The organism is Streptomyces sp. NPDC024017, assembly GCF_040638895.1.
Classification (GTDB): Bacteria; Actinomycetota; Actinomycetes; order Streptomycetales; family Streptomycetaceae; genus Streptomyces.
On record NZ_JBEZYZ010000004.1, the window covers coordinates 1 to 56101 of the forward strand.

The window sequence follows — 56101 nt, forward strand, 5'->3', positions numbered from 1 at the left end:
GTCGAGCCGCGTGGCCAGCACGACCGGGTCGCTCTCGTCGACGCAGTAGGCGCGCAGGGCGTGGCCACTTCCTGAAGATCAGCCTGAAAGGTGCGGCAGCGGGCAGCGCCCTTGCCGCGGCGGTTTTCCTTGCCGCCGGTTTCTGGCAATCGAGCACGGTTGCTACGCCGCAAAGCGATCAGGCAAGTGCGCTTTTCGGCTCTTTTTCCGTTGGCCTCAGTGGTTATATCGGCATCGCCACGACGATGATCATCATCGCGCTGCTCACCACGATCACCGCGCGTGTGACCGTCATCCGCACGATCGACGATATCGACCGCGTCCGTTCCGATCCGTCTAAAAGCGACGGTGTCGCATCGTGACGCCGTCTCCCGGATCTCGTGAGGAAACTGCACCCTTCACACGCCGGATGTAACTTGCGGACGGTGGACAAAAATGCCTGTTCCTTGCCTTAATCGGCGAGTATTCAGGAGGAATGTTTGTGAGTCGGACGGACCATGATCAGGAGCAGACGACCACGCGACAGGCAAAAAAGGGCCTGTTGTCGCGGCGAAGTCGCCTGCGCCGTTTTATTCGCGGTCTCATCCTGCTTTGCGTCATTACTCTCGGGGCTTTTTCCGGCGGTTTTTTGTGGTTCGCAGATTCGGTCGCCTCCATGCGCCCGCCCGAAGGCGCCAAGGGCGACGCGATCATCGTTCTGACCGGTGGTTATCAGCGCATCGAACAGGCGGTCGGCCTGCTGCGGGACGGCGTTGGCAAGCGCCTTCTGATTTCCGGCGTCAATCCGGCCACCACCCGCACGCAAATCCGCAAGATGACGCAAGGCTCTTCGGACATGTTTTCCTGCTGCGTGGACATGGGCTACAAGGCCATAGACACCATCGGCAATGCCAACGAGGCGGCGAGCTGGATACGCGACCACGGTTATTCCTCCATCGTCGTCGTTACGAACAATTACCATATGCATCGCAGCCTGCATGAACTGCACAATGCCAGCCCGCAGACCCAATTCATCGCCTATCCCGTTATCAGCGCCGACCTTGCCCGCACCAACTGGTTCGCGGAGCCAGATGTAGTCCGAACCATGCTCTACGAATACATGAAATTCGTGATTGCAGCAGGACGCGACCTGACCGGGCTCGGCAAGGGCGACGGGTTGCGCAAGGCGGGCGCCGATCACCCCACGATCAAGGCGGCAACCTCTTCCCCGTGAATGGAAAGAACGGAGAGAACACGCTTGCTGCGGAGCCTTGTTTTCGTGTAGGCGTCTGGCATCGGCATCCGGCATCGAGGCGCGCCTGAGCTTCGGAACGGCTGCAACCCGGGAAGTCTGTCGATGCTCAAGCTGCGCTCTTTTCTTTTCAATACGCTGTTTTATCTCAATCTGATTGTCCGCATGATCGTGCTCACGCCGATCTATTTCATCCTGCCGCGCAGAATAGCCTATGAAATCCCCAAGAACTGGGCGCGATCCAACCATTGGCTGATGAAGACCATTGTCGGCACCACCTTCGAGATCGAGGGGCTGGAAAGCCCCCTGGTATTTCACCTGAGGGGTGCTCAGGAGCTAGTGCACGGTCACGAGTTGATCTGCGTCGTGACCAGGTTGGAGAAGGTGGTCAGCCGGGTGTAGACCCCCGGGTAACCGGCCTGGGCGCAGCCTTCGCCCCAGGAAGTGATGCCTGCCAGGACGCCCCCGATGAGCAGGGGGCCGCCGCTGTCGCCCTGGCAGGTGTCCACGCCGCCGGAGGTCTTCCCGGCGCACACCATGTCGCTCTGCACGAAGTCGGAGCCGTAGGAGCTCGCGCAACTGGAGTCGGACACGGTCGGTACGGTCGCGGTGCGCAGCTGGTTGGAGGAGCTGCCGCCCGAGGAGGTGGTGCCCCAGCCGAGGATGCGGGCGGTGGTGCCGGCCGCGTACACCGAGGTCTGGGAGGAGGAGACGTACTTCGCCGCGGTGTACGGCATCGACGTCGACAGCGTCAGCACGGCCAGGTCGTCGCCGTTGGTCGCGTCGGTATAGCTCGGGTGGATCCATATCTTGCTGACTCTGCTGACCGTGCCGTTGGTGCCGTTGAGGTAGGTGCGGCCACCGACGACGCGCACGCTGCTGGTGGTCTCGCCGACCATGCAGTGCGCGGCGGTGACGACCTTCGTCGGCGAGACCAGCGTGCCGCCGCAGAACTGGTTCTGAGAGGCGTCCGTGATCTGCATGACGAACGGGTACGCGGTCGTCGTGGTCGTGGTACCGCCGACGATCGGCTGGGGCGCGGCGACGGCCGTGGGGGCGGCGAGCAGCGCGGTCGTGGCGGCGGCAGCGGTCGCCGCGACGACGGCGGCGGCCTTCTTGGCAGCGTTGAGCCCGAACATGGGTCTCCTTGGGGAGTTGCCGGTGGGGGGTCGCGCGGGTGGTCGTGCACGGGGACCCTGACGCCGTTGTTCGGATCTCCGTGTGCCCGGCGAGCGGCACGCCCCAAAGCTAGAGCCCGGACGAGGGGGCTCCCAATGAGGGAACCCCCTAAGGGAGTTGGGCAGGGATAACCCTCGGTCCGGCGCCGTAAACCCAGGTGGGGTCAGGTCGTTCGGCGGCCCGCGGCCAGCCGGACGATGTCCACCCGGGAACGGATCCCGAGCTTGCGGTAGACCCGGGTGAGGGTCGCCTCGACGGTCTTGACGCTGATGAACAGGCGCGCCGCGATCTCCCGGTTGGTCGCGCCCTCCATCACCAGCGAGGCCACCTGACGCTCCATCGCGGCGAGGCCCTCCAGCGCGTCGAGGGCGACGGCGGGCGCGGCGGCGGCAGGTTCCACCGCCGCGGGACCCGCCGTGGCGGCCGCGTCGACCTGCCGCAGCCAGGGCAGCGCGCGGCAGCGCCGGAACAGCCGCGCGGCCTCGTCGTACGACGCCGGGCCCAGCAGGGACCTGGCGCCGGTGCGCGGGGAGGCGGCGGCCTGGGCACGCAGGCGGGCCAGCGCGAAGGCGGCCCGGGCCTCCTCCAGGCCGTACCCGAGCCGCCCGAGCCGGTCCTGCACGGACGTCAACCGGACGGCGGCGGCCTCGTGTTCGCCGCGTGCCGCCCGGACCAGCGCCTCGGCCCGGTCGAGGACGGCCAGCACGCTCTGCCGGCCCAGCCGCAGCGCGTGCGCCCGGGTCGTGTCGATGACGTCCTGGGCCTCGCCCGGTTCGCCGATGCGGACCAGGGCCTCGGCGAGGTCGCCGTGCCAGCGGCCGCGCCCGGGGTCGTTGATGCCGAGGCCCTGCTCCAGCTCCCGCACCCGGCGCAGCGAACGGACGGTGGCGGCCGGGTCGCCGGCCACCAACTGGGCGTAGCCCAGCGCCGCCAGGGCCCGGGACAGGTACATCTGGTCGCCGTCGACCTCGGCGTGGTCCGCCGCCTCCCGGGCGAGGGCCAGGGCCCGGTCGACGTCCCCGGCCGAGGCCTCCGCGAGGGAGGCGAGCATGGCCGAGGCGCCCTCGCCGATCCCGGAGTCCCGGGCGAGCCGCAGGCTCTCGCGGGCCAGGTCCAGGGCCCGGCCGCAGTGCCCGGAGCGCAGTTCCGTGTCGGCGAGGAAGCGCAGGAAGTGCACCTCGCTCTCGACCATGCCGCGCCGGCGCACCTCGCGCAGCAGCGCGGTGATGGTCGCCCGCGCCTCGGGCAGCTGGTCGCTCATGATCAGCCAGCGGAACCGGGCCGACCCGGCGCCGTTGTGGTGGCAGGCCACGTAGGGGTCCTGGGGTTCCTGCAGCGCCCGTTTGACGGTCACGGGGGCGTCCGGGTGGCCCATCAGGGTCTCGGTGGAGGCCTGGAAGGACAGCGCCATCAGCTCGGTGCGCCGGTCCTCGCCCCGGGCGGCCAGCTCCGCCGCGTGCGCGGCCTCCTGGCGGGCCTCGGCGAAGTCGCCCTCGACGACCAGGCCGCGCCAGGCCAGCTGGTAGTGGACCTGGGCGAGCAGGCGCGGGTCGTCGCCCGCGTCGGCCAGGACCTGCGGGAAGACGGCGTCGACCTCGCCGAGGGCCTGCCCGGCCGCCTCGATGACCACCATCCAGGCCCGGACCCGCTCGGCGGGCACGGTGGCACGCGTCAGTACGTCGCGTGCGATGTCCCTGGCGAGATCGGCCTCGCCGGCGGTGATCGCGTCCTCCGCGGCCTGCAGGCGCCGCTCGTCGGATCCGGGGGTGCCGTCCGCCGGGGTGTGCCGGGCGGCGAGCAGCCCGAGCGAGGCGGCCACGGAGGGTGCCCCGCGGTCCCGGGCCATGGCCCCGGCCTCGGCGAGCCGGGCCGCCACGTCCGGGTCGGTTCCGGTGGTCGCCAGGGCCAGGTGCCGGGCCCGCTCGATCGGGTCGGAGGCCGCCGTGGACAGCGCCGCGTGCACGGCCCGCCGCTCCTGCGCCGGGGCCTCCGCATAGAGCGCGGCCGAGATCAGCGGGTGCGCGAACCGCAGGGCGGGCGCCTCCGGGTCCGTGGCCAGCAGGCCCAGCGCCGCCGCCTGGGCCGTCTCGGCCTCGGCGTGCTCCCGGCCGGCCGCGTGCAGCAGCGCCAGAGTGGGACGGGCACCGGCGCTGGCGACGAGGAGGGTGCGGCGCGCCTCGTCCGACAGCATCTCCAGCCGGCTCAGCACCAGGGCCCGCAGCGAGGTCGGCACGGGCAGCGGCTCGCCCGGCCGGGGCCGGGTCGGGCTCTCGGCCAGGGCCCGGCCCAGCTCCAGCGCGAAGAGCGGGTTGCCGCCGCTGGTGCGGTGGATGTCGCGGATCGTGGAGCGGGACAGCGGCGTGTAGCCGCGGTGGTCGAGCAGCGCCGAGACCTGCGTACGGGTCAGCGGGCCCAGCCGGACGGCGAGCGTGTCGGGCGGAGACGCGGGCAGGTGGCGGTCGTACTCCTGGCCCTCGGTACGCACGGCGCACAGCATCTGCACGGGCGTGTCGCCCAGCCGGCGGGCCGCGAAGCCGAGCAGTTCCGCACTGGCGGCATCCAGCCACTGGAGATCGTCGGCGACCACGAGTACCGGGCCCTTCGCGGCGAGGGCGCGCAGTGCCGACAGCACCGCCAGGCGCAGCGCGAGCCCGTCCCGCTGGAGCGTGGACTCGCCGCGGCCGGTGAGCGCCGACTCCAGGGCGGTGCGCTGGGCGCCGGGCAGCGCCCCGGACACGTCGTCGAGGACCAGCCCGAACAGGTCGGCCAGCGCCAGGAAGGGCAGATGGGATTCGGACTCGGTCGCCGAGCAGCGCAACACCGTCCGGTCCGGACCGCCGTAATCCGCGGCCAGCGCCCGCAGGATCGTCGACTTTCCAATTCCTGCCGGGCCGTGGAGCAGCACACTGCCGCCTCGGCCGAGCTGCTCACGCGCCGACGTGAACAGGTCCTCCCGGCCGATGACCAGGTCGGGGCGGCTCCTGGGAGGCTCCTGGTAGTCCCGTCGCACGGTCACCGCTCCCCTCCGTGTGTCGTGTCCTGGCCAATATTAGGCAACGGAAGTTTGAATTTCGGAGGGACGGCGTCGTGAGGGAAATAACAACGGGTGCCGGCGGGCGAATTCATCGGTCTCCCGAATGCGGCGGAACACAGGGCCGGCACCCCGTCGGGAACTCGGCAGATCGAACGGGCAGGCACAACAGAAAGCACCACAAAACTACGGCAACCACCCCGTCCGGCGCGCGGCGACCACGGCCTCGCCACGGGTACGGGCCCGCAGCTTCCGCATCGCCGACCTGAGGTACCCCTTGACGGTCTCCGGCGTCACGCCCAGCCGCTCCGCCGCGACCGCGTTCGTCGCCCCCGCCGCCACACACGCCAGCACGTCCACCTCGCGCGGCGCGAGCCGGACCCGGGGCGACCCGGCGGACCCGGCCGTCAGCAGCGCACACGCGCCGAGCAGCTCCGCGCGCAGCTCCGGGTCCGCGATCCGCGGGGCCAGCGCCCGCAGGGCCGCGTGCGCCTCCCGCACCTGCTCCCACCCCTGGCCCGCCCCGGCACCGGCCTCGGCGGCGAGCGTGCGGGCCTCGTCCCGGACGACCAGCGCCCGCTCCACGTCCCGCGCCGCCTCCACGGCCACGTCCAGCATCCGCCCGCCCAGCGGCAGGGCCGTGCGCAGCGCCCCGTACAGCACCCCGCTCACCCGGTGCCGCACCACCACCGGCACGGCCAGCACCGAGCGCAGCCCCTCCACGGCCACCGGGGCGTCGTACTCGTGGCTGATCTGCCGTGACGCCGAGTAGTCCGTCACCACGCACGGCCGGGACAGCGCCACCGTCTTGCCGCCAAGACCGGTGCCGGACGTCACCACCAGCGACCGCAGGGCGTGCGTCGCCGTGCCGCTCAGCTCGCTGATACGCATCTGCTGCCCGGCCTCCATCAGGCCGCCGAACGCGACCGGAAGGCCCGTGCCCCGCCGCATGCGCAGCAGCGCGTTCCGTATCTCGACCGCGTCGGACGCGTCCGTCGTCACCTGATCGCCCCTTCGCTGCGGCTCCCGTGCGGGCGCACCCCCCGTTCGGGGGTAGTGAGACCTGCATCACGGATTACACGATGGCTCAGAGCCGCCCGGCAATGGTCCGGCACCCAGGAGGACAGATGACATCGGCGACGGAGATGTTCCGCGGGGCGCGGGACTTCCTGCTGGAACACCGCGAGGACTACGCCACGGCCTACGACGGCTTCCGCTGGCCCCGTCCCGAGTACTTCAACTGGGCGCTCGACTGGTTCGACGAGATTGCCGACGGCAACGCCCGCACCGCCCTGCGCCTCGTCGAGGAGGACGGCCGCGAGACCCGGCTGTCCTTCGGGGAGATGTCGGTGCGGTCGGCCCAGTTCGCCACCTGGCTGCGCGCCCGGGGCGTGCGCGCCGAGGACCGGATCCTCGTCATGCTCGGCAACCAGGCCGAACTGTGGATCACCGCACTCGCCGCGATGAAACTGCGCGCCGTGGTCATCCCGGCCACCCCGCTGCTCGGCCCCGCCGACCTGCGCGACCGCGTCGAGCGCGGCCGGGTCCGGCACGTCATCGCGCGCGTGGCGGACACCGGCAAGTTCGCCGAGGTCCCCGGCGACTACACGCGCATCGCCGCGGACACCGCCGGTGCCGTACCGGACGGCTGGCTGCCCCTGGACGACGCCTACGGAGCCTCCGCCGACTTCACCCCCGACAGCCCGACCCGGGCCGACGACCCGCTGATGCTCTACTTCACCTCGGGCACCACCGCCCGGCCCAAGCTCGTCGAGCACACCCACACGTCGTACCCGATCGGCCATCTGTCGACCATGTACTGGATCGGCCTGAAACCCGGCGACGTGCATCTGAACATCTCCTCACCCGGCTGGGCCAAGCATGCCTGGTCCAATCTCTTCGCCCCGTGGAACGCCGAGGCGACCGTCTTCCTGCACAACTACACGCGTTTCGACGCCGCCCGGCTCATGACCGAGATGGACCGGGCGGGCGTCACCACCTTCTGCGCCCCGCCGACCGTGTGGCGCATGCTCATCCAGGCCGACCTGACGCAGCTGCGCACGCCGCCCCGCGAGGTCGTCGCGGCCGGCGAGCCGCTCAACCCGGAGGTCATCGAGCAGGTCCGCCGGGCCTGGAACGTCACCATCCGGGACGGTTTCGGCCAGACCGAGACGGCCGTCCAGGTCGCCAACAGCCCCGGCCAGCCGCTGAAGACCGGCTCGATGGGCCGGCCGAGCCCCGGCTATCGCGTCGAACTCCTCGACCCCGTCTCCGGCGCGCCGGGCGCCGCGGAGGGCGAGATCGCGCTCGACCTGTCGGACCGCCCCGTCGGTCTGATGACCGGCTACCACGGCGACGCGGACCGCACGGCGGAGGCGATGGCCGGCGGCTACTACCGCACGGGAGACGTCGCCTCCAGGGACGACGAGGGGTACCTGACGTACATCGGGCGGAGCGACGACGTCTTCAAGGCCTCCGACTACAAGATCAGCCCGTTCGAGCTGGAGAGCGCGCTGCTGGAGCACGAGGCGGTCGCCGAGGCGGCGGTCGTCCCCGCCCCGGACGAGCTGCGGCTCGCCGTCCCCAAGGCGTACGTCGTCCTGGCCGGGGGCTGGGAGCCCGGCCCCGACACCGCCAAGGTCCTGTTCGAGCACTCCCGCGAGGCCCTGGCCCCCTACAAGCGCATCCGCCGCCTGGAGTTCGGCGAGCTGCCCAAGACCGTCTCCGGCAAGATCCGCCGGATCGAACTGCGTGAGGCCACGGCCGCCGGGTCGGACGCCGAATACCGCGAGGAGGACTTCCGGTGAGTTCCTACAGCCACGGCACCGGCCGGACGGCGCTGCTCGGCGACACCATCGGGGCCAGCCTGGACCGGGCTGTGGCCACGTGGCCGGACCGCGAGGCACTGGTCGACGTGCCGTCCGGCCGGCGCTGGACGTACGCCCGGTTCGGCGCGGCGGTCGACGAACTCGCCTCCGCCCTGCACGCCTCCGGCGTCACCAAGGGCGACCGGGTGGGCATCTGGGCGGTCAACTGCCCCGAGTGGGTGCTCGTCCAGTACGCCACCGCCCGCATCGGCGCGATCATGGTGAACATCAACCCGGCGTACCGCACCCACGAGGTCGAGTACGTCCTGAAGCAGGCCGGCGTGTCCCTGCTGTTCGCCTCCCTCGGTCACAAGACGAGCGACTACCGGGCGATGGTCGATCAAGTCCGCGGCGGCTGCCCCGAGTTGCGGGAAGTGGTCTACTTCGGCGACCCGAGCTGGGACGCGCTGCTCGGCCGGGCGACCGCCGGCGCGGCGTACGAGGAACTCTCCTGCGACGACCCGATCAACATCCAGTACACGTCGGGCACGACGGGCTTCCCCAAGGGTGCGACCCTCTCCCACAACAACATCCTCAACAACGGCTACTTCGTGGGTGAGTTGATCGCCTACACCGAGCAGGACAGAATCTGCATTCCTGTCCCGTTCTATCACTGTTTCGGCATGGTCATGGGGAATCTGGCCGCCACTTCGCACGGCGCCTGCATGGTCATCCCCGCCCCGTCGTTCGACCCGAAAGCGACTCTGGACGCGGTCCAGCAGGAGCGCTGCACCTCGCTCTACGGTGTCCCGACCATGTTCATCGCGGAGCTGAACCTCCCCGACTTCGCCTCCTACGACCTCTCCTCCCTGCGCACCGGCATCATGGCGGGCTCGCCCTGCCCGGTGGAGGTGATGAAGCGGGTGGTCTCCGAGATGCACATGGCGGAGGTCTCCATCTGCTACGGCATGACCGAGACGTCCCCGGTGTCCCTGCAGACGCGGAGGGACGACGACCTGGAGCACCGCACCGGCACGGTCGGCCGGGTCCTGCCGCACATCGAGGTGAAGATCGTCGACCCGGCGACGGGCGTCACCCAGCCGCGCGGCACGGCGGGCGAGTTGTGCACCCGCGGCTACAGCGTGATGCTCGGCTACTGGAACGAGCCGGAGAAGACCGCCGAGTCCATCGACGCCGGCCGCTGGATGCACACGGGCGACCTCGCCGTGATGCGGGAGGACGGCTACGTCGAGATCGTCGGCCGCATCAAGGACATGATCATCCGGGGCGGGGAGAACATCTACCCCCGCGAGATCGAGGAGTTCCTCTACGGCCACCCGAAGATCCAGGACGTCCAGGTCGTCGGCGTCCCGCACGAGCGCTACGGCGAGGAGGTCCTGGCCTGCGTCATCGCCCGCGACCCGGCCGACCCGCCGACCCTGGAGGAGCTCCGGGCCTTCTGCGAGGGGCAGTTGGCGCACTACAAGGTCCCGGCCCGGGTGCGGATCCTCGACTCCTTCCCGATGACGGTGTCCGGGAAGGTGCGGAAGGTGGAGCTGCGGGAGCGGTTCGCCGACGGTTAGGGGCGTGGTTCAGCGGTTCGCAACGGTGCGCGCATGCACACCCGTGGCCAGCGGTCGAGGCCGTGGGCGGCCTCCGTCGCGCGGATCGCGCGGAGGCCGGGCGTGAGGTCCGCCTCGGGGAGCGGGCGGAAGCCGAGCCGGGCGTAGTAGGGGGCGTTCCAGGGGGCGTCCGTGAAGGTGGTCAGGGTCAGGGCCGTCAGGCCCTCCTCGCGGGCGCGGTCGGCGGCGTGGGCCAGGAGAGCCCGGCCCACACCCCGGCGTGCGGCGCGCGGGTGGACCGAGACCTGCTCGATGTGCAGGGCGCCGTCCACGGGTTCGGCGAGGAGGTAGGCGTCCGGCCGGTCCCCCTCGTCCGCCGCGACCCAGCAGCGGCCCGCCCGGCGGTAGCGGTCGAGTACGTCGAGCGCGGGCGGTTCGTCGTCCGCGATCTCCGGCATGTCGAGATCGCGGAAGGGGGCGCCGGCGGCACGTTCGATGTCCTGGAGGGCGGGGAGTTCGGCGGGTGCGGCGGGGCGGATGCGCATGCGGTGAGTATGGGGTGCGGTGATGTCCGGGGTCAGGGCGCCCGGTGTCCGAGGCCGCCGGCGGCCAGTGTCTCGGCCGGGGCGTTCACCGGCCTGGGGGTGCCGGTGAGGTCCAGGACGAACAGCGGGACGCCCAGGGCGTCGGCACGGGCCCGGGCGTCGTCCGCGTACCCGGCGAGGGAGAAGTAGAGGCACTCCGCGGACTCCGTCATGGCCGTCAGCCACAGGCACTCCACGTCCCGCAGGGTCGCCGGGCGTGCGACCGGGTCCACCTGCGCGACGACGCCGCGGGCGGCGAGACCGATGCCGGAGGGCGGACGCTGGTCCGCCCTGCGCACGCCCCGGTAACCGAGCCAGCGCAGATACAGGGCGGTGGCCGTGACGGCATCGCGCGCGGTACGGATCGTGACGGAGAGGAAGGGAGGCCGGGCGGCGCGAGCCGCGGCTGCGGCATCACGCCGGTCGGGGCCAGGGCCGTGCGACCCGGCCGCGCGGCCCTGGCCGGCCGCACCGTTCTGGCCGGCCTCCGGGTCCTGGTCAGTTGCCGCCCCGCCGGGCGCCGAGCCCAAGTCGGTCTCGTCGCCCAGGTCGGTCGCGTAGCCCCGGTCGACCCCGCCGCCCCGGTCGGTCTCGGCACGGCGGCCACCCTCGGCCTCCCCGTCACTCGTGGCGGCCTGCTCGGTCTCGGCATCCCGGTCGGCCTCCGGGTTCTGGTCGGCTGCCGTCCCGCCGGGCGCCGAGCCTAGGTCGGTCCCGCCGCCCCGGTTGGTCTCGTAGTCCCTGTTGGTCACCCCGCCCCAGTCGGCCCCGCCGCCCATGTCGGTCTCGGCACCCCGGCCGCCCGCGCCCTCCCCGTCACCCCTGGCGGCCTGCTCGGTCGCGCCCTGGGGTTCCGCCACCGCCACCCGCAGCACCACCCCGCACGCGCACCCCACCTCCGGGCGGGGCCACTCGCCGCGTCGCCCGCAGGACCCGCACCGCACCGTCACCCAGTCGTCCTGCCAGACCCGGTGCGAGACGGGTGTCGCCGGGCCGTCGCGGTCCAGGCGCGGGGCGACCGGCGCGCCGCACACGCAGGGGTACGCCGGAGCCGTGTAGCGGTGCTCGCGGCGGCAGGCCGGGCAGCGCACCGGAACGGTCTCGGCCATGGCCACTCCAGAACCGTGTCGCAACGGGACAGAGAGCCCATCGTGCTCCCTCGGGCCCCGCCCTGTCCGGCGCTTGCCGTCTCTTGACGCCCTTCGCCCACCCCACATACATTAATTCCAGATCGTAGAAAACAATTTCCGCAATACGGAAGAGCTCACCGCGGGGCGCGACGGGAGTGCGAATCCGACAGCCGAAGCAGGAGTACTCGATGGCTCGAATGACCGCTGCCCGCGCGGCAGTTGAGATCCTCAAGCGTGAGGGCGTCGCCGACGCGTTCGGTGTCCCCGGCGCGGCGATCAACCCCTTCTACGCGGCGCTCAAAGCCTCCGGCGGCATCGCCCACACCCTCGCCCGGCACGTCGAGGGCGCCTCGCACATGGCCGAGGGCTACACCCGCACCCACCCGGGCAACATCGGCGTCTGCATCGGCACCTCGGGTCCGGCCGGCACCGACATGATCACGGGCCTGTACTCCGCGATCGGCGACTCCATCCCGATCCTGTGCATCACGGGCCAGGCCCCGACCGCCGTGATCCACAAAGAGGACTTCCAGGCCGTCGACATCGCCTCCATCGCCAAGCCGGTCACGAAGATGGCCGTCACGGTGCTGGAGGCCGCGCAGGTCCCGGGCGTCTTCCAGCAGGCCTTCCACCTGATGCGCTCCGGCCGCCCCGGCCCGGTCCTCATCGACCTGCCGATCGACGTGCAGCTGACGGAGATCGAGTTCGACCCGGAGACGTACGAGCCGCTCCCGGTCTACAAGCCCGCCGCGACCCGCGCCCAGATCGAGAAGGCGATCGGGATGCTGAACGCGTCCGAGCGGCCGCTGATCGTCGCGGGCGGCGGCGTCATCAACGCCGACGCCGCCGAACTCCTCGTCGAGTTCGCCGAACTGACCGGCACCCCCGTCGTCCCGACCCTGATGGGCTGGGGCCTGCTGCCCGACGACCACGAGCTGAACGCCGGCATGGTCGGCCTGCAGACCTCGCACCGCTACGGCAACGCGACGTTCCTGGAGTCCGACTTCGTCCTCGGCATCGGCAACCGCTGGGCCAACCGCCACACCGGCAAACTCGACGTCTACACGGCCGGACGGAAGTTCGTCCACGTCGACGTCGAGCCCACCCAGATCGGCAAGATCTTCGCCCCGGACTACGGCATCGCCTCCGACGCCAAGGCCGCCCTGGAGCTGTTCGTCGAGGTGGCCCGCGAGCTGAAGGCGGCCGGCAGGCTGCCCGACCGCTCCGAGTGGGCCCAGGCGGCGCAGGAGCGCAAGGCGACCCTCCAGCGCCGTACGCACTTCGACGACATCCCGATCAAGCCGCAGCGCGTCTACGAGGAGATGAACAAGGCCTTCGGCCCGGAGACCCGGTACGTCTCCACCATCGGCCTCTCGCAGATCGCCGGCGCGCAGATGCTGCACGTCTACCGGCCCCGGCACTGGATCAACTGCGGCCAGGCCGGCCCGCTCGGCTGGACCATCCCGGCCGCGCTCGGCGTCGCCAAGGCCGACCCGGAGGCGCCCGTCGTCGCGCTCTCGGGCGACTACGACTTCCAGTTCATGCTGGAGGAACTCGCCGTCGGCGCGCAGCACAGGATCCCGTACGTCCACGTCCTCGTGAACAACTCCTACTTGGGCCTCATCCGGCAGGCGCAGCGGGCGTTCGAGATCGACTTCCAGGTCAACCTGGAGTTCGAGAACCTCAACTCCCCGGAGCTCGGCGTCTACGGCGTCGACCACGTCAAGGTCGCCGAGGGCCTCGGCTGCAAGGCCATCCGCGTCACCGACCCCGCCGAGCTGGGTGATGCCTTCGAGCAGGCCAAGAAGCTGGCCGCGGAGCACCGGGTCCCGGTGGTCGTCGAGGCGATCCTGGAGCGCGTCACCAACATCTCCATGTCGACGACCAACGACATCGGCAACGTCGTGGAGTTCGAGGAACTCGCCACCGAGCCGGGCCACGCGCCGACCTCGATCAAGACGCTGAAGGTCTGACGCCCGCGCAGTGACAGGGGCGGCCCGTCCGGGAGGACGGGCCGCCCCTGTCGCGTTTCCGGCATCCTCATGGGGCCTTGGACACCTCAGTCCCCGCCGCCTCCACTGCCTCCGCCGCAGGAGAAGGAGCCGCCACCGCCGCCGCTGCTCGTGCCGCGCAACGAGTGCTTGAGGAGGCCTGTGCCGCCCACCTCGGCCCGGTGGACCAGACCCGCCCGCAGGGCGAAGCGCGGCACCAGCAGCCGCAGGGCCGCCTCGCCGTGCAGGGCGATCAGCAGCAGCCGGTCGTGGTCGGTCAGGCCGTGCCTGCTCGTCGGCAGGGGATGGACGTGCCGCAGGTCGCGGACGTGGCGGCGGGCGGCGCGGGTGGCGCCGAGCAGGGGATAGCGCAGCAGGCCCGCCTCAGCGAGCGGAATGCGCATGAGGGCCACCGCGAGCCGGATGTCCGGATCCTTCACCAGCTTCTTGGGAGCGGCGGGCGCTCGCAGCGAGGCATGCACCGCGGCCGCCAGGCCGGAGGGCGGCTGTTCCGCCCGCGCGGCGTCCACGACACCGGCCCGGATGGTCCCGGGCCGGTCCGCCTCCACCAGGCCCCGCAGATACAGATCCACCACGGCGACGGTGACGGCGGCCCGTGGGCCGTCCCCCAGCAGTGCGATCTCGTGCGGCTCCAGCCGGACCGCCATACCGTCGCTCATGGCTTCACCCCCGTGACGGGGCCCGCCGCCCCCGTGCCGGCGAGCCCCGTGTGTCGAGAATGTGCCCGGCCCCGGGGGCAGTTGAAGCCCCCGGGGCCGGGTTCAGAGCTTGATTTGAGGGTTGCGTACGGGCTGTACGACCGGTGCCGTAGGCGCGCTCACGCCTCGTGGTGCTCCGACAGCCCCGGCCAGTCGTCCGGGCCGCCGCCCTGCCACTCGACCAGGTCGCTCTCCGCGACGTCGGTGACGTACAGGTCGGCCAGGCGCAGGATCTCGGCGACGTCGTCGGTGTGGGTGGCGACGCCCAGCGGCTCCTCGCCCAGGGTGACCCGGCGGGAGCCGTCCAGGGCGGGGGCGTGGACCACGACATGCGGATGTTCGGTGGGAGGTGCCATGCCTTCAGGCTGCTGCGAACGGGACGGTTCCGCACCCTGAAAGGGGCTGGCCGTCCGACGGCGCGAGGCTGGGCGCGACAGGACGTTCGCGCCGCCGGACGGGGTCTTTGCGGGGGCAGGCACCACTGGGACCGCGGCGGGTGCGACGGGCTCCGGGCGGGCTTCCCTCAGGTCGAGAAACCGGCCCGGGCCCTTCACCACCGCACTGGCTCGCAGCCGCCGCGGTCCGCGCCCTGACCGTGTCCGTGCCCGGGGGACCACCCCTCATCCGGGTCGCCCCGGGCGGTCGGACACGGTCAGGGAGTTCAGTCCTCGCGCAGGGCGCGGACCGCCTCCTCCACGCGCCGCCCGTACTCGGGGTCGGCGGCGTGGAAGTGCGCGAGGTTCTTCTCGATCACGTCGTCGCGGGAGACCTGGGACAGGCCGCCTGCGATGTTCGCGACCAGGCGCGACCTCTCCTCGGCGGACATCAGCCGGAACAGCTCACCGGCCTGGAAGAAGTCGTCGTCCTTGGTGTGCGCGGGCGCCTCATGGGTGCCCGTGTGGCCGTTCACGGCGAGTGGTGCCGACAGGGGGCGGCCGGTCTCGACCGGGCCGTCGTAGGAGTTCGGCTCGTAGTTCTTCGCGTGCCGGCCCTGAGGGTTGGACGCCATGAGGCCGTCGCGGCCGTAGCTCTGCGCGGTCGTGGCCCTCGGCGCGTTGACGGCCAGCAGCGTGTGGTTGACGCCCAGGCGGTAGCGGTGGGCATCCGCGTAGGCGAACAGGCGGCCCTGGAGCATCTTGTCGGGGGAGGGACCGATGCCCGGCACGAAGTTGTTCGGGGAGAAAGCGGCCTGCTCGACCTCGGCGAAGACGTTGTCCGGGTTGCGGTCCAGCACCAGCCGGCCCACGCGCTTGAGCGGGTAGTCCTGGTGCGGCCACACCTTGGTCAGGTCGAACGGGTTGAAGCGGTAGTCCGCCGCCTCGGCCGCCGGCATCAGCTGGACGTGGAGCGTCCAGGACGGGTGCACGCCCCGCTCGATGGCCTGGAGCAGATCCGTCTGGTGCGAGTTGGGGTCCTTGCCGGCGATCTCGGCGGCCTGCTCGCTGCTCAGGGAGCGGACGCCCTGGTTGGTCTTGAAGTGGTACTTGACGAAGAAGGCCTCGCCCCGGCTGTTCGTCCACTGGTAGGTGTGCGAGCCGTAGCCGTTCATGTGCCGGTAGGAGGCCGGGATGCCGCGGTCGCCCATCAGCCAGGTCACCTGGTGCGTGGCCTCGGGGGAGTGCGCCCAGAAGTCCCAGACGTTGTCCGGCTCCTGACGGCCCGTGAACGGGTCGCGCTTCTGCGAGTGGATGAAGTCCGGGAACTTGATCGGGTCCTTGATGAAGAACACCGGGGTGTTGTTCCCGACGAGGTCGTAGTTGCCTTCCTCGGTGTAGAACTTCACCGCGAAACCGCGCGGGTCGCGCACCGCGTCCGCGCCGCCGAGCGAGTCGGCCACCGTCGAGAAGCGCAGGAACACCTCGGTGCGCTTGCCGACCGCGCTGAGGAAGTCGGCGTGGGTGAAGTCCGTGACGTCGTCGGTCACTTCGAAGTGGCCGTACGCGCCCGAGCCGCGGGCGTGCACCACGCGCTCCGGGATGCGCTCGCGGTTGAAGCGCGCCAGCTTCTCCAGCAGATGCTGGTCCTGGAGCAGGAGCGGGCCGCCGACGCCGGCGGTGGCGGAGTTCTGGTTGTCGGCGACGGGGGCGCCGGACTCGGTGGTGAGCACGCGCTGCGACATCGTGACCTTCCGTACGAGAGGGCAGCGGAAATATGTTTCCGCTTTGTGGAGCCTAGGGTCGGGGTGATCGGAGCGTCAACAGTTTGTTGAAGCGATGGGCATGACTGGTTCCGGGCGGCGCCGCCGCTTTGGGCGCGACAGGACAGGTGTCAGCGGCGGCGCCGCCCGGGGTCTGGGGGAACCCTCGCGATCACGAGGGCCGGGAGGTCGTCAGAGCTGCGCGCCGGAGAGCCGCTCCACGGCCCGCAGCAGCGCCGAGTGGTCCAGGCCGCCGTCACCCTGCGCACGCAGGGACGCGACCAGCTGGGCGACCACGGCACCGACGGGCAGGGCCGCGCCGACATTGCGGGCGGCGTCGGTGACGATGCCCATGTCCTTGTGGTGCAGGTCGATCCGGAAGCCCGGCTTGAAGTCCCGGCCGAGGAAGTTGTCCTTCTTGCGGGTCAGCACGGTCGAGCCGGCGAGCCCGCCGTTGAGGACGTCCAGCGCCGCCTTCAGGTCCACGCCGGACTTCTCCAGGAAGACCACGGCCTCGGCGCACGCCTGGATGTTCACGGCGACGATCAGCTGGTTGGCGGCCTTCACGGTCTGGCCCGAGCCGTGCGGGCCGCAGAGCACGATGGTCTTGCCGAGCGCGTCCAGGATCGGCTTCGCGGTGTCGAAGTCGGCCTGCTCGCCGCCGACCATGATGGACAGCACGGCCTCGATGGCACCGGCCTCGCCGCCGGACACCGGGGCGTCCAGGACGCGGATGCCCTTGTCCTTCGCCGCCTTCGCCAGGTCGACGGAGGTCTGCGGGGTGATCGAGGACATGTCGATCAGCAGCGCGCCGGACTTCGCGTTCTCCAGTATGCCGTCCGGGCCGTAGGCGATGGCCTCGACCTGCGGGGAGGCCGGGACCATCGTGATGACGACGTCGGCGTCCTTCACGGCCTCGGCGATCGAACCGGCCGCGGTGCCACCGGCGGCGGCCAGGCGGTCCAGCTTGTCCTGCTCCAGCGTGTAACCGGTGACCGGGTAACCCGCCTTGATCAGGTTCTCGGACATGGGGGAGCCCATGATGCCGAGGCCGATCCACGCGACCTTGGGAAGTGCGTTGCTCATGATGGGGTGCCTTTCGGTACGGGGGTCAGCGGGGCAGCCAGTCGAAGGCCTCGGTGCTCGGGCGCTCGCCCGGCTTGTACTCGAGGCCGACCCAGCCGTCGTAACCCGCCTTGTGCAGCTGGTCGAGGAGGTCTTCGAGGGGCAGTGAGCCCGTCCCGGGGGCGCCGCGGCCCGGGTTGTCGGCGATCTGCACGTGGCCCGTCTTCGAGGCGAACCGCTCGATCACCGACGGGAGGTCCTCGCCGTTCATGGACAGGTGGTAGAGGTCCATGAGGAAGCGGGCGTTGCCCAGCCCCGTCGCCTCGTTCACCCGGTCGACGACGGCCACGGCCGCCGGGGCCGACACCAGCGGATACAGCGGGGACTCGGGCTGGTTCAGCGCCTCGATCAGCAGGATCGCGCCGATCCGGTCGGCGGCCCGGGCCGCGAGGGTCAGGTTCTCCAGGGCGAGCGCGTCCTGCTCGGCCGGGTCCACGCCCTCGACGCGGTTGCCGTACAGCGCGTTGAGCGCCGTGCAGCCCAGCGAGGCAGCGAAGTCGGCGGCCACGTCGATGTTGGCGCGGAACCGCTCCGACTCCTCGCCGGGGATCGACAGGGCGCCGCGGTCCGGGCCCGGGAGCTGCCCGGCGTAGAAGTTCAGGCCGGTGAGCCGGACACCCGCGTCCTCGATCGCGCGCTTCAGGGCGTCGAGCTCGGACCGCTCCGGCGTGGGCGAGTCGACCCAGGGCCACCACAGCTCGACCGCGGTGAACCCGGCAGCCGCCGCGGCGGCGGGACGCTCCAGGAGCGGGAGCTCCGTGAAGAGGATCGACAGGTTGACGTTGAAGCGCTGCTCTGCGAATCCCATCGGGCTCGGCGCTCCCTTCCTGGATTTTCCGTAATGCGGAAGTTGCTTTCTGCTTACTGGAAGATTGCCTGTGACCGGGAAGGACTGTCAAGAGCGACCGCAAAAAAGCGCCCCCGCGCGGGGACGCGGGGGCGCTGGGGCGGAGGAGGTTCAGAGCGCGTCGACGCCGCTCACCTTCCAGCCCCCGGAGGCACGGGTGAGCGTCATCCGCACCCGGTTCAGGTCCACGCGGGACCCCGTGACCTGGGTGCTCCTGGTCACCTGGTTGACGAAGAGCAGCACGACCGCCCGGTCCGGGGAGGCCGACACGACGGAGGCCGCCGGGGCGCCACCGCCCGTCGGCTCCACGACCGTCGCCTTCACCACCCCGTGGTACTTACGGGCCGTCGGCCCGACCACCGTCTTCGTGGTCCTGCCGTACTCGTCGCGGAAGTCGCCGGTCAGATGCGTGCGCGCCCGGGCGAAGTCGCGGTCCAGGCGCCGGTAGTCGTACGACAGCACGACCGGCGCCGCCTTCCGCGCCGCGTCGAGCGCCTCCCCCCGGGCCCGGTCCGCGCGCTGCCCCTCCCGGTACTGCCAGCCGAGCACGGCGGCGGCGACCAGACCCGCCACGAGCAGGACGGCCGACGCGGCGGTGAGCAGCCTCCCGCGCGGGAACCGCCGCCCGCGCGTGCTCTCCCGCGGCTCCTCCTCGGCGGCCTCGGGCGACGGCTCCGGCGGGTCGTCCCAGGCGCCGTCCGGCGCGTCGACGAGCACCGTGCGCCCGGAGCCGGGCTCCTCCGTCCGAAGCGGCGGCGCCTCGTCCGCCGGGGACCAGACGGTAGTCCTGCCGTGCTCGGGATGTTCCGGGCGCCGGGCGCGTTTGGCCGCCGCGCGGGCGGCCGCGGTCATGGTGCGGCGGGCGGGGGAGCCGGCGCCGCGGACGCGGGAGGTCGGGTTCGCCACGGTCTTTCTCCTCACAGGCGGTACGGGGGTGGTACGGGTGGTCAGCCGACGAACTCGACGTCGGAGGTCAGCCAGCGGCCGCCCTGGTGCACGAGGTCGAGCTGCAGCCGGTAGGTGCGCGCCTCCCCGTCCGGCACGGCGGTGTTGGTCACCTTGCTGTCGGCGACGACCAGCACCCGGGCCGAACGCGCGTCGGACCGCACGATGCCCGCTTCGAGGACCTGCCCCTCGGACACCGACTTGTTCCCGGCGACGAGCTTGGTCAACTGCGCGGTCTGCGCGGCGAACTGCTTCCTGAAGTCGCCGGTCGCACCCTTCAGCACGTTCTGGCTGTCCCGGTCGTAGTGCCGGTAGTCGAGCGAGGTGAAGTTCAGCGCCGACTGCCGGGCCGCCGCCAGGATCTCCTGGCGGCGCTGCTCCGCCGCGCGCTGCTCGATCGTCTGGAAGCCGAGCCAGACCGCGAGCACCGTGGTCAGGGCCGTCCCGGCGACGAGTCCCGCCGACCGGGCCCTGCGGCGCCCGGCGGACCGCCCGGTGCGGCGGCCGCTGTCCGCCCGTCCGGCGGCCAGCCGTCGCAGCGGTCGCAGCGCCGAGGTGAGGGAGCCGCCTGTCAGCGGGAGGAGGCCCCCGCTCATGCCATCGGTCCGACGAGCAGCCATTGCCACGAGTCCTTTCCGAACACGGTCTGTTCGCCGCCCGTCGAGCCGATCTCGACGGGCGTTCCGTCCGGGCCGGTTGCCGTACCGGTCTCCGGGTCGTACGGGGCGACGTACGCGGCCGGGCCGGCGCCGCCGGAACGGCCGGACGCGCCGGGGGCGTTCTGCGCCCCGCGCACCGAAGTGCCGCCGCCGCGCGGCGCCGTGCAGCGCGCGTCGGTGTTCGCCGCGCGCGTGCCGGTGTCGGCGGGGTCGCGCCGCCGCGTGCCGTACCCCTGGGTGCACGGCGGCGGGTCGTCGGCGTTGAGGACGAGGCCGAAGTGGGTGGTGCCGTCCCCCGGGATGACGGTGTGGCTGCCCGCGACCACCACCGGGAAGGTGACCAGGGCCTGCTCCACGCCGGGCAGCCGGGCCACGGTGACCTGGCCGCCGCTGATGAGGTTGGCCAGCAGGACCGGCAGATGCGGCCGGGTGGACCGCAGCAGCGAGTTGACCTCCTGACCGGCCGGCACCGCGTTGCCGATCAGCCGGCGCAGGTCGCCGTCGCTCGACTTCAACTCCGCGGTGAGCGCCGCCAGATCGCGGGAGAACGACTTGATGGACGAGCCCTGGTCGGCCTGCGTCTTGAGCACCTTCCGCGAGTCCTCGATCAGCGAGATCGTCTCCGGGAGCGAGTCGGAGGCCGACTCGACGAGCGCGTTGCCCGAGTCCACCAGCCGGCTCAGATGAGGCCCGGTGCCGGAAAAGGCCTCGCCCAGTTCGTCGACGGTGATGCGCAGGTCCTTCTTGCCGACCGAGGTGACGAGCCGGTCGAGGCTGACGACCATGTCCGTGACGGGCAGCGGCACCCGGGTGTCCTCCCGCGGGATCGCACTGCCGTCCAGCAGGTACGGGCCGCCCGAGCGGCGCGGCTGCAGGTCGACGTACTGCTCGCCCACCGCCGAGCGGTTCGCCACCACCGCCAGCGTGTCCGCCGGGATGCGCGCCGCGCCGTCCTCGATCTCCAGGGCCACCGAGACACCCTCGGAGCCGGTCAGCCGCAGAGCGCCGACCCGTCCCACCGGCACCCCGCGGTAGGTGACCTCCGCGCCGCTGAAGATGCCGCCGGAGTCGGCGAAGTCGGCCCGCACGGTGTAACCGCGGTCGAGGAGGCCGTCCACCAGGCCCGTGTACTCGGCGCCTACGTACGACACCCCCACGGCGGTGACGGTGGCGAAGGCGAGCAGCTGGGCCTTGACCGTACGTGTGATCACGGCTGTATCCCCTTCAGCATGAGCTCCGCGAGCGCGAGGTCGATCCCCGGCGGGAGGCGGCGCGAGTCGGGCAGGGGTCCGTGGGCCGCGGTGCACACCGGTGGGCACAGCGGGTCGGCGTCCCGGGGCGCCGGGGGTTCGACGGGCGTGTCCGGCGCGTCCGGTGCGTCCGGTAGGGCCGTCGGTGAGGGCAGGCCGGGCACATCGGGAACGTCGGGCACATCCGGGAGGTCGGGCAGGTCCGGGGTCTCGGGTCTGCCCGAGTCGCCGTCCTTGCCGCCGGGCCTGTCGGTGAGGTTGCCGTAGATGCCCGCCAGGTCCAGGTCGGCGGTCACATGGAGGTTGACGTAGTCGCCCTCGACGGCGTCCACCGCGTTGCGCGGGAACGGGTAGGTGGTGAGCATCTCGAGGGAGTTGGGCAGGTCGTCGCCCGCCTTGTTGAGCTGCTCCAGGATCGGCCGCAGCGACTTGAGGTTGGCGACCGTGTCGTCCCGCGAGGCGTTGACGACCCTGGTTCCCGTCTTGCCCAGCTTCGACAGGGCGGTGAGCATCTTCGTCAGGTCGCGCCGCTGGTCGGCGAGGACCTTCAGCGCGGGCGGCATCGTGTCGACGGCCGTGGCGATCGTCTTCTTCTCCTTCCCGAGCCGCTTGGCCAGCCGGTCGATGCCCTTGAGCGCGCGGACGATGTCCTCGCGCTGGCCGTCCAGGCCGCCGAGGAACGTGTTCAGCTCCTTGAGCAGGGACTTCACCCGGTTCTCGCGGCCCTGGAGGGCCTTGTTCAGCTCCACGGTGATCGTCTTGAGCTGGGCGACCCCGCCGCCGTTCAGGAGCGCGGACAGGGCGGACAGCACCTCCTCGACCTCCGGGTTGCGGCCGCTGCGGGACAGCGGGATCAGGTCGCCGTCTTGCAGCCGTCCGGCGGGTGCGGTGCCGGCCGGGGCGGACAGCGCCACGTACTTCTCGCCGAGCATGCTGGTCTGCCGCAGCTCGGCGACCGCGTTGCCCGGCAGCTTCACCGAGTCGGCGACCCGCAGTCGTGCGCGCGCGTGCCACCCGTCGAGTTCCACCTTCTCGACGGCGCCGACGGTGACGTTGTCGACCTTGACCGCCGACTGCGGCACCAGGTCGAGCACGTCCCTGAACTCGACCGTGACGTGGTAGGCACGGCCGTCCGCGGCGGCGCCCCCGGGGAGCGGGACGTCGTACCAGCCGTTGAACTCGCAGCCGGACAGCAGCAGCGTCCCGACCGTCGCCCACGCGACCGCCCCGGCTCTCGTGCGCCCGCCGCTCATGCGTCCGCCTCCAGGAGTCCGCCGAGTGTCCGGTCGACCGAGCCCGTGCTCGGCACCGCCGGCGCCTTCGGCACCTCGGGCAGGGAGTCGAAGAGCTTGTCCAGCTCCTCGCAGTCGGGGTTCTCGCCGCCCTCGTCGCCGGTCGTCCTCAGCAGGGAGCACAGCAGGTCGGCCGGGTCCTGCGACGCTTGCGCGTTGTTGCGGGTGTCGAGGGTGCCGGCGGACGGGTTGTAGGCGTTCTGCAGGTTGCCCAGTCCGGTGGGGGCCGTCTCCAGCAGTTCCTTCAGCGCGGCCCGTTGCGTGACCAGCACCTTGGTGACCTTGCTGAGGCCCTTGACGTCCGAGGCCAGGGTCTTCTTGTTCTTCTTCACGAAGTCGGCCACGTCACCGAGCGCCGCCGCCAGGTACTTCAGCGCCGCCGCCAGGTCCTTGCGCTCCCCGGCCAGCTGACCGGCCACCTTGGCGAGGCTGCCGTTGAACGACCGCACGCTCTTGTCGTCGGCCGCCAGCGCGGCGGTGAAGACCTGGAGGTTGCGCACGGTGCCGAACAGGTCGCCGCGGCCGTCGGACAGGGTGGTGACCGCCTTGGAGAGGTCCTCTACCGTCCGGTTCAGGTTCTTGCCCTGCCCTTCGAGGTTGTCCGCGCTCACGCCCAGCAGGCGCGCCAGGGAGCCGTCCTGGTTCGCGCCCTTCGGGCCGAGCGCCTCGGACGTGGTGTGCAGGCTGTCGAAGACCCGGTCCAGTTCGACCGGTACGGCCGTCCGCGACTCGGGGATGACGTCGCCGTCCCGCAGCACCGGGCCTTTGCGGTACACCGGCAGCAGCTGCACGTAACGGTCGCTGACCACCGAGGAGTTGATGATCGCGGCCTGCGCTCCGGCGGGGACCTCGCGGCCCTCGTCGTACTCCAGCTCGACCCGCACCCGGCCGCCCTCCGGCGTGATCTTCTTGACCTCGCCGATCCGGACGCCGAGCACACGGACGTCCGAGCCGGGGTAGATGCCGACGGTGCGCGGGAAGTACGCCGTGACGCGGACGGACCCGGAGCGGGGCCACAGGGCGACGGTGAGCGCGCCGGCGACCGCGAGCGCGGTGAGCAGGGCGAGAGCCTTCAGGCGCTTGTTCATGGCGTGCCTCCCGTCCGCGGGGCCACCGGAGCGGCCACCAGGTTCTGGACGTAGGCGTCGAACCAGCGGCCGTTGCCCAGGGTGTTGGTGAAGACCCGCACGTACGGGGCGAGCAGTGCGACGCTGCGGTCGAGGCTCGCCTGGTTGCGTTCGAGCATCCTGACGAAGGTGTTCAGTCCCTTGAGCGCGGGCCCGATCTCCGCGCGGTTGTCCTCGACCAGGCCGGAGAGCTGGATGCCGAGCGCGGCGGAGCTCTTGAGCAGCTTGTGGATCGCCGCGCGCCGCTTGCTGATCTCCTTGAACAGCTTGTCGCCGTCCTCGACCAGCGCGGAGAAGTCCTCGGTGCGGTCGGACAGCACGCCGGTGACCCCGTTCGCGTGGTCGAGGAGCCCGCGCAGCGCCTTGTCGCGTGAGGCCACCGTCCGGGAGATCCTCGACAGCCCCTTGATGGAGGCGCGTACCTCCTCGGGCGAGTCCTGGAAGGTGGTGGAGATGGTGTCCAGCGCCTTCGCCAGCTTTTGCGTGTCGACCTCCTCGGTCGTCGTCGTCAGATCGCTGAACGCCTGCACGACGTCGTACGCCGAGACCGTCCGCTTCAGCGGGATCTCGCTGCCCGGCTCCAGCCGGCCGGGCCCCTTCGGGTGCAGGGCGAGGTACTTCGCGCCGAGGATCGTCTTCACCCGGATCGAGGCGCCGGTCTCGGTGCCGAACTTCGGATCGTCCTTGACCTTGAAGGTCACCTCGACGTGGCCGCCGGCCAGATCGACCTCCTCGACCTTGCCGACCTTCACCCCGGCGATCCGCACCTCGTCGCCCGGCTTCAGCCCGCATGCCTCCGAGAAGGCGGCGCTGTACGTCTCGCCGCCGCCGATCAGCGGCAGGCTGTCGGCGTTGAACGCGGCGGCCGTCAGCAGGGCCAGGGTGGTCAGGCCTACGGCGCCGATCACCACGGGGTTGCGGTCGCGGAACGGCTTCGTGCGCGGGCGGCGCAGCCGGACGCGCGGCAGCCGCGGCAGCTTCGGCGGCAGGATCCGCACCTTCACCAGCGGCTCGGGGCGACGGCGCCGCCGCCGTATGACGCGCGGGCTCATCCGCCGCACCTCGCCCGCGCCACGTGCATCTCGGGAGTGAGCACCTGCTTCGTCTTCGGCAGCACGATCCGGCCGTCGAAGTCGCAGAGGTAGAAGTTGAACCACGAGCCGTAGGACGCCGTCCCCGTCAGCTCGTTCAGCTTGTTCGGCAGCCGCTTCAGCACGCCCTCCACGGTCTTCTCGTTCTTGTTCAGCGTTCCGGTGAGATCGGTCAGCCCGGCGATGTCGTCCTTCAGGGCCGGGCGGGCGTCCTCCAGCAGCCCCGAGGTGGCCGCGGTGAGGTTGCCGATGCTCACCAGCGACGACCCGATGGGTTTGCGGTCGGCGGACAGCCCGGAGATCACCCGCCGCAGCTGCTTCAGCAGCCCGGAGAAGCGGGCACCGCGCTTGTCGAGCGTGGCCAGCACGGTGTTGAGGTTGTCGATCACGGAGCCGATCAGCTTGTCGCGGCCCGCGAGCGTCGTGGTGAGCGACGCGGTGTGCGCGAGCAGGCTGTTGACGGTGCCGCCCTCGCCCTGGAGGGTCTTGATGATCTCGGTGGCGAGCTGGTTGACGTCCTGCGGGCTGAGCGCGGCGAACAGCGGCTTGAAGCCGTTCAGCAGCGCGTTGAGGTCCAGCGCCGGCTGCGTCCGCGACAGCGGGATCGTGCCGCCCGGCCGCAGCCGGGTGTCGCTGCCGACGCCCTCGGTCAGCGCGACGTACCGCTGCCCGACCAGGTTCCGGTAGCGGACCACCGCCTGCGTGCTGGTGAGCAGCGGGCGTTCCGAGGCCACCGTGAAGCTGACCTCCGCGAGTGTCCGGTCCTTGATCCGGATGCCTTCGACCTCGCCGACCCGTACCCCGGCCACCCGGATGTCGTCCCCCTCCTCCAGGCCCGTCACATCGCTGAACACCGCGCGGTAGGTGTGCTTGTCGGCGAGGGAGACATTGACGATGGTCGCGGCGAGCAGCGCCGTCGCCGTGATCGTGACCAGCGCGAACAGGCTGAACTTGATCAGCGGCGCGGCTGTGCTGCGTGCTCCGGTCGCCCTCATGCGATGCTCACCGCCGTCCCGCGGGCCAGCGGTCCGAACAGCAGGGTCGTGACGGGCGGCACCTCGTCGGCGGGCACGCCCAGGACGGGGGCCACGAGCGAGCCGACGGCCCGCTGCTCGGCCTCGGTGGCGGACACGTGCGTACCTCCGGGCAGGGCGTCGTCCGAACCGCCGGACGACGTACCGTCGTTGAGTTTGGGTTTCGGGCCGGGCACCGGCGGACCGGGCAGCCCCCGGCAGTTCGGTCCCGACCGCTCGCCGTAACGCGGCTCCTCGCCGGGCTCGTAGGCGCGCTGGGCCCGCACCACTTCGAGGGTGATCCGCATCCTGCCGCCCCGGAACGCCTCCTCGGAGGCCTCCTCCTGCCGCACCAGGCCGTCCAGCAGGCACGGGTACTCGGGCGAGTAGCGGGCGAAGAGCGCCAGCGTGGGGCGGGAGACCCGGCCCAGCGTGATCAGCCGGTCGCCGTTCTCGTCCAGGAAGTCCTCCGTGGTGCCCGCCACGGACGCGGTCGTGCGCAGGGCGGCGGCCAGCCGGTCCTCCTTCTCGACGAGGGTGCGGCTGGTGGTGACCGTGTTGCGCAGGATCCTCATCAGGTCGGGCGCGGCGTCCCCGTACACCTCGGCGACGTCGGCGAAGCGCGCGATGTCCTCCTTCAGGGACGGCAGGTGCGGGTTGAGGCGGCGCAGATAGTCCTCGACGCGGGTCAGGTTGTCGCCGATCCGGTCGCCGCGGCCCTCCAGGGCGGTGGCGAACGCCGAGAGCGTCGAGTTGAGTTCACCCGGCTCGACGGTCCGCAGCAGGGGCAGCAGGTCGTTCATCAGCTGTTGCACCTCCATGCCCACCTTGGTGCGGTCCTGGGTGATGACGTCCCCGGCGCGCAGCGGCCGGGCGGCCGAGCCGCGCGGTGCCACGAGGTCGACGTACTTCTCGCCGAACAGCGTCTTGGGCAGCAGCCGGGCGTGCACGTCCGACGGGATGGACGCGACGTGCTCCGGCTTGAGCGCGAGGTCGAGCGTGGCCTTCTCGCCGTCCGCGCGCACCGAGCGCACCTCGCCGACCAGCAGCCCGCGCAGCTTGACGTCGGCCCGCGGATCGAGCTGGTTGCCCAGGCTGGAGGCCTCCAGCGTGACGCGCACGACCGGGGTGAACGCCTGCTGGTAGACGGCCACGGCGAGGGACAGCAGCAGGGCGAGGACGGTGAGGAAGGCGATGCCGTACAACCGCAGTCCGATCACTCTCGTCCGGTTCATGTGGCTCACCCCGCGATCCGTACGGTCGTGCTGGCGCCCCAGATGGCGAGGCTCAGGAAGAAGTCCAGGACGTTGATGGCGACGATCGAGGTGCGCACCGCGCGGCCCACCGCGACGCCGACGCCCGCCGGTCCGCCGCTCGCGTAGTAGCCGTAGTAGCAGTGCACCAGGATGATCAGGACGGCGAAGACGATCACCTTCCCGAAGGACCAGAGCACGTCGACCGGCGGCAGGTACTGCTGGAAGTAGTGGTCGTAGGTGCCGGCCGACTGCCCGTAGTAGCCGGTGGTGATGGTGCGGGCGGCCAGGTACGAGGACAGCAGCCCGACCACGTACAGCGGGATCACGGCGACGAACCCGGCGATCATCCGCGTGGTCACGAGGAAGGGCAGCGAGGGGACGCCCATGACCTCCAGGGCGTCGGTCTCCTCGCTGATCCGCATCGCGCCGAGCTGGGCGGTGAAGCCGGCGCCCACCGTCGCGGACAGGGCGAGCCCGGCCACCAGCGGGGCGATCTCCCGGGTGTTGAAGTACGCCGACAGGAACGCCACGAAGTTGGAGGTGCCGAGCTGGTTGAGGGCCGCGTAGCCCTGGAGGCCGACCTCGGTGCCGGTGAAGAACGACAGGAAGGCGATCACGCCGACCGTGCCGCCGACGACGGCCAGCGCGCCACGGCCGAAGGTCACCTCGGCGAGCAGGCGCAGGACCTCCTTCTTGTAGCGGCGCAGGGTACGGCCGGTCCAGGCCAGGGAGCGGCCGTAGAAGGAGAGTTGGGTGCCCAGCTCTTCGAGGGAGCGCAGGGGGCGGTCGAGGAGTCTCATCGGCTAACCCCTCTGCGGGACGACCTGGAAGTACACCGCGGTCATCACGAAGTTCGTCACGAACAGCAACATGAAGGTGATCACCACCGACTGGTTCACCGCGTCTCCCACGCCCTTCGGCCCGCCCTTGGCGGTCAGTCCCTTGTACGAGGCGACGATCGCCGCGATCGCCCCGAACACCAGCGCCTTCAGCTCGGCCGCCCACAGGTCGGAGAGCTGCGCGAGGGTGGTGAAGGACGCCAGGTACGCGCCGGGCGTGCCGTTCTGGAGGACCACATTGAAGAAGTAGCCGCCCGCGACGCCGACCACCGACACCAGGCCGTTGAGCAGCAGGGCGACCACCATCGACGCCAGCACCCGCGGGACGACGAGGCGGTGGATCGGGTCGATGCCCAGCACCTGCATCGCGTCGATCTCCTCGCGGATCTTGCGCGCCCCCAGGTCCGCGCAGATGGCGGTGCCGCCGGCGCCCGCGATCAGCAGCGCGGTGACGATCGGGGAGGCCTCCCGCAGGACCGCGAGCACCGAGGCGGCACCGGCGAACGACTGGGCGCCGAGCTGCCGGGTCAGGCTGCCGATCTGCAGCGCGATGACCGCGCCGAAGGGGATGGACACGAGCGCGGTGGGCAGGATCGTGACGCTCGCGATGAACCACGCCTGCTGGATGAACTCCCGCACCTGGAAAGGGCGACGGGGCATCGTGCGCAGGACGTCCAGCGCCATCGCGAACAGGCTGCCCGAGTGCCGCAGCGCCCCGGTGGGCGACAGGCTCATGCGTCCGCCACCTCCTTGCGGCGGTGCGGCTCGGCCTCGCGTCCGGCTATCGCCTCCCAGCGGGGCGGGCGCGTGATGCCCGGCCCCGGCAGCAGGCGGGGAGTCAGGTCCCGGCCGCCGGGAGTCTCCGTGCGCGCGCCGGCGCCGAGCTGTGCGAGCTCCTGCTCGACCTGGGCGGCGTCCTTCTCCTCGGCCATGCCGATCGGCCCCTGCATCCGGCCGTTCAGGAACTGCCGTACGACCGGCTCGTCGCTGGTCAGCAGCTTCTCCCGGGGGCCGAACATGACCAGCTCGCGCCGGAACAGCAGCCCGATGTTGTCGGGCACCTGGCGGGCCGAGGCGATGTCGTGCGTGACGATCAGGAAGGTCGCGTCGATCTGCGCGTTGAGGTCGACGATCAGCTGGTTGAGATAGGCCACGCGCACTGGGTCGAGGCCCGAGTCCGGCTCGTCGAAGAGGATGACCTCCGGGTCGAGCACCAGGGCGCGGGCCAGCCCGGCCCGTTTGCGCATGCCGCCGGAGATCTCGCCGGGCAGCTTCTCCTCGGCGCCGATCAGGCCGACCATGTCCATCTTCTCGAGGACGATCCGCCTGATCTCGCTCTCGGGCTTACGGGTGTGCTCGCGCAGCGGGAAGGCGATGTTGTCGTAGAGGTTCATCGAGCCGAACAGCGCGCCGTCCTGGAACAGCACCCCGAACAGCTTCCGCACCTCGTACAGCTCGTGCTCGCGGAGCTTGGTGATGTCCCGGCCCTGGATCGTGATCGAGCCGCGCTCCGGCTTCAGCAGGCCGACGAGCGTCTTGAGGAACACCGACTTGCCCGTGCCCGAGGGGCCGAGCATGACCGAGACCTCCCCGGCGGGCAGCGTCAGCGAGACGTCCTGCCAGATGACCTGGTGGCCGAAGGACTTGGTCAGCCCTTCCACGCAGATCTCGACACCCATCCGGTTCACCCTTCAGCCGTGGAGCAGCTCCGACATCTGCTCTACGGGGAGGGGCGGGGCGTCCGTCGCGACCGGGGCGGATTTTTTTCGAACGTGTTTCGCGGGTCGGGTGGCGGGCCGCTCCACGAGCGGCCCGACGTGCGGTTCTACGGGAGCGCGGGCGCTGTGAGGGCGGTGTTCGGTACGGCGGAGGTGTCCGAAACGGAGGGGGTCGCCGGGGTCGGCAGGACGACCGACGGGACGGCGGACTCGACCGTAACGTCCGGCGCGTCCGGAACGTCGGGCACGTCCGGGAGGCCCGGCGTTTCTTTCACGCCGGAGAGCTCGGGCAGCTCCGGCACCTTCGGCACGTCCGGGACCTGCGGGACCTCGGGGGCCGACAGCGCCGGAAGCGGGGGCACCGAAGCCTCCGGCAGGGACGGCACGGACAGAGGCAGCAGCGGACCGGCGGCGGGAGACTCCGCTGCCCGCCCACCGGGCACCGCCGGCGCGGACGACGACCCGGGCGATCCGGGAGTGCCCACCCGGCCGTCGCCGTCGGGCCGGAGCGCCTCCGGGGGCCCCGACACGGAGGGCTTCGACGCGGGACCGCCCCCGCTGCCGCCCCCGTCGAGCGCGTACGGCAGGACGAACCCCGCCACCGCCAGGGTCGCGGCCGTGGAGGCCACGGCCACCGCGTGCGCCTTGCCGCCCCCGCGTGGCCGCCCGCGCCCGATCAGGAACAGCACGACCCCCAGCGTCCCGGCGAGCGAGGCGCGCAGCGTGCGCCGGGCCCGGGCCAGCAGCGACTCGACGGTCCGGTAGCTCAGGCCCATCCGCACGGCGACCTGGCCGACGTCCAGGTCCTCGGACTTCAGCCGGAGCGCCTCCGCCTGGCGGGCGGGCAGGTCCCCGCTGCGCACCGCCAGCCACCTGGCCTCGGCCCGGTCGCACACGACCTCGTCGACGGGCACCGGACCCGGCGCGACGAGCGTGGGGCTGGTGCGCACCTCGGCCTCACGGTTGACCTGGCGGTACCGGTCCACGCACAGCCGCATGGTCACGGTGGTCAGCCAGGCGCCGAGGCGCTCGTCGTCGAGGTCCGGGCGCTCCGCGGCGCGCAGCATCGCCTCGTGCACGGCGTCCTCGGCGTCCTCCAGGCTCATCGACCGCCGCCGGGCCACCTTGAGCAACTGCTCGCGGTGGCTCCACATGCGCTGCCAACGGTCGTGGGCCTCCTGTGTCCGAGCAGCCATGGCCGCCTCTGCCTCAGCAGGCATGTCCGTCGCCATGAGGGCCCCTCCACGCTCACCCGCCGGTTCCTGTGCCGTCCGGCGGCTGGCGACATTACCCCCCGGTAGCCGTGATTGTGGAGGGGGCGGTTCCCATTGTTTCCTCACTGTTGCTGGTCAGCGGACCGTCGCCGGGCAGCACCCCGTCCCCGGGCAGCCGCACCTCCGGGTCGGGCACGGGGAGCGGCGGCTCCTCCAACTCCCCGGCTCCGCCTGCCGGACGGGACGGCGCGGGGGAGGGCGAGGCGGGCCGCGCGGCGGGCGTACGGGAGGGGGTCGCACTCGGGCGGCCGGAGGGTTCCGGCGTGGCGGGCTTCGGCGTGCCCGGGCGCGACGGCTCCGGTCGGCCCGGGGCTTCGGCGCGGCCGTCCGGCACCACCCGGTGCCCTTCCAGGAAGTGCGCGTACCAGGCCTTCACCGTGAGCAGGTACGCCCGCGAGTGGTTGTAGCCGAGGATCGCCCGGTCCAGGTCGGCCGGGTCGGACAGGTTCCGGCCGCCCGCACACAGATAGCGGCCCGCGGCGAGCGCGGCGTCGAAGACGTTGTTCGGGTCGGCCCGGCCGTCGCCGTTGCCGTCGGCGCCCCAGCGGGCCCAGGTGGACGGGATGAACTGCATCGGGCCCACCGCGCGGTCGTAGGCCGTGTCCCCGTCGTGCACCCCGTGGTCGGTGTCGCGGATGACGGCGAAGGGGCCGCCGTTCAGCCGGGGGCCGAGGATCGGCGTGACGGTCGTGCCGTCCGCGGTCACCCGGCCGCCGCGCGCCTGCCCGGACTCCACCTGCCCGATCGCGGCCAGGAGCTGCCACCGCAGTCCGCAGCCGGGGGTGGTGCGGGCCAGCTCCCGCTCGGCGTGCCGGTAGGCGGCGAACACGCTCGCCGGCAGCGCACCGCCGCCCGTCACCGGCCCGGTGCCCTTCTTCGGCTTCCCCGTCCGCAGCGGCGGCAGCTCGGTCCGGTAGGGGGTGTCGCCGGACACGCTCGGCCCGCGCTCGGCGGGTGTCGCCTGACGCGCGGGCTCCGCCGCCCGGGCCGGGAGCGCCCCCGGTGCCTGGGACGCGGTCAGCGCGGCCATGGCCGCCGCCGCGATCGCCGTACCTCCGGCACCCCTGAGAACGGCTCTCCTGAATGTGCGCACCTCGCGTTCCCCTCCCTGTGTGGATTCCTCCTCTGCTCTACGCGGCGGGGCGGCACGTCCGTCGCACGGAACGGGGCCCGCTGAGCAGGCGAGGTCCGCAACCGGGTCCGTTAAGGTCTCCCCAAGCGGCCGGGGCGGTCCGGTCCCGATCGCGGACCTGGCGGCACGCGCGGGTCGGAGCAGATGCATGGGGGCACAGTGCGACTGAAAGTGGAGTTCACGACCGAGCCCTTCGACCTCGACGAGGCGCCCGCGCACGCGCTGGTGGCCCGGGAGGTCATCGAGGCCGCCGAACTGGACGCCGTGGACGTGGGCCCGTTCGGCAACACCGCGGAGGGCGGTGCCGACGCGGTGCTCACCGCCGTGGACGCCCTGCTCCGCAAGACCCTGGAGGCCGGGGCCACCCGGGTCTCGCTCCAGGTCAACGTGGTCGAGGAGGGCGAGGCGTGAGCGGCGCGGGGGACGAGCCGTTCATCGCGGCCGTGAAACCCCTGGTCGACGCGATGGGCGGCGAGATGATCCCGCCCGACGAGGCCGGCCCCGACGACGTCGTCCTGGCCTGGGAGGGCAGGGACGCCGTCGCCGTACGGCTGCCGCAGCTCGCCGACTCCCTCGATCACATCCTGGCCGCCATGGAGCGCCGCAAGGGCATGCCGCTGGCCGATCTGGACCGCAGGGCCAAGCAGGAGGTCGTACGGATACTCGAGGCGCGCGGCGCCTTCTCCGTACGGCACGGGGTGGAGACCGTGGCGAGCGCCCTCGGCGTCAGCCGCTTCACCGTCTACAACTACCTCAACCGCGAGAAGGGGGCCTGACCGGTCCGGCACCGCACCGGTTCGGTTTCGCGCCACCGAATTTTCAACAAACTGTTGACGTGCTGTCGCGGGAGGGCGTTAGCTATCGGCACGCCCGTTCAGCACGAAGGCCGAATCCGGCCACGGAGGCTCCCGTGACTTCCACTTCCACGCCGCCGGGCCTGGCCCGGTTCAACGCCCTCGAGGAGCACGCGGCCTTCACCGCGCTCCACGAGGCGTGTGCCTCCACGGCGTGGGCGAAGCGCCTGCTGGCCGCCCGCCCCTACGCCGCCTGCGAGGACCTGTACGCCGCGAGCGACGCCGCCATGGCGGAGCTGACGGCCGCGGACCTCGACGAGGCGATGGCCGGCCACCCGCCCATCGGCCGCCCCAAGCCCGGTGACCCCACCTCGGCCCGGGAACAGCGAGGCATGGCCGGCGCCTCCGACGCACTCAAGGCGGAGATGCTGGAACTGAACCTCGCCTACCAGGAGAGGTTCGGCCATGTCTTCCTGATCTGCGCCACCGGCCGGACCGGCGAGCAGATGCGCGACGCGGTCAGGGAACGGATCGGCAACACACCGGAGCGGGAGCGGGAGATCGTCCGCACCGAACTGGGGAAGATCAACCGCATCCGTCTGGCCCGACTCGTCGAAGAGGACTGACAGCACCATGAGCACCTCCGCCACCGCATCCGTGTCCACGCACATCCTGGACACCAGCGTCGGCCGCCCCGCCGAGGGCGTCGCCGTCCAGCTCTCCGCCCGCTCCGGGCGCGCGGCGGACTGGCAGGCGCTCGGCGGCTCCGCGACCGACGCGGACGGCCGGTGCAAGGACCTCCCGGCCCTGCCGGAGGGGACCACCCACGTACGGCTCGACTTCGCGGTGGAGCCGTATTTCGAGAAGAAGCAAGCCGATGCGCAGCAGGACGCCCCCGCGAATCGGGACAGCGGCGCCGGTGTGTTCTTCCCGGAGGTGGCGATCACGTTCGCCGTCGTACCGGGCGAGCACTACCACGTACCGCTGCTGCTCAACCCGTTCGGCTACTCCGTATACCGAGGGAGCTAGCTACTCATGCCCACCATTCTGGGTCAGAACCAGTACGGCAAGGCCGAGAACCGAGTCGTCAAGATCACGCGGGACGGCGCCACCCACCACATCAAGGACCTGAACGTATCCGTGGCGCTGAGCGGTGACATGGACGAGGTCCACTACTCCGGCTCGAACGCCAACGTCCTGCCGACCGACACCACCAAGAACACGGTGTACGCGTTCGCCAAGGAGCACGGCATCGAGTCGGCCGAGCAGTTCGGCATCCACCTCGCCCGTCACTTCGTGACCTCGCAGGAGCCGATCAAGACCGCCCGGATCCGCATCGAGGAGTACGCCTGGGAGCGGATCGAGGCGTCCGACGCCAACTCGCAGTTCATCGGCGCCGACGAGGTCAAGCACTCCTTCGTCCGCAAGGGCCAGGAGACGCGGCTCACGCAGATCACCTACGACGGTGAGAGGTGGGAGGTCGTCTCCGGCCTCAAGGACCTCGTCGTGATGAACTCGACCAACTCCGAGTTCTGGGGCTACGTCAAGGACAAGTACACGACGCTCAAGGAGGCCTACGACCGCATCCTGGCCACCCAGGTCTCCGCCCGCTGGCGCTTCAACTGGACCGACGACGAGCAGCGCATGCCCCACTGGGAGAAGTCCTACGAGCAGGTGAAGAAGCACATGCTCCAGGCCTTCGCCGAGACGTACTCGCTCTCCCTTCAGCAGACCCTGTACCAAATGGGTTCGCGGATCATCGACAACCGCAGCGAGATCGACGAGGTCCGCTTCTCCCTCCCGAACAAGCACCACTTCCTGGTCGACCTGGAGCCGTTCGGGCTGAAGAACGACAACGAGGTGTACTTCGCCGCCGACCGCCCCTACGGCCTGATCGAGGCGACGATCCTGCGGGACGGCTGCGAGGCGAAGATCCCCGTGGACCTCACGAACCTCTGACGGTTCCCTCTTTCGGCACCCGTGGCCGGGGAACCCATTTCCCGGCCACGGCACTCAAAACTCCCAGGGTCCTGCCGTGCCCTCTCCAATTCAGCACACTTCGTGAAAAGGGACGAACCATGGCAGCAGACCGGCGCATCGTCATCGAGAACTGCGCGATCGCGACCGTCGACGCGAACGACACCGAATACGCCTCCGGTCACGTCGTCCTCGCCGGCAACCGCATCGAGTCGCTCGGCGCGGGCAGGGCCCCCGAGGGCCTGGACGACGTCGCACGCCGCATCGACGCCTCCGGCCACCTCGTGACGCCCGGCCTGATCAACACCCACCACCACTTCTACCAGTGGATCACCCGGGGCCTGGCCACCGACCACAACCTCTTCAACTGGCTCGTCGCGCTCTACCCCACCTGGGCGCGCATCGACGAGCCGATGGTCCGCGCGGCGGCCCAGGGCTCGCTCGCGATGATGGCCCGCGGCGGCGTCACCACCGCCATGGACCACCACTACGTCTTCCCGCAGGGCTCCGGCGACCTCTCCGGCGCCATCATCGGCGCCGCCCGCGACATGGGCGTCCGCTTCACCCTCGCCCGCGGCTCCATGGACCGCAGCGAGAAGGACGGCGGCCTGCCCCCGGACTTCGCCGTCGAGACCCTGGACGGGGCGCTGGCCGCCACCGAGGAGACCGTGCGCCGGCACCACGACTCCTCCTTCGACGCCATGACCCAGGTCGCCGTCGCGCCCTGCTCGCCCTTCTCCGTCTCCACCGAACTGCTCCGCGACGGGGCCCAGTTGGCCCGCCGCCTCGGCGTCCGGCTCCACACCCACGGCTCGGAGACCGTGGAAGAGGAGAAGTTCTGCCACGAACTGTTCGGCATGGGCCCGACCGACTACTTCGAGTCCACCGGCTGGCTCGGCGAGGACGTGTGGATGGCGCACTGCGTCCACATGAACGACTCCGACATCGCCGCCTTCGCCCGTTCCAGGACCGGCGTCGCGCACTGCCCGTCCTCCAACGCCCGCCTCGCGGCCGGTATCGCCCGCGTCCCCGACATGCTCGCGGCCGGCGTCCCCGTGGGCCTCGGCGTCGACGGCACCGCCTCCAACGAGTCCGGCGAACTCCACACCGAGCTGCGCAACGCCCTCCTCATCAACCGCCTCGGCGCCCACCGGGAGGCCGCCCTGAACGCCCGTCAGGCCCTGCGCCTCGGCACGTACGGCGGCGCCCAGGTCCTCGGCCGGGCCGCGGAGACCGGCTCCCTCGAGCCCGGCAAGCTCGCCGACCTCGTGCTGTGGAAGCTGGACACGCTCGCCCACGCCTCCATCGCCGACCCCGTGACCGCCCTGGTCTTCGGCGCGGCCGCCCCGGTCACCGCCTCCTTCGTGGACGGCCGGCAGATCGTCGAGGACGGGCGGCTGCTCACGGCCGACGAGGACGCCATCGCCCGCGCCACGCGGGACGAGGCCCAGCGGCTGGCGAGGATCGCCGCCCAGGGCTGAACACCCCTATGACTCCGGCCGGGAGGGACGGCTCCCGGCCGGTGGCCGTGGACCCGAGCGGGGACCACGGCGGTCGTCTCCGGGGCGCGCGTGTACATGTGCGCCCCGGAACGGCCTTCCCGTCACCTGCATGCCCGGTCCCGCACGACCACCCGCACCACCTCCCTGACACCCACGGCCGCCATCGACGCGGCCGTGTAACCGACCGGAGGGAAGCCGCCGTGGCCGACCACCCCGTTGACGAAAAACTCCCCGCGCTCAAGATGGCGACGACCGGCCTCCAGCACGTGGCCGCCATGTACGCGGGCGTCGTCGCCCCACCCCTGATCGTCGGCGCGGCCATCGGCCTCTCCGCCACCGACCTGACCTTCCTCACCGGCGCCTGCCTGTTCACCGCGGGCCTCGCCACCTTCCTGCAGACCCTCGGCATCTGGAAGATCGGCGCCCGGCTGCCGTTCGTCAACGGCGTCACCTTCGCCGGTGTCGCCCCGATGACCGCGATCGTCGCCTCCACCGAGGACAAGTCCGACGCCCTGCCGATCATCTTCGGCGCGGTCATCGTCGCCGGACTGCTGGGCTTCCTGGCGGCCCCCGTCTTCTGCAAGGCGATCCGCTTCTTCCCGCCGGTGGTGACCGGCACGGTCATCACCCTGATCGGCATATCGCTGCTCCCGGTCGCCTTCGGCTGGGCGCAGGGATCCGACCCGGCGGCACACGACTACGGTTCGGCGACGAACCTGGGGCTGGCCGCCGTCACCCTGCTGATCGTGCTGCTGCTGCGCCGTTTCACCACGGGCTTCGTCAAGCAGATCGCCGTGCTGCTGGGCCTGGTGATCGGCACGCTGATCGCGATCCCGTTCGGCGCCACGGACTTCGCTCCCGTCGCGGACGCGGCCGTCATCGGCTTCCCCACCCCGTTCCACTTCGGCGCCCCGCAGTTCCAGCTCGCCGCGATCATCTCGATGTGCGTGGTGATGGTGGTGTCGATGACCGAATCGACCGCCGACATGCTGGCGTTGGGCGAGATCGTCGACCGCCCGGCCGACGAGCGGACCATCGCGGCCGGCCTGCGCGCCGACACCCTCGGCTCCGCGGTCAGCCCCCTCTTCAACGGCTTCATGTGCAGCGCCTTCGCGCAGAACATCGGCCTGGTCGCCATGACGAAGATCCGCAGCCGGTACGTCGTCGCCGCGGGCGGCGGCTTCCTGGTGCTGATGGGCCTGTGCCCGATGGCGGCCTCGCTGATCGCCGTTGTACCGCGCCCGGTGCTCGGCGGGGCGGGCGTGGTCCTGTTCGGCTCGGTCGCCGCCAGCGGCATCCAGACCCTGGTCCGGGCCGGCCTGGACAAGGACAACAACGTCCTGATCGTGGCCGTCTCCCTGGCTGTCGGCATCATCCCCATCACGGCGCCGGAGTTCTACCACGCGTTCCCGGAGACGGCCCGGATCGTCCTGGACTCGGGCATCTCGACGGGCTGTGTGGCGGCGGTGCTGCTCAACCTCGTCTTCAACCACCTGGGCCGGGACGGCCGCGACGCCCACGACGTGACCCACCCGATGGAGGCGGGCGAGGAGCTCACGGGCACACCCAAGGCTCCGGCAGCGCCCTGAGGTTGGCGACGGACCTGGTCCGCTCGACGGCGCCGTCCACAACGGTGGTTGTGTGGCGGCGCCTCATCAGCAGCCCGCATGTGCCCAGCCCCTGTCTGACAGGGGCAGACGTCGCCTCCCTCACGGCGGACATGGCGATCTGGCGAGACGCCGCCTAGAGCCCGAACAGGCCCGGATCCGACGCCAGCTTCCTGAAGACCTCCGCGGGATCGGCGACCAGTCGGCGCTTCTCCAGGTCCAGGATCCCGCCGACCGCGGTGATCTCCGCGGCCACCGTGCCGTCGGCCTTCAGGACGCTCTGCTCGATCCGGAACGTCTTGCCGTCGCCCCACTCGAAGGCACAGGTCACCTCGGCCTCGTCGCCCGCGAGCAGCTCGCGTTTGTAGCGGATCGTCGTCTCCAGGGCGACCGGGCCCACGCCACTGCCTATGAGGGCGGACTGGCTGATCCCGGCGGCCTGGAGCAACGACCAGCGGGCGTGCTCCGCGTAGTTCAGGTAGACCGCCTGGTTGAGGTGCCCCTGCACATCGGTCTCGTACCCACGGACGGTCACAGGGACGGAAAACGGCTCGCTCACTGCTTCCCCTTCGGAGTCTCGTGCACTGCACAACGATCCACCGATCTTGGCATGCTCATCACGCCCGGCGCGGCGAAGCCAGCAGATACCGGGTCCCGCCGCGCGGCTCGCGGTGCTCACTCACCTGCCAGCCTGCCCCTTCCAGGGTGGCCGCGCAGGCCCGCAGCGCCTCGCCGTCCGGCTCGTGCACGGCGACGGCCTCCGGCTGCGGAGTCTCCCGCACGCGGTAACCCCCGCCCTCCTGCCCCGCCGGACCGTGCCCCGCCGCCTCCAGTGCCAGCGCGGCGGCCTGCACCAGGTGCGTACGCTCCCAGCCGCACGGCCGGTCCGTGGCCCCGCCCGGGTTGGTCATCCGGCGCAGCTCCAGCAGCCCCTGCCAGGCGCTGTGCACCTCACGGCGCCGGACGGGACCGGCCTCTGCGGCGGCCTCCTCGCCGCCGACGCGCGCCGCGAACACGCCCGTCGACGCGGGCGCCTCCCCGGCGGGCTCGGGCGCCTGGGTGATGCCCTGCCGCACCCGGTGCCCCTCCGGGGTCAGAAAGTGATCGTGCGGCGGCCGGGGGTGGCGGAAGGCAAGGCCCCGCTTCACCAGTGCCGCGAGCTGCGACTCCGTACCCCGGAGCCGCCCGGTGACGGGATCGGCGGCGTCGATGACACGCCGCTGCGCGGCGGTCGGCGGTCGGGTCACGGCGTGCTCCTCTCCGGCCTCGGGCAGGCCCCGGGGCTGCTCGCCCCACCTGCTCGAAGGCTACGACCCGCCACTGACAACCGCGTCCGTCACCGACCACCGCCCCTACTGGCGGTACCCGCCGAGGAACCGCCCGATCCGGCCGATCGCTGCCTCCAGGTCGTCCGCGTGCGGCAGGGTCAGGATGCGGAAGTGATCCGGGGCCGGCCAGTTGAAGCCCGTGCCCTGGACCACCTGGATCTTCTCCCGCAGCAGCAGGTCCAGGACGAACCGCTCGTCGTCGTGGATCTTGTGCACCTTGGGGTCGAGACGCGGGAACGCGTACAGCGCTCCCTTCGGCTTCACGCACGTCACACCCGGGATCTCGTTGAGCATCCGCCAGGCCACGTCCCGCTGCTCCAGCAACCGCCCGCCGGGCCTGGTGAGGTCGCCGATGGACTGCCGGCCGCCGAGCGCGGCCTGGATGGCGTACTGCGCGGGCGCGTTGGCGCACAACCGCATGGAGGCCAGCATGGTGAGGCCCTCCAGGTAGTCCTTCGCGTGCTGCCGCGGCCCCGTGACCACCAGCCAGCCGGAGCGGAAGCCCGCCACGCGGTAGGTCTTGGACAGTCCGCAGAAGGTGAGGACGACCAGGTCGGGGGCGAGTGCGGCGGCCGAGTGGTGCACGGCGTCGTCGTAGAGGATCTGGTCGTAGATCTCGTCGGCGAAGACCATGAGGCCGTGCCGCCGGGCGAGGTCGAGGATGCCCTCGACGATCTCCTTGGGGTAGACCGCGCCGGTGGGGTTGTTCGGGTTGATGATCACGACCGCCTTCGTACGGTCGGTGATCTTCGACGCCATGTCGTCGAGGTCGGGGTACCAGTCGGCCTGCTCGTCGCACAGGTAGTGGACCGCCTTGCCGCCCGCGAGGGTCGTCACGGCCGTCCAGAGGGGAAAGTCCGGGGCGGGGATGAGGATTTCGTCGCCGTCCTCGATGAGCGCCTGCACGGCCATCGACACCAGTTCCGAGACGCCGTTGCCGAGGAAGACGTCGTCGACGCCGACCTCCAGACCGAGCGTCTGGTACCGCTGGGCGACCGCACGGCGGGCGGAGAGGATGCCGCGCGAGTCGGTGTAGCCGTGCGCCTGCGGCAGCATCCGGATCATGTCCTGGATGATCTCCTCCGGCGCCTCGAACCCGAAGAGCGCGGGATTGCCCGTGTTCAGGCGCAGCACACTGTGGCCCGCCTCCTCCAGCGCGTTGGCGTGCTCGATGACCGGGCCGCGGATCTCGTAACAGACCTCGCTGAGCTTGCTCGACTGCCGGAACTCCATGCGCCGCTCTCCTCTGCCGACTGTGTTGCTTGGTTTTACCAAGTAGGTGCTTGGAAAGTCCAACAACTTGTCTAGACTGCGTCGCATGCCACCTCGCCGACGCTACGACCAGTACTGCTCCGCCGCCCGCGCGCTCGACCTGGTCGGTGACCGCTGGACCCTGCTGATCGTCCGGGAGCTCCTCGCCGGTCCCCGCCGCTACACCGACCTGCACGCGGACCTGCCCGGGGTCAGCACCGACGTACTCGCCTCGCGGCTGAAGGACATGGAGCGCGACGGCCTCGCGACCCGGCGCCGGCTGCCGCCGCCCGGCGCGGCCTTCGTCTACGAACTCACGCCACGGGGGCGGGAGTTGCTTCCGGTGCTGCAGGCGCTGGGGGAGTGGGGGCAGGGCGAACTCGGGGAGCGCCGGCCGACGGACGCGGTGCGGGCGCACTGGTTCGCCCTGCCCCTGCTGCGCCTGCTGGACGGGGAGGGCCTCGTCGAAGTCCGCCTGGAGGAGGGCCTGTTCCACCTGTATGCCGGTGCCGGGGAAGGGCCCGTGTACGGCGACGGGCCCGCCCCCGGAGAGCCGGATGCCCGGCTGGTCCTGGACACCGCCACGTGCACGGCTATCAGCCGGGGGGAACTGAGCCTGGCCCGGGCCGTGGAAGAGGGCCGGATCGAGGTCACCGGCGACGGCACGCTGGCCAAGGCACTGCGCGAGGCATGAGAGAAGGCCCGCACGGGGCAGGCCTTCTGAGATGACGTCAGACGGGGGCTGACACTCGGTCGCGGCGAACGAGCCCTCCGCGCACGGTCACGCGCTCGGCACCCGTGACGGCCGTCCCGTCCCGCGCGTCAGCGCGTACCCGCCGACACCCGCCAGCGCGGCCAGGATCCCGCCGGCCGCGGTCCACACCCACCGGTCCGACCACCAGCCGGACGTCCAGCCGTCCTCGGGTTCGAGACCGGCCAGCACCGCCGCGTCCTCCTGCTCCTCATCGGGCTTGGTGGCGATCCCCGGCACCAGAGGCTCGGCGAGCGAGCCGTCCACCGCCGCGGACCCGCCGATGTCCTTGGAGTCCACCCGCACTTCGCTGCCGACCGGGAGGCCGAGGTCGGCGGTGGCGACGCCGGTGGTCGTCAGCCGGATGTAGTAGGTGCCCGGCAGCGGGTCGTCGGCCCACGGCTCCGACCAGGCGCGGACCGTGCGCAGCACGCAGGCCAGCTCGACCGAGGAGGCGTCCGCCGCGGCGGTGCGCGTCTGCGCCCCGTACTGGCAGGCCTGACGGCGGCGCAGACCGTCGTAGACGTCGATCTGCCAGGTCTGCGGGGCGTGGGTCTCCGGCAGCTTCACCGTCGCCTCGACCGTGGGGCGCTGTCCGGTGTCGGCGGGGAACGACCAGTACAGGTAGTCGCCGGTGGAGCCGCTCGCCGTGGCCGACTGCCCCTGCTCGATCTCCGTCGCCGTACGGAACGACGTACCGGCCTGCGTGGGGGCCGACGTGTCGTCCTGCGACGGACTCGGCGAGGCGTCGGCCGCGGCCGGGGCGGCCGCCAGGCCGAGGGTCAGCAACGCCGCGCTCAACGCTCGTACCATTTGCATCAGTTGGTCCTCCAGACCGCGACCCGCCAGCGCGACAGCCAGCCCCAGACGAGACCGGCGAGGAAGCCGGTGAGGATCAGCACGCCGAGCAGCCACCAGCCGCGGCCGAGACCGAAGGCGGCCACGTCGCCCGCCTGGCTCGGGCCGTCCACGACGTCGACGGTCAGCTCCAGCGGCAGACCGGGCGTGGCCTTCACGCCGGAGGCGGCCGAGAAGGAGTGGGTGACGGCCAGGCACACGGTCTCCGCGGCCGGCTTGTCGCCGTCGGCGTCGTCACGCTCGGGCTCGGGGTACCTGAGTCCCGTCGAGATCACGTCGGTGCGGCCGTTGCCCGCCGCCTCGCCGCGCACGATCTCGCGGCCCTTGGACGTGACGGCCCGCAGCAGCACGCCGTAGTCGGGGTTCACGGCCCGGTCGGCCGCGACGCTCACCGAGGCGCGCAGCTCCTGCCCCGGCAGGACCTCCACCCGGTACCAGCGCTGCTGCCCGAACTCCTCCCGGTCGGTGTACAGGCCCGACTTCAGCGTCGGCGCCCCGGCACACCGGTCGGCACCCTCCGCCGGCACCGGCGTCACCACCGGATCGGCCGCCCGGTCCACCAACTGGTTGACCCGGTCGGTGAGTTCGTCCTGGTGCTCGATCGAGGTGTACGTGCCGCCGGTGGCCTCGGCGATGCAGCTCAGCTGCCTGCTCAGCTTGGCGGTCGGCACCAGGCCCAGGGTGTCGATGGTCAGACCGATGCCCTTGGCCGCTATCTCGCGGGCGACCTCGCACGGGTCGAGCGGGGCGCAGGTGTCCTCGCCGTCGCTGATCAGCACGATGCGCTTGGAGCCGTCACCGCCCTCCAGGTCGCCGGCCGCCTTCAGCAGGGCCGGGCCGATCGGCGTCCAGCCCGTCGGGGTGAGGGTGGCGACGGCCGTCTTGGCCTCGGTGCGGTCGAGCGGCCCGACCGGGTAGAGCTGCGCGGTGTCCTTGCAGCCCGTCTTCCGGTCGTCCCCGGGGTAGTCGGCGCCCAGGGTGCGGATGCCGAGCTCGACCTCCTCGGGCGTCGCGTCGAGCACCTCGTTGAACGCCTGCTTCGCGGCGGCCATCCGCGACTGGCCGTCGATGTCCCGGGCCCGCATGGAGCCGCTCACATCGAGGACGAGGTCGACCTTGGGGGCGTCCTGGCCCGTGGGTTCACCGGCGGCCGCCCCGGCCGGGAAGGCGAGCCCGGCCGTCAGCGCGGCGAGCAGGGCACAGACCCCTGCCGCCAGCCGTGTTCTTGTGATCATCGCCGGATCCTATTGATCACCCGGCTCCGGCTCCAAAACGCCGCTTCACGCCAGCGGATTGGGCAGTTGCGCCCACTGGTCCCCGGGCGTCTGCGGCGAGAGCCGCATCAGCGTCAGCGCCTTCGTGGGCAGCGGATCCGCGCACAGCGCCGCGACGTCCGGAGTGTGCGGCAGGTCCCGTACCGCCGTCTCCAGCGCCGCCGCGAGCGCCGGACCCGACCCGGCCGTGCCGGCCAGCGCGCCCGCCACGAGGGAGCCGAACAGCTTGCGGCGGAGGGCGTGTTCGTCGTCCGTGACCATGCGGGCGGGCAGCTCGGGCACCGTGATGCCGTGCCGGGCGAGACGGGCCGGGCTGACGCGGATGTCGGCCAGGTCGCGGTAGACCAGCCGCAGCGGCTCGCCCGCCGCCGAGAGGACCACCAGGAGATTCTGACCGTGCGCCTCCAGGGCCACGCCCAGCTCCAGCAGCCGCAGCCCGACCGTGAGGGCGAGCCGCGTGAAACCGGCCAGCCAGGCGGGGGAGCGGGGGAGTTCGGTGGTGGCGAGCGCCGCCACCGGCAGCACCCGTTCGCCGCTGCCCGCGTACGCCTGCGGCGACTCCCGCAGGACGGCCGCGAAGTCGGGGGAACCGGCGGCCGCCGCGCCCAGGGTGCGGGTGACGTGCAGCAGGCCGTCCGTGCGGGCGGCGGGCGTCCCGGCGAAGTCCGACAGCACGGCCGACGCGGCGACCGAGGGCAGGGAGATGTCCCGCACCGAGGACGTCAGCCGGGCACTCAGCGCGGTCTTCACCTGCGGCCCGCCGGGCAGGGCCAGCGTCCGCAGGGACATCAGCGGATGCGCGGGGCGCCGCTCCTCGCACGCCCGCTTCAGCACATGCGCCGCCTGCCACGGATGCACCGGCAGCACCACGCGCCCCCCGTCGCGCAGCTCCCGCGGCCACTCGCCCGTCACGAGGCACTCCTCCGCCCGCACCGGCACCAGCCCCAGCTCCACGACCGGCCGGTGCTCGGGCCCGTAGGCGAGCTGGTCGGCCACCGAGAAGCCGGGCCGGGACCGGCACGTCGGATGGAACGGATGCCCGTCGACGATCCGCTGCTCCCACTCCCAGTCGCTCTCCGGCCAGCCGTCCCGAGCACCCTCCTGCCCTGCTCTCGACAGCGCCAACGAGGCGACACTGTGCCCGAGTTCCGCGGCGAAGGAAGCGGAGTGCGGTACGGCGAGGTCCGTCATCAGCCGCGCCGGATCCTCGTACTCCTTCTCGTCGAGACGTACGACGGTGACGTACGCGCCGGTCGCATACGGATCCGGCCGGGGGCCGTGCAGGCGGCGGCCGTCCGACAGGGACAGCGTCAGCCCGTCCCGGCCCTGCTCGCCGCGGGTGACCCAGGGCAGCGGATCATGGGCGAGACCGCGCCACAGCCGGGACAGCACGGCCGCCCGGGAGCCGGGCAGTTCGGCCTCGTACCGCGGCAGGAGTCCGGGCCGTACGACGGACAGCTCGTCGGCGACCTCGGTCTCGGCGGTGGGGGGACGGTGCACGGGCGGGCTCCTCGGGTACGAATAGGGGCGTCACAGCGGAATGGCGACGACCGACATACTGATCATCTCCGCCCGGAACGCTGGAAGGACCGTAGGGACGAGTGGAACGCGTGGACCTCATGCCCCCGCCCGCCGACGACGACTCGGCCCACGGCGACAGCGTGGCCATCGGCGCTCTCGCCGACGCATATGCCGCCGTGCCCCTGCTGAACTGCCTGCTGCGGGAGGTGGCCCGGCCGGTGCGCCAGGAGGGCGGACACCATGTCTACCGGCTGCCCGGCGGGAGCCGCCTGCTGCGGGTGCGCGGAACGCGGCGGCCCACCGAACCGGAGGTCGAGGTCGCGGGCGCCTGGCACCGCGTCGGCCACACCGAGCTGGTCAAGCTCGTCGCCGAGGAACTGCGCCGGCACACCGGGGTGTCCAACCACGAGCTGCCCGCCGAGATGCTGGACAGCCGGGACGCCGTGGCCGCCCTGCTCGCCGCCCGCGCCCGGGCCACCCCGCCCGACGACCTCTACCTGCGCTCCGAGCAGTCCCTCCTCACCGGCCACACCCACCACCCGGCCCCCAAGGCGCGCGGGGGCGGTCCCGCCGCCGGCTGGCTGCCGTACGCGCCCGAGGCGTACGCCGGCTTCCCGATGGCCCTGCTCGGACTGCGCGAGGACGCCGTCGTCGAGGAGGGCGACACCTCCGCCCTCGACGCCCTCGGCACGGCCCCGCCCGGCTACCGCCTGCTCCCGGCCCACCCCTGGCAGCTCGACCTGGCCGGGCAGGAACTCGCGGCCGCCTTCGCGGACGGCAGGCTGATCCGGCTCGGCACGACCGCCTTCGACACCTGGCCCACGGCCGCGATCCGCACGCTGTACACGCCCGGGCACGACCTCTTCCTGAAGTTCAGCCTGGACGTGCGCATCACCAACGACATCCGCCGGCTGTGGCGCCACGACCTGCTCGCCCTGCGCAGGACGGACGCGGCCGTGTGCGCCGCCCTCGCGACGTTCGACGGGCCCCCGGCCTGGCTCGGCGACCGCGGTTACCGCACCGCCGACTTCGCTTTCGAGGCCCTGGCCGTCCTCGTCCGTGACGGCTTCGGCGACCGCCTGCTGCCCGGCGCGACCCCGCTGCTCGCCGCCGGTCTCGTCGAGGGCTTCGAGGGCAGCCCGCTCGACCGCGCCGCCGACCCCGGGGCCTGGTGGGCGGCGTACCTGGCCCAGGTCGTGCCCCCGGCGCTGACGGCGTTCGCCGAGCACGGCGTCGTCATCGAGGCCCACCTGCAGAACACCCTGGTCGCCGTGGACGCCGACGGCCTGCCGGTGCAGGCGCTGTACCGGGATGCCGAGGGCGTGAAGCTGCTGCCGGACGTGTCGCGGCAGGCAGGCTGGGAGCGGCTCGTGTACTGCCTGGTCGTCAACCACCTCATCGAGATCGCCGGCGCCCTCACCGAACGGCACCCCGGTTTCGACCCCTGGCCCGCCGTCCGCCGCGAACTCGCCCGCCACGACCTCCCCGAGATTCCCGCCCTGCTCACCTCACCGACCCTCCCCGCCAAGACCAACCTGCTGCTGCGCTGGACGGGCGCGGACGGCGCGGACGCCCGCTACCGGCCGCTGCCCAACCCGCTGAGAGCAGGGACCTGACGTGCCGGGTCCAGGCACCCGCATGAAATGATGATCACAACAGGCAGCGAGGGAGGGTGCGACATGTCCGCGAAGCCGGACGCGGGGGTTCCCTGCCGCATCGTCGTCTGCCGGGACTGCTGCTGCGGCAGCCGCAAGATCAGAGGCGTCGATCACGCCGCCCAGACCGAGCGCCTGCGCGAGGCGGCACCGGTGCGCGTCTCCGACTGCCTCGACGTCTGCGACCAGGCCAACGTCATCGTCGTCCAGCCGTCCGCCGCGGGCCGGGCCGCCGGAGGCCGGCCGGTGTGGCTGGGCCTGGTCAACGACCCGGCGGCCACCGAGGACGTCGTCTCCTGGGTCCGGGAGGGCGGCCCCGGGGTCGCGCCGGTGCCCGACATCCTCGGCCTGTACGTCTTCAGCCCGCACACGAAGCGAGGCGCCGGCTCTTCATGACCCGGTCGCCGGCACGCACAGCACCGGCACGCTCGACAGGTGCAGCAGCTTGTGCGGAGTCGAGCCCAGCAGCGCCCCGCGCACCGGGCTCTCGCCCCACGTGCCCACCACGATGACCCTGGCGCCGTGGCGGGCCGCCGCCTCGATCAGCGCCTGCGCGGGCCGCTCGTCGATGAGCTCCACCGACGTCCGCACCCCGGCCTCGTCGGCCACCCGGACCGCGTGACCGAGTGCGGTGTTGCCGGCCTCGCGGACGGCCTCGTGATGAGCGCCGTACTCCTCGCCCGTGACGCCGGGGGCGGCGACGCCGTAGACGATCACCAGGGGCTCGTCGTACGCGGTCGCCACCTCGATGGCGACGCGCAGCGCCTGCAGGGCGCCCGGGGACTCGTCGAAACCGAGGACCACCGACATCTTCAGGACTCCTTGCCGTCGACGAGGTCCGGGTCGACCACGCTCGGGTGTTCCGACCAGAAGGCGGGCGCCCTCAGCCGCCACACGATCATGAGGATCAAGCCCGCGACGACGATGCCGATGCCGATGACGAGCGGGGGACCGAGCCCGAACCAGGAGACGCCGCTGTAGGAGTTCTCGGGGTCGGACATGTCCGTCACGGATTCCACCAGCAGCCATGCCAGCAGCCCCGCACCGATCAGCGGTCCGAGGCCGATCAGGAAGAAGTTGCGGACGCTGCGGGTGAGTTGGCGACGGTAGTACACCGCGCAGGCGAGACCCGTGAGCGCGTAGTAGAACGCGATCAGCAGGGACAGGGCGGTGAGGGAGTCGAACAGGGCGTTCTCACTGAGGTGGTAGAGGACGAGGTACCAGGCGATGGCGATGCCGGCGACCCACCAGGTGCTCACGTCGGGGGTGCGGAACCGCGGGTGGATGCGGCCGAAGTGCGCGGGCAGCGCATGCCGGCGTGCCATGGACAGGCCCGTGCGCGACGCCGGGATGATCGTCGTCTGCGTGGAGGCGAGCGCCGACGTCGAGACCGCCAGCAGGACGACCCAGTCCCAGCCGCCCATCGCCTCCTCGGCGAGCAGGGCGAAGATGAACTCCTCCTCCGCCGCGTTCTCGGCGAGGTAGTCCGTACCCGCGTAGGCCACGACCGCGTAGGCGACCGCGATGTAGGTCACCAGCAGCACCACCGTCGACCACACGGCGGCCTTGCCGGGGGCGGTGGCCGAGTCCTCGACCTCCTCGGTGAGGTTGACCGCCGACTCCCACCCCCAGTAGATGAACACGCCCAGCAGCAGGGACGCGGTCAGAGACGCTCCGCCGGCGCCGAACGGGTCGAGCCAGCTGAACTTCGGGTCGACGGCGTCGAGGGTGCCGGTGTCGGCGTAGACCCGGTAGAGCGCCACCACGGCGAAGGCGAGCAGGCAGGCGACCTGCGCCAGGATGAGGACGTTCTGCACCTTGGCCGACACCTCTGTGCCGATCACGCAGACGGCCGTCATCACCAGGATGAGCAGCACCGTCAGGACCTGGCGCACCACGTCGTTGTCGGCCCAGCCGTCCAGGCCGACGGCGAGCAGGAAGAACGTCACGGCGACGTCCGCGAGCGACCCGACGACCAGGACGCCCGTCATCGCGATGGCCCAGCCGCCGAGCCAGCCCGCCCACGGCCCCATGGCCCGGGTGACCCAGGAGAACGTCGTGCCGCAGTCCTGGTCGACCTTGTTGAGGTAGTAGAACGCCGACGCGATCAGCAGCATGGGCACGAACGACGCGAGCATCACCCCGGGGGCGTAGATGCCCACCAGCGCGACGATCGGGCCGATGACCGCCGCAACGGAGTACGCGGGTGAGGTCGCGTTGAGTCCGATGACCAGCGCGTCCACGAACCCGATCGCGTCGGGCTTCAGGCTCGCCGCCGGGGGCGGGCCCGAATCCGTGATGTCCTTGGCCATGCTCCCTCGCTCCTGTTGTGTGTGAATCCATACAACAGGCACTTTCGGGGCGCTTTAACTATTGATGCCCTTTTCGGGTGTCATGTCGCTCTACGGCCGCGGACCAGCAGGTGCAGGAAGTACGGCGTGCCGATCACCGCCGTCATCAGGCCCGCGCCCAGCTGGGCGGGGGCGATGACGGTGCGGCCGAGCAGGTCGGCGGTGCAGACCAGCGCGGCGCCGAGCAGGACGGCGACCGGTACGACCCGCACATGCCGCCGGCCCACCAGGGCACGGGCCGCGTGCGGCGCCACCAGGCCCACGAAACCGATCGTGCCGGCCGAGGCGACGGCGGTCGCGGCGAGCAGCACACCCACCACCAGGAAACCCAGCCTGGCCCGCGGCAGTCCGAGGCCGAGCAGCCGCGGGGTGTCCTCGTCGAGGGAGACGAGGTCCAGCTCGGTGCGCCGGGTGACCGCGACGGCCAGGCCCAGCGCCAGCACGAGCGCGACGGGCAGCACGTCCGCCATGGTCCGCCCGTACGTCGAACCCGACAGCCAGGTCAGCGCCTTGGTGGCGTTGAACGGGTCGGTGAGCACGATGAGCAGGCTGATCAGGGCCGTGGAACCGGCCGCCATGCCGATGCCGACGAGGACCAGCCGGTTCTGCCGGTAACCGCCCCGGGCGGAGAGCCCGAAGACGATCGCGGAGGCCAGCGCCGCGCCTCCGAACGCGGCACCCGCGACGCCCCAGGACCCGGCGGCGGGCACGGTGGTGACGAGCAGGACGGCGCCCAGCGCGGCACCGCCGGACACGCCCAGCACCCCGGGCTCCGCGAGGGGGTTGCGGGTCACGGCCTGCACCAGCGTGCCGGCCAGGGCGAGCGCCCCGCCCGCGCACAGGGCCGCGAGCACCCGCGGAACGCGCGTGTCCAGGACGAAGGAGACGGTCTGCCCGGCCCGCCCCTGCACCCAGTTGGCGACATCGCCGAGCAGGAGTTTGCTGTCGCCGAGCAGGATGCCCGCCAGTGCGACGCCGACGACCGCGGCGACGAGTGCGGCCACGGTGACGAGGAACGCCCTCCGGCTCGGGATGCGCAGCCGGTCCGGAGCGTCGGCCCCGGCGGTGTCCCGCAGCCGCAGGGCCGTCACCACCAGGAAGACGGCACCGACCAGGCTGGTGACGATGCCGGTCGGGACGGCCACCGCCGTGTCCGCCGGGATGAGGGCCCGCAGCAGCACGTCCGACCCGAGCACCAGCCCGGCACCGGCCAGACCGGCCACGGGCAGGACCGCCCGGGCCCGGGTGAAGCTCCGGAACCGGCGGGCGAGCGGACGTACCAGCGCGGGGGCGCACAGGCCGACGAAGCCGATGGGCCCGGCCAACGTGACGGCCGCCGCGGACAGCAGTGCCGCCAGCACCACCACCGTGACGCGGGTGGCGTGCACCGGGACACCCAGACCGCGCGCGGCGTCGTCCCCGAGGGCCAGCGCGTCGACCCGGCGGGCGACCAGCAGCAGCCCGACGAGCCCCACCGAGGTGACGGGGAGCATCTGCAGGACGCCGTCGAAGCCGTTCTGGCCGATGCTGCCCTGGTTCCACTGGTAGAGGCCCTCCGTCTGCTGCGGGAACAGCAGGAGCAGCCCTTCCGTGACGGAGTTCAGGCCGAGCGCGAGCGCGGTACCGGCGAGAACCAGCCGTACGGTGCCCGTGCCGAGGCCGGACAGGGCGAGCACGACGGCCGCGGCCGCCAGTCCGCCCGCGAAGGCGACACCGGAGGAGGCGAGCAGCGGCAGCGAGACGCCGGTCGCGCCGACCAGCCCGAGGGCCAGGTACGAACCGGCGTTCACCGCGAGGGTGTCGGGCGAGGCGAGCACATTGCGGCTGACGGCCTGCAGGACCGCGCCCGCGATGCCGAGGACGACGCCGACGAGGATGCCGGCGGTCATCCGCGGCAGCCGGGAGGCGATGACCACGGACGCGTCGCCCGGATCGGCCTGCCCGGTCAGGGCCTTGAACACCTGCGCCGGTCCGACGGCGGCGGTGCCCTGGGTGATGTCGACGACGGCGAGGGCGGCGACGAGGAGGACGAGCCCGGCCGTCACCGCGGCCGCACCCGTCCGGGACGCGGCCGCCGGCGGACGGGTGACGGGAGGCGCTTCGGTGACGGCCATGGCCCCGCTACTTCGTCAGCGCGCCGACGAGGGCGTCGATGTACGCCTCCATCGACTCGGGACCGCCGAACATCCAGATGCCGTCGGGCAGCCGGTGCACGTTGCCGGCCTTCACGAAGGGCAGGGAGGTCCACACGGCGTTCTTCTTCAGCGGCCCGGTGAAGGGGTTGCTGGACTTGTCGCCGTCGTTGCCTATGTAGGCGAACTGGACGTCCTTCGGCAGGCCGGTGAGGCCCTCGACGTCGGTGGTGCCGAGGCCGTAGGCGGGGTCGCCCTTGACCTTCCAGGCGTTCTTCAGGCCGAGCTGCTCGTTGACGGCGCCGATGAGGGAGCCGCCGGTGTACGGGCGCAGGGAGACCTGGTTGGACGTCACGTAGCCGTCGGCGAAGGCGATGTCGGTGCCGCCGAGCTTCGCGTCGGCGAGGGCCTTCTTGCCCTCGGCGACCTTGGCCTCGAAGTTCTTCCGGGCCGTCTCGGCCTTGTCGGTGGTGCCGGTGGCCTTGGCGATGAGGTCGAGGTTGGTGAACATCTGGCCGATCTGGTCGGAGGCGTCCGCGGACTTGATCTCCAGAACGGGGGCGATCTTCCGCAGCTGCTTCACGGCGGCGTCCGGCAGGTCGGAGCTGGCCACGATCAGGTCGGGGGAGAGCGAGGCGATGGTGTCCATGCTCGGCTCGCCGCGCGTGCCGATGTCCTTCGGCTCGTTCTTCAGCGGGACGGCGGTGTCCCAGGTCTTGTAGCCCTTGACGTCGGCGACGCCGACGGGGTCGACGCCGAGGGTGATGAGACTCTCGACCTCGTTCCACTCGGTGGCGACGACCTTCTTGGCCGGGCCGTCCAGCTTCACCTTCGCGCCGGTGGAGTCGGTGAGGCTGATGGCCTCGGAGGTCTTCTTCTTCGCGCTGTCGGCGGCCGGCTCGGTGGTGCCGCACGCGGCGAGGGTGAGCGCCGCGGCGGTGGTGGTGGCCGCGGTGAGCAGGAGACGTCTCATGAGGTGGTGCCGAGCCTTTCGCTTCGGGTGGTGCGGGAGTGGTGCCGGCCGATCGGACGGGTCCGTATCCGGCCGGTGTGGGGGTCTGTGTCGACGTCGATCCGGATGCCGTAGACGGCGGTCAGCCGCTGCGGGGTCAGGACGTCCTCGGGGCGGCCGTCGGCGACGATCCGGCCCGCTTCGAGGAGCGTGATCCGGTCGGCGATGGCCGCGGCCTGGTCGAGGTCGTGCAGGACGACTCCGACGGCGATCCCGTGGTCGTCCGCCAGATCGCGGACGAGGTCGAGGAGTTCGATCTGGTAGCGCAGGTCGAGATAGGTGGTCGGTTCGTCCAGGAGCAGCACGCCGGTCTCCTGCGCGAGGCAGCCCGCGAGCCACACGCGCTGCAGCTGCCCGCCGGACAGGTGGTCGGCGCCGCGCTCGGCGAGGTCCGTCACGCCGGTCAGCGCGAGCGCCCGCTCCACCGCGGCCGAGGCGTCCGGGTCCGGGCGGCCGAAGCGGCCCCGGTAGGGGTAGCGGCCGAACTCGACGAGATCCCGCACGGTCAGTCCGCTGGGCGTGGGACGACCCTGCGTCAGCAGGGCCACGTGCCGCGCGAACTCCCGGGCGGTCAGGGCGAGGCCGTCGGTGTCGGCGTCGATCCTGAGCTCGGCCCGGCGGGCCCGCTGCAAGCGGGCGATCGTCCGCAGCAGCGTCGACTTCCCGCTGCCGTTGGGACCGACCAGGACGGTCACCTCACCGGGCCGCAGCGCGATCGCCGCGTCGTGCACGACGTCCGTGCCGTCGTACGACACGGTCACGCCCGTGGCCGACAGCTGATGCCCGCGCAGACGCAGTCCGCCGGCCGTCTCTTCACCAGATCTCACGCGGCGAAGGTTAGCCTAACCTAATATCGCCTTGACAAGAGGGCGGGCGGTCCTGCTCGGCCCGCGAGACCGCTCGGCGGCTGTCACGCTTCGTTACTATGGTCGCTTCATGCCGGAGACCGGAAGCAGGGGGCGCACCCCGAGCGACGGACTGCTGGGGAGAAAGGGCGCGGAATACACGGTGGATACGCGACGGGGTCTTCCAGGATGTTGAGAGAGGTTGTCGCAACCCGCTACATCGCACCCTTGCGCTCCGGCGGCTCCGTCCCCGGAGTCGTCGAGGCGGACGACCTCGGCACGTACGTCGTGAAGTTCACCGGCTCCGCGCAGGGCCGCAAGGCGCTGGTCGCCGAGGTGATCGTGGGGGAACTGGCCCGCGCCCTCGGGCTGCGCTTCCCCGAGCTGGTCCTGGTGCACTTCGACCCGGCGATCGCGGACCACGAGCCGCACCAGGAGGTGCGGGACCTGCACGCGGCCAGCGCGGGCGTCAACCTCGGCATGGACCATCTGCCGGGCGCCCGGGACTTCACACCGGAGATCGCCCGGGTCTTCCCCGTCGATCCGCTGGAGGCCGGGAAGATCGTCTGGCTCGACGCCCTGACCGTGAACGTCGACCGTACGGTCCACAGTTCCAACCTGATGGTCTGGCCCACCCTCGGCGTCGCCATCCCGCGCCTGTGGCTCATCGACCACGGCGCCGCCCTCGTCTTCCACCACCGCTGGGACGCCACCGACCCCCGCAAGGCCTACGACTTCCGGCACCACGCCCTCGGCCACTACGCGCCCGACGTCCGGGCCGCCGACGCCGAGCTGGCGCCGAAGGTCACCGAGGAACTGCTGCGGCGGATCCTCGCCGAGGTCCCCGACGCCTGGCTCGCCGACGAGCCGGGTTTCGCCACGCCGGACGAGGTGCGCGAGGCGTATGTGACGTACCTCCACGCGCGCGTGCGCGCCTCCGGAGCGTGGCTGCCCACCGACTTCCCCACCCGGGAGGAACTCGCCGCCGAGGAGGCCCTCCGGGCGGCGAAGAACCAGCAAGGACGCCCCGCGTGGCTCAGGCAGGTGCCCGATCTGCACGGCAAGCCCGCGGCCCAGCAGGATTGGTCGGTGCACCTCGGATGAGTGGCCGTGTCGAGATCGAGTACTGCACCCAGTGCCGCTGGCTGCCCCGCGCGGCCTGGCTGGCGCAGGAACTGCTCACGACCTTCGAGGCCGAACTGACGGAACTGGCCCTGAAGCCCGGCACGGGCGGGGTGTTCGTCGTCCGCGTCGGCGACGAGGTCGTCTGGGACCGGCGCGAGCAGGGCTTCCCCGAACCGACGGCCGTGAAGAAGGCCGTACGCGACCGAGTGGCCCCGGGGAAGACCCTGGGCCACTCGGAGCGCTAGAGGTCCGGCCCGCGCGTCAGCCCTTGAGCTGCTCGTACGCCGGCAGCGTCAGGAAGTCGGCGTAGTCCTCGTCGAGGGAGACCGTCAGCAGCAGGTCGTGCGCCTGCTGCCAGTTGCCGGCCGCGAAGGCCTCGTCTCCGATCTCGGCGCGGATGTTCGCGAGTTCCTCGGCGGCGACCTTGCGGGCGAGTTCGGCGGTGACCTGCTCGCCGTTGTCGAGGACGACCTCCGCGTTGATCCACTGCCAGATCTGCGAGCGGGAGATCTCGGCGGTGGCCGCGTCCTCCATGAGGTTGAAGATGGCGACCGCGCCGAGGCCGCGCAGCCAGGCTTCGATGTAACGGATGCCGACCTGCACGGCGTTGATCAGACCCGCGTACGTCGGCTTGGCGTCGAGCGAGTCGATGGCGATCAGGTCGGCCGCTCGGACGTCGACGTCCTCGCGCAGCCGGTCCTTCTGGTTGGGCTTGTCGCCCAGGACCTTGTCGAAGGACTCCATGGCGATCGGCACCAGGTCGGGGTGGGCGACCCAGGAGCCGTCGAAACCGTCGTTCGCCTCGCGGTCCTTGTCGGCGCGGACCTTCTCGAAGGCGACCTTGTTGACCTCGGCGTCCCGGCGCGAGGGGATGAAGGCCGCCATGCCGCCGATCGCGTGCGCGCCGCGCTTGTGGCAGGTGCGGACGAGGAGTTCGGTGTAGGCCCGCATGAACGGGGCCGTCATCGTCACCGCGTTGCGGTCCGGCAGGACGAACTTCGCGCCACCGTCACGGAAGTTCTTGACGATGGAGAACAGGTAGTCCCAGCGGCCCGCGTTCAGCCCGGAGGCGTGGTCGCGCAGCTCGTAGAGGATCTCCTCCATCTCGTACGCGGCGGTGATCGTCTCGATGAGGACGGTCGCCCGGATCGTGCCCTGCGGGATGCCGCAGTACTCCTGCGCGAAGACGAAGACCTCGTTCCAGAGGCGGGCCTCCAGGTGGGACTCCGTCTTGGGGAGGTAGAAGTAGGGGCCCTTGCCGAGGTCCAGCAGGCGCTGGGCGTTGTGGAAGAAGTACAGGCCGAAGTCGACGAGGGCGCCGGGCACCGGGGTGCCGTCGGCGTCGACGAGATGACGCTCGTTCAGGTGCCAGCCGCGCGGGCGCATGACGACCGTGGCGAGCTCCCCGTCCGCCTTCAGGGCGTAGGACTTGCCGGACTTCGGGTCGGTGAAGTCGATGTTCCGGGTGTAGGCGTCGCTCAGGTTGACCTGGCCGAGGACCACGTTCTCCCAGGTGGGGGCGGAGGCGTCCTCGAAGTCCGCGAGCCACACCCGGGCGCCCGAGTTGAGGGCGTTGATGGTCATCTTGCGGTCGGTGGGACCGGTGATCTCGACCCGGCGGTCGTTCAGGGCGTCCGGGGCCGGGGCGACCTTCCAGGAGTCGTCGGCGCGGATCGCGGCCGTCTCCGGGAGGAAGTCGAGGGTGGAGGTGCGGGCGATCTCGGCGCGGCGCTCGGCGCGGCGGGCGAGGAGTTCGTCACGCCGGGGCGTGAACCGCCGGTGCAGCTCGGCCACGAAGGCGAGCGCCGCTTCGGTGAGGACCTCCTCCTGCCGGGGCAGGGGCTCGGCGTCGACGATGGCCAGCGGGGACGGCGCTGGAGCGGACATGAACGGTCACTTCCTTCAGCGAGCTGTGAAGACGAACCGGCGGCGGTGTGGCACCGGGTGCCAGTCTTCCCGGATACGGCGTTCGGCGCCCGCGATGAAGCTGAGGGATGTCGGGCGCTTCTGAACAGTGGATACTAGTTTCCTCATGGTGGAAGTTCAATCATCTGTTGATGTCGAGATTCTCCGGGTCGAGGAAAGGTGGCGCTCCGTGCCACCCCGCTCACTCCAGGTGGGACAGATCGGCTTCGGTGTCGATGTCGAACGGCCGGGCCACGTCGCCGCACTCGACGAG

At 71.6% G+C, this 56101-nt stretch carries 52 protein-coding genes and 3 pseudogenes (1 of these 55 cut by a window edge); 18 read left to right on the plus strand and 37 right to left on the minus strand.

Annotation, left to right across the window (positions count from 1 at the left end; all coding sequences use genetic code 11):
• The 3 genes and pseudogenes from AB0G20_RS11355 to AB0G20_RS11365 all read left to right on the plus strand — a co-directional run.
• Window positions 1–362 (plus strand): annotated as a pseudogene (locus tag AB0G20_RS11355) (hypothetical protein); the annotation flags it as partial.
• A 119-nt stretch (window positions 363–481) separates the two neighbouring features.
• The gene (locus tag AB0G20_RS11360) at window positions 482–1213 is read left to right on the plus strand and encodes a YdcF family protein (RefSeq protein WP_013761786.1); all 732 of its coding nucleotides are present in this window, start codon (window positions 482–484) and stop codon (window positions 1211–1213) included.
• A 123-nt stretch (window positions 1214–1336) separates the two neighbouring features.
• Window positions 1337–1633 (plus strand): hypothetical protein, encoded by a 297-nt coding sequence (locus tag AB0G20_RS11365; RefSeq protein ID WP_361299424.1) that lies wholly within the window; start codon window positions 1337–1339, stop codon window positions 1631–1633.
• Here the strand turns inward: AB0G20_RS11365 and AB0G20_RS11370 are convergent.
• The 3 genes from AB0G20_RS11370 to AB0G20_RS11380 form a co-directional block, all read right to left on the minus strand.
• Window positions 1579–2370, minus strand: coding sequence for a serine protease (locus AB0G20_RS11370; protein WP_361299427.1), 792 nt, complete (start codon window positions 2368–2370; stop codon window positions 1579–1581). The two genes, AB0G20_RS11365 and AB0G20_RS11370, sit on opposite strands and share 55 nt — an antisense overlap.
• 203 nt (window positions 2371–2573) lie before the next feature.
• A complete protein-coding gene (locus tag AB0G20_RS11375; protein ID WP_361299430.1) occupies window positions 2574–5426 on the minus strand; it encodes an AAA family ATPase in 2853 nt (950 codons plus the stop codon).
• A 201-nt stretch (window positions 5427–5627) separates the two neighbouring features.
• Window positions 5628–6443 (minus strand): LuxR C-terminal-related transcriptional regulator, encoded by an 816-nt coding sequence (locus AB0G20_RS11380; protein WP_361299433.1) that lies wholly within the window; start codon window positions 6441–6443, stop codon window positions 5628–5630.
• Between the two features lie 125 nt (window positions 6444–6568).
• On the opposite strand from AB0G20_RS11380, the gene AB0G20_RS11385 reads away from it, so the two are divergent.
• Window positions 6569–8248, plus strand: a complete 1680-nt coding sequence (locus AB0G20_RS11385; protein ID WP_361299436.1) for an AMP-binding protein — start codon at window positions 6569–6571, stop codon at window positions 8246–8248.
• Window positions 8245–9831, plus strand: a complete 1587-nt coding sequence (locus AB0G20_RS11390) for an AMP-binding protein (protein ID WP_361299439.1) — start codon at window positions 8245–8247, stop codon at window positions 9829–9831. The genes AB0G20_RS11385 and AB0G20_RS11390 overlap by 4 nt, the downstream gene beginning before the upstream one ends.
• Here AB0G20_RS11390 and AB0G20_RS11395 read toward each other — a convergent pair.
• From AB0G20_RS11395 to AB0G20_RS11405, 3 genes and pseudogenes are all read right to left on the minus strand, one after another.
• Window positions 9828–10355 (minus strand): GNAT family N-acetyltransferase, encoded by a 528-nt coding sequence (locus AB0G20_RS11395; RefSeq protein ID WP_361299442.1) that lies wholly within the window; start codon window positions 10353–10355, stop codon window positions 9828–9830. The two genes, AB0G20_RS11390 and AB0G20_RS11395, sit on opposite strands and share 4 nt — an antisense overlap.
• Before the next feature lie 32 nt (window positions 10356–10387).
• Window positions 10388–10765, minus strand: a pseudogene (locus AB0G20_RS11400) (hypothetical protein); the annotation flags it as partial.
• A 483-nt stretch (window positions 10766–11248) separates the two neighbouring features.
• A pseudogene (locus AB0G20_RS11405) lies at window positions 11249–11503 on the minus strand (hypothetical protein); the annotation flags it as partial.
• A gap of 209 nt (window positions 11504–11712) precedes the next feature.
• Here AB0G20_RS11405 and gcl point away from each other — a divergent pair.
• Window positions 11713–13497, plus strand: coding sequence for a glyoxylate carboligase (gene gcl, locus AB0G20_RS11410; RefSeq protein ID WP_361299445.1), 1785 nt, complete (start codon window positions 11713–11715; stop codon window positions 13495–13497).
• Between the two features lie 86 nt (window positions 13498–13583).
• On the opposite strand, the gene AB0G20_RS11415 is transcribed toward gcl, so the two are convergent.
• The 18 genes from AB0G20_RS11415 to AB0G20_RS11500 form a co-directional block, all read right to left on the minus strand.
• Window positions 13584–14195 carry a TIGR04222 domain-containing membrane protein gene (locus AB0G20_RS11415; RefSeq protein WP_361299448.1) on the minus strand — a complete coding sequence of 204 codons (612 nt, stop codon included), beginning with the start codon at window positions 14193–14195 and terminating at the stop codon, window positions 13584–13586.
• A 158-nt stretch (window positions 14196–14353) separates the two neighbouring features.
• Window positions 14354–14590, minus strand: a complete 237-nt coding sequence (locus AB0G20_RS11420; protein ID WP_031134159.1) for a hypothetical protein — start codon at window positions 14588–14590, stop codon at window positions 14354–14356.
• 305 nt (window positions 14591–14895) lie between these two features.
• On the minus strand, window positions 14896–16353 hold the full coding sequence (locus AB0G20_RS11425) for a catalase (RefSeq protein ID WP_361299452.1): 1458 nt from the start codon (window positions 16351–16353) through the stop codon (window positions 14896–14898).
• A gap of 210 nt (window positions 16354–16563) precedes the next feature.
• Window positions 16564–17457 carry a 2-hydroxy-3-oxopropionate reductase gene (locus AB0G20_RS11430; RefSeq protein ID WP_031134161.1) on the minus strand — a complete coding sequence of 298 codons (894 nt, stop codon included), beginning with the start codon at window positions 17455–17457 and terminating at the stop codon, window positions 16564–16566.
• A 25-nt stretch (window positions 17458–17482) separates the two neighbouring features.
• On the minus strand, window positions 17483–18304 hold the full coding sequence (locus AB0G20_RS11435; RefSeq protein ID WP_361299455.1) for a TIM barrel protein: 822 nt from the start codon (window positions 18302–18304) through the stop codon (window positions 17483–17485).
• A 150-nt stretch (window positions 18305–18454) separates the two neighbouring features.
• Window positions 18455–19249: a hypothetical protein gene (locus tag AB0G20_RS11440; RefSeq protein WP_361299458.1), complete on the minus strand. Its 795-nt coding sequence runs from the start codon at window positions 19247–19249 to the stop codon at window positions 18455–18457.
• Window positions 19250–19290: 41 nt separating this feature from the next.
• A complete protein-coding gene (locus tag AB0G20_RS11445; RefSeq protein WP_361300875.1) occupies window positions 19291–19725 on the minus strand; it encodes a hypothetical protein in 435 nt (144 codons plus the stop codon).
• 155 nt (window positions 19726–19880) lie between these two features.
• Window positions 19881–21158, minus strand: a complete 1278-nt coding sequence (locus AB0G20_RS11450) for an MlaD family protein (RefSeq protein ID WP_361299461.1) — start codon at window positions 21156–21158, stop codon at window positions 19881–19883.
• Window positions 21155–22450, minus strand: a complete 1296-nt coding sequence (locus AB0G20_RS11455; RefSeq protein WP_361299464.1) for an MCE family protein — start codon at window positions 22448–22450, stop codon at window positions 21155–21157. The genes AB0G20_RS11450 and AB0G20_RS11455 overlap by 4 nt, the downstream gene beginning before the upstream one ends.
• Window positions 22447–23577 carry an MCE family protein gene (locus AB0G20_RS11460; protein ID WP_361299467.1) on the minus strand — a complete coding sequence of 377 codons (1131 nt, stop codon included), beginning with the start codon at window positions 23575–23577 and terminating at the stop codon, window positions 22447–22449. Before AB0G20_RS11460 ends, AB0G20_RS11455 begins: the two co-directional genes overlap by 4 nt.
• Entirely contained in the window at window positions 23574–24668 is a 1095-nt protein-coding gene (locus AB0G20_RS11465) for an MCE family protein (protein ID WP_361299470.1), read from the minus strand. Before AB0G20_RS11465 ends, AB0G20_RS11460 begins: the two co-directional genes overlap by 4 nt.
• Window positions 24665–25702, minus strand: a complete 1038-nt coding sequence (locus AB0G20_RS11470) for an MlaD family protein (protein WP_361299473.1) — start codon at window positions 25700–25702, stop codon at window positions 24665–24667. Before AB0G20_RS11470 ends, AB0G20_RS11465 begins: the two co-directional genes overlap by 4 nt.
• Entirely contained in the window at window positions 25699–26955 is a 1257-nt protein-coding gene (locus tag AB0G20_RS11475; RefSeq protein ID WP_361299476.1) for an MCE family protein, read from the minus strand. The genes AB0G20_RS11470 and AB0G20_RS11475 overlap by 4 nt, the downstream gene beginning before the upstream one ends.
• 5 nt (window positions 26956–26960) lie before the next feature.
• Window positions 26961–27776 carry an ABC transporter permease gene (locus tag AB0G20_RS11480; RefSeq protein WP_031107739.1) on the minus strand — a complete coding sequence of 272 codons (816 nt, stop codon included), beginning with the start codon at window positions 27774–27776 and terminating at the stop codon, window positions 26961–26963.
• A 3-nt stretch (window positions 27777–27779) separates the two neighbouring features.
• On the minus strand, window positions 27780–28550 hold the full coding sequence (locus AB0G20_RS11485) for an ABC transporter permease (protein ID WP_031134180.1): 771 nt from the start codon (window positions 28548–28550) through the stop codon (window positions 27780–27782).
• Window positions 28547–29494 carry an ABC transporter ATP-binding protein gene (locus tag AB0G20_RS11490; protein ID WP_361299480.1) on the minus strand — a complete coding sequence of 316 codons (948 nt, stop codon included), beginning with the start codon at window positions 29492–29494 and terminating at the stop codon, window positions 28547–28549. Before AB0G20_RS11490 ends, AB0G20_RS11485 begins: the two co-directional genes overlap by 4 nt.
• A 146-nt stretch (window positions 29495–29640) precedes the next feature.
• Entirely contained in the window at window positions 29641–30729 is a 1089-nt protein-coding gene (locus tag AB0G20_RS11495; RefSeq protein WP_361299483.1) for a sigma-70 family RNA polymerase sigma factor, read from the minus strand.
• A gap of 91 nt (window positions 30730–30820) precedes the next feature.
• Window positions 30821–31837: a lytic murein transglycosylase gene (locus tag AB0G20_RS11500; RefSeq protein ID WP_361300878.1), complete on the minus strand. Its 1017-nt coding sequence runs from the start codon at window positions 31835–31837 to the stop codon at window positions 30821–30823.
• Between the two features lie 261 nt (window positions 31838–32098).
• Between AB0G20_RS11500 and AB0G20_RS11505 the strand changes: the two genes are divergently transcribed.
• The 7 genes from AB0G20_RS11505 to AB0G20_RS11535 all read left to right on the plus strand — a co-directional run bounded on the left by AB0G20_RS11505 (window position 32099) and on the right by AB0G20_RS11535 (window position 37801).
• Window positions 32099–32350 (plus strand): hypothetical protein, encoded by a 252-nt coding sequence (locus AB0G20_RS11505; RefSeq protein ID WP_031134188.1) that lies wholly within the window; start codon window positions 32099–32101, stop codon window positions 32348–32350.
• Entirely contained in the window at window positions 32347–32715 is a 369-nt protein-coding gene (locus AB0G20_RS11510) for a helix-turn-helix domain-containing protein (RefSeq protein WP_189593286.1), read from the plus strand. The genes AB0G20_RS11505 and AB0G20_RS11510 overlap by 4 nt, the downstream gene beginning before the upstream one ends.
• A 134-nt stretch (window positions 32716–32849) precedes the next feature.
• Complete coding sequence (gene uraD, locus AB0G20_RS11515; protein ID WP_361299487.1) at window positions 32850–33359, plus strand: 2-oxo-4-hydroxy-4-carboxy-5-ureidoimidazoline decarboxylase; 510 nt, start codon at window positions 32850–32852, stop codon at window positions 33357–33359.
• A gap of 7 nt (window positions 33360–33366) precedes the next feature.
• Window positions 33367–33762 (plus strand): hydroxyisourate hydrolase, encoded by a 396-nt coding sequence (gene uraH, locus AB0G20_RS11520; protein WP_361299490.1) that lies wholly within the window; start codon window positions 33367–33369, stop codon window positions 33760–33762.
• Between the two features lie 6 nt (window positions 33763–33768).
• Entirely contained in the window at window positions 33769–34692 is a 924-nt protein-coding gene (pucL, locus tag AB0G20_RS11525) for a factor-independent urate hydroxylase (RefSeq protein ID WP_361299493.1), read from the plus strand.
• A gap of 119 nt (window positions 34693–34811) precedes the next feature.
• The gene (locus AB0G20_RS11530; protein ID WP_361299496.1) at window positions 34812–36191 is read left to right on the plus strand and encodes an 8-oxoguanine deaminase; all 1380 of its coding nucleotides are present in this window, start codon (window positions 34812–34814) and stop codon (window positions 36189–36191) included.
• Between the two features lie 221 nt (window positions 36192–36412).
• Window positions 36413–37801, plus strand: coding sequence for a nucleobase:cation symporter-2 family protein (locus AB0G20_RS11535; RefSeq protein WP_361299499.1), 1389 nt, complete (start codon window positions 36413–36415; stop codon window positions 37799–37801).
• A gap of 154 nt (window positions 37802–37955) precedes the next feature.
• Here the strand turns inward: AB0G20_RS11535 and AB0G20_RS11540 are convergent, their stop codons facing one another.
• From AB0G20_RS11540 to AB0G20_RS11550, 3 genes are all read right to left on the minus strand, one after another.
• Window positions 37956–38378, minus strand: a complete 423-nt coding sequence (locus tag AB0G20_RS11540) for an acyl-CoA thioesterase (protein WP_361299502.1) — start codon at window positions 38376–38378, stop codon at window positions 37956–37958.
• A gap of 58 nt (window positions 38379–38436) precedes the next feature.
• Entirely contained in the window at window positions 38437–39066 is a 630-nt protein-coding gene (locus tag AB0G20_RS11545; protein ID WP_361299505.1) for a hypothetical protein, read from the minus strand.
• Window positions 39067–39171: 105 nt separating this feature from the next.
• Window positions 39172–40380: a pyridoxal phosphate-dependent aminotransferase gene (locus AB0G20_RS11550; RefSeq protein ID WP_361299508.1), complete on the minus strand. Its 1209-nt coding sequence runs from the start codon at window positions 40378–40380 to the stop codon at window positions 39172–39174.
• Between the two features lie 85 nt (window positions 40381–40465).
• Between AB0G20_RS11550 and AB0G20_RS11555 the strand changes: the two genes are divergently transcribed.
• Window positions 40466–41092, plus strand: a complete 627-nt coding sequence (locus AB0G20_RS11555; protein WP_361299511.1) for a helix-turn-helix domain-containing protein — start codon at window positions 40466–40468, stop codon at window positions 41090–41092.
• Window positions 41093–41179: 87 nt separating this feature from the next.
• Here the strand turns inward: AB0G20_RS11555 and AB0G20_RS11560 are convergent, their stop codons facing one another.
• Genes AB0G20_RS11560 through AB0G20_RS11570 form a run of 3 tightly spaced genes read right to left on the minus strand, consistent with a single transcriptional unit; the run spans window position 41180 to window position 44781 of the window.
• Entirely contained in the window at window positions 41180–41968 is a 789-nt protein-coding gene (locus tag AB0G20_RS11560) for a hypothetical protein (RefSeq protein WP_361299514.1), read from the minus strand.
• A complete protein-coding gene (locus tag AB0G20_RS11565) occupies window positions 41968–43242 on the minus strand; it encodes a VWA domain-containing protein (protein ID WP_361299517.1) in 1275 nt (424 codons plus the stop codon). Before AB0G20_RS11565 ends, AB0G20_RS11560 begins: the two co-directional genes overlap by 1 nt.
• Window positions 43243–43287: 45 nt before the next feature.
• On the minus strand, window positions 43288–44781 hold the full coding sequence (locus AB0G20_RS11570) for an IucA/IucC family protein (protein ID WP_361299519.1): 1494 nt from the start codon (window positions 44779–44781) through the stop codon (window positions 43288–43290).
• 119 nt (window positions 44782–44900) lie between these two features.
• Here AB0G20_RS11570 and AB0G20_RS11575 point away from each other — a divergent pair, with 119 nt between their 5' ends.
• Complete coding sequence (locus AB0G20_RS11575) at window positions 44901–46418, plus strand: IucA/IucC family protein (RefSeq protein WP_361300881.1); 1518 nt, start codon at window positions 44901–44903, stop codon at window positions 46416–46418.
• Between the two features lie 63 nt (window positions 46419–46481).
• Window positions 46482–46853 carry a (2Fe-2S) ferredoxin domain-containing protein gene (locus tag AB0G20_RS11580; protein ID WP_361299522.1) on the plus strand — a complete coding sequence of 124 codons (372 nt, stop codon included), beginning with the start codon at window positions 46482–46484 and terminating at the stop codon, window positions 46851–46853.
• Here AB0G20_RS11580 and AB0G20_RS11585 read toward each other — a convergent pair.
• The 5 genes from AB0G20_RS11585 to AB0G20_RS11605 form a co-directional block, all read right to left on the minus strand.
• On the minus strand, window positions 46848–47267 hold the full coding sequence (locus AB0G20_RS11585; RefSeq protein ID WP_361299525.1) for a universal stress protein: 420 nt from the start codon (window positions 47265–47267) through the stop codon (window positions 46848–46850). The genes AB0G20_RS11580 and AB0G20_RS11585 overlap by 6 nt on opposite strands.
• Window positions 47268–47269: 2 nt before the next feature.
• Complete coding sequence (locus AB0G20_RS11590; RefSeq protein ID WP_361299528.1) at window positions 47270–48769, minus strand: APC family permease; 1500 nt, start codon at window positions 48767–48769, stop codon at window positions 47270–47272.
• A gap of 80 nt (window positions 48770–48849) precedes the next feature.
• Window positions 48850–50922: an iron ABC transporter permease gene (locus AB0G20_RS11595; RefSeq protein WP_361299531.1), complete on the minus strand. Its 2073-nt coding sequence runs from the start codon at window positions 50920–50922 to the stop codon at window positions 48850–48852.
• 7 nt (window positions 50923–50929) lie between these two features.
• Window positions 50930–51913, minus strand: a complete 984-nt coding sequence (locus AB0G20_RS11600; protein WP_361299534.1) for an iron-siderophore ABC transporter substrate-binding protein — start codon at window positions 51911–51913, stop codon at window positions 50930–50932.
• Window positions 51910–52779 (minus strand): ABC transporter ATP-binding protein, encoded by an 870-nt coding sequence (locus AB0G20_RS11605; protein ID WP_361299537.1) that lies wholly within the window; start codon window positions 52777–52779, stop codon window positions 51910–51912. Before AB0G20_RS11605 ends, AB0G20_RS11600 begins: the two co-directional genes overlap by 4 nt.
• A 207-nt stretch (window positions 52780–52986) precedes the next feature.
• Here AB0G20_RS11605 and AB0G20_RS11610 point away from each other — a divergent pair, with 207 nt between their 5' ends.
• Complete coding sequence (locus tag AB0G20_RS11610; protein WP_361299540.1) at window positions 52987–53901, plus strand: HipA family kinase; 915 nt, start codon at window positions 52987–52989, stop codon at window positions 53899–53901.
• Window positions 53898–54167, plus strand: coding sequence for a SelT/SelW/SelH family protein (locus tag AB0G20_RS11615; protein ID WP_030242193.1), 270 nt, complete (start codon window positions 53898–53900; stop codon window positions 54165–54167). Before AB0G20_RS11610 ends, AB0G20_RS11615 begins: the two co-directional genes overlap by 4 nt.
• 16 nt (window positions 54168–54183) lie before the next feature.
• On the opposite strand, the gene aceB is transcribed toward AB0G20_RS11615, so the two are convergent.
• Window positions 54184–55809, minus strand: a complete 1626-nt coding sequence (aceB, locus tag AB0G20_RS11620) for a malate synthase A (RefSeq protein WP_361299543.1) — start codon at window positions 55807–55809, stop codon at window positions 54184–54186.
• A gap of 220 nt (window positions 55810–56029) precedes the next feature.
• A protein-coding gene (locus tag AB0G20_RS11625) for a nucleotidyltransferase family protein (protein WP_361299546.1) crosses the window boundary here: on the minus strand, window positions 56030–56101 show its 3' portion. Its footprint extends 543 nt past the window's final position; the window shows 72 of its 615 coding nt (coding positions 544–615); the start codon falls outside the window, past its right edge — the gene reads right to left on this strand; it ends in the stop codon at window positions 56030–56032.

Coding starts and splice junctions, on each gene's coding strand:
- AB0G20_RS11365 (WP_361299424.1), top strand. CDS start 1,337: ATGCTCAAGCTGCGCTCTTTTCTTTTCAATACGCTGTTTTATCTCAAT.
- AB0G20_RS11370 (WP_361299427.1), bottom strand. CDS start 2,370: ATGTTCGGGCTCAACGCTGCCAAGAAGGCCGCCGCCGTCGTCGCGGCG.
- AB0G20_RS11385 (WP_361299436.1), top strand. CDS start 6,569: ATGACATCGGCGACGGAGATGTTCCGCGGGGCGCGGGACTTCCTGCTG.
- AB0G20_RS11395 (WP_361299442.1), bottom strand. CDS start 10,355: ATGCGCATCCGCCCCGCCGCACCCGCCGAACTCCCCGCCCTCCAGGAC.
- gcl (WP_361299445.1), top strand. CDS start 11,713: ATGGCTCGAATGACCGCTGCCCGCGCGGCAGTTGAGATCCTCAAGCGT.
- AB0G20_RS11415 (WP_361299448.1), bottom strand. CDS start 14,195: ATGAGCGACGGTATGGCGGTCCGGCTGGAGCCGCACGAGATCGCACTG.
- AB0G20_RS11420 (WP_031134159.1), bottom strand. CDS start 14,590: ATGGCACCTCCCACCGAACATCCGCATGTCGTGGTCCACGCCCCCGCC.
- AB0G20_RS11425 (WP_361299452.1), bottom strand. CDS start 16,353: ATGTCGCAGCGCGTGCTCACCACCGAGTCCGGCGCCCCCGTCGCCGAC.
- AB0G20_RS11430 (WP_031134161.1), bottom strand. CDS start 17,457: ATGAGCAACGCACTTCCCAAGGTCGCGTGGATCGGCCTCGGCATCATG.
- AB0G20_RS11435 (WP_361299455.1), bottom strand. CDS start 18,304: ATGGGATTCGCAGAGCAGCGCTTCAACGTCAACCTGTCGATCCTCTTC.
- AB0G20_RS11455 (WP_361299464.1), bottom strand. CDS start 22,450: ATGAGCGGCGGGCGCACGAGAGCCGGGGCGGTCGCGTGGGCGACGGTC.
- AB0G20_RS11460 (WP_361299467.1), bottom strand. CDS start 23,577: ATGAACAAGCGCCTGAAGGCTCTCGCCCTGCTCACCGCGCTCGCGGTC.
- AB0G20_RS11465 (WP_361299470.1), bottom strand. CDS start 24,668: ATGAGCCCGCGCGTCATACGGCGGCGGCGCCGTCGCCCCGAGCCGCTG.
- AB0G20_RS11470 (WP_361299473.1), bottom strand. CDS start 25,702: ATGAGGGCGACCGGAGCACGCAGCACAGCCGCGCCGCTGATCAAGTTC.
- AB0G20_RS11475 (WP_361299476.1), bottom strand. CDS start 26,955: ATGAACCGGACGAGAGTGATCGGACTGCGGTTGTACGGCATCGCCTTC.
- AB0G20_RS11480 (WP_031107739.1), bottom strand. CDS start 27,776: ATGAGACTCCTCGACCGCCCCCTGCGCTCCCTCGAAGAGCTGGGCACC.
- AB0G20_RS11485 (WP_031134180.1), bottom strand. CDS start 28,550: ATGAGCCTGTCGCCCACCGGGGCGCTGCGGCACTCGGGCAGCCTGTTC.
- AB0G20_RS11490 (WP_361299480.1), bottom strand. CDS start 29,494: ATGGGTGTCGAGATCTGCGTGGAAGGGCTGACCAAGTCCTTCGGCCAC.
- AB0G20_RS11495 (WP_361299483.1), bottom strand. CDS start 30,729: ATGGCTGCTCGGACACAGGAGGCCCACGACCGTTGGCAGCGCATGTGG.
- AB0G20_RS11500 (WP_361300878.1), bottom strand. CDS start 31,837: ATGGCCGCGCTGACCGCGTCCCAGGCACCGGGGGCGCTCCCGGCCCGG.
- uraH (WP_361299490.1), top strand. CDS start 33,367: ATGAGCACCTCCGCCACCGCATCCGTGTCCACGCACATCCTGGACACC.
- pucL (WP_361299493.1), top strand. CDS start 33,769: ATGCCCACCATTCTGGGTCAGAACCAGTACGGCAAGGCCGAGAACCGA.
- AB0G20_RS11530 (WP_361299496.1), top strand. CDS start 34,812: ATGGCAGCAGACCGGCGCATCGTCATCGAGAACTGCGCGATCGCGACC.
- AB0G20_RS11550 (WP_361299508.1), bottom strand. CDS start 40,380: ATGGAGTTCCGGCAGTCGAGCAAGCTCAGCGAGGTCTGTTACGAGATC.
- AB0G20_RS11555 (WP_361299511.1), top strand. CDS start 40,466: ATGCCACCTCGCCGACGCTACGACCAGTACTGCTCCGCCGCCCGCGCG.
- AB0G20_RS11560 (WP_361299514.1), bottom strand. CDS start 41,968: ATGCAAATGGTACGAGCGTTGAGCGCGGCGTTGCTGACCCTCGGCCTG.
- AB0G20_RS11565 (WP_361299517.1), bottom strand. CDS start 43,242: ATGATCACAAGAACACGGCTGGCGGCAGGGGTCTGTGCCCTGCTCGCC.
- AB0G20_RS11575 (WP_361300881.1), top strand. CDS start 44,901: ATGCCCCCGCCCGCCGACGACGACTCGGCCCACGGCGACAGCGTGGCC.
- AB0G20_RS11580 (WP_361299522.1), top strand. CDS start 46,482: ATGTCCGCGAAGCCGGACGCGGGGGTTCCCTGCCGCATCGTCGTCTGC.
- AB0G20_RS11585 (WP_361299525.1), bottom strand. CDS start 47,267: ATGTCGGTGGTCCTCGGTTTCGACGAGTCCCCGGGCGCCCTGCAGGCG.
- AB0G20_RS11590 (WP_361299528.1), bottom strand. CDS start 48,769: ATGGCCAAGGACATCACGGATTCGGGCCCGCCCCCGGCGGCGAGCCTG.
- AB0G20_RS11595 (WP_361299531.1), bottom strand. CDS start 50,922: ATGGCCGTCACCGAAGCGCCTCCCGTCACCCGTCCGCCGGCGGCCGCG.
- AB0G20_RS11600 (WP_361299534.1), bottom strand. CDS start 51,913: ATGAGACGTCTCCTGCTCACCGCGGCCACCACCACCGCCGCGGCGCTC.
- AB0G20_RS11610 (WP_361299540.1), top strand. CDS start 52,987: ATGTTGAGAGAGGTTGTCGCAACCCGCTACATCGCACCCTTGCGCTCC.
- AB0G20_RS11615 (WP_030242193.1), top strand. CDS start 53,898: ATGAGTGGCCGTGTCGAGATCGAGTACTGCACCCAGTGCCGCTGGCTG.
- aceB (WP_361299543.1), bottom strand. CDS start 55,809: ATGTCCGCTCCAGCGCCGTCCCCGCTGGCCATCGTCGACGCCGAGCCC.